We start from the raw sequence: 57671 nt of genomic DNA, 5'->3' as shown, positions 1-57671 counted from the left end.
CTTGTTGAACCCGTTCCTGGTTCAGGAGAGGGAGGCCATGGAGGAGGCAGGTTTTACCCGTGCGAATTCCACGGTCAGACTCGAGAACGTCGTACCGCAGGAAGTCGCCGATGGCACGGTGCGGGTGACGGCAACGGTTTTGCGTGACTGGGATGAGATCTCTCCTGATGCGCCTTCAGGTGCATTGGCAACCACGGCCTCGGGCACGGATGTTCCCGGCCAGGTGGAGCCGGACGAGTCAACGATTTCTATTTTCGTTTTCGATAGATGCGGGCAATTGAGCATCATCGACGTTCCTCTTCCTGCGGAGCAGGACTCCACCGATTCCTCGGACTCCTCTTCCTGTACTCAGGGCGGTGCCTCCCAAGGCTCGGCAAGGAATCAGGCCGTACAGTCATGTGCGGGAGGAGTTCCTGGCGCCACGAACGCTGAGTTCTGCAAGGCCTCACAGCTTCACCTTAAGTGCGGGGTCAAGGACTATCTCGGAAAAAAGGGATGGTACGTGCGCACGGTGATCGAATCCAACTGGCCTCGCAGCTCGAAGGAAGGGTCGGTGAACTGGAACCAGCGCTGGTTCGTCTCCAACTACTCCAACTACATGTACATGTGGCCTACCAACAAAAAATGGAGTTGGTCGACCGAGTTCGGTAAGAAGCTGGCCAAGGACGTGAAAATGAAGCTCGCCGGCAGCGCTTGCTTCGTGAATAAAAAGATGAAAAATACAGTCAACGTGGGCGTGAGCGTCAGCCCAGCACCTACCGGCCCTCCCTCCGGGAGCGGAAGCTTCGGATTGGGAGTCGCGAGTGAAGCCGGAGAGGTGTGCCCGTCATATAATGTCGGCGGGCCGGACAAGGAGGGTGATCCTACCACCATAAACGACAGGCACAGCCCGGTCGAGAGCGAGTGTCTCGCAGCATTCCTCGATAGTTGCGATATTTCTCGTTATAAGCACACGGTAATCAGCGAGTACTCGTTCAGTTTCACCGCGAAAGTCGGGGTGGACAAGAACAAGAAAGCGATCGAGCAGAAATTCACCACCACTCCAATCAGGCACACGATATGGTGCAAGGTGGAGCGTTCGGATGAAGGAAACGCATTCACGGATCCGATCTGGTACGGCCCTCTTCCCTGTGTCAACAGGTCTACTCTTGGTGGCGCAAAGCCTCTGAGCTGATACTGGGTGATTATCGATGGCGGAGCCAGGGGCGGCATGGCTCCGCCATCGATGTACCGTGAACTACCTGTACATAATTTTTCCCAAAGGGGCGGGCAGGTCGTCTGCTGCCGGTCGGCGCGGCAGTGACCGGCCCGCGAGGCGAGGGAAGGGAACGCCGTCTCCGGACGATCCCGCGTCGGCGGGGACGGGCTCAGGCCTCGCGAGGGACGAGCGACGAGAACGCGAAGAGATCCCTGTACCGCGGGAGGTCGTCGAAACTCCGTGAGTAGAGGCTGGTGTCCGAGGCGAGGTCGTCGTACAGGGTCTCACGGACGTCCGCGACGCCGATGAACGTCCAGGTCACGGTCTCACCGAATTCGTTCAGGTAGGAGACCTCCTCGTCCTTCCCCATGGCCTCGGCCCGCCGCTTCGCGTCCTCGATCGAGCGCTCATGGATGAGGACGGTGTCCTCGGTGTAACGAGCGGGTGCGTATCCGCCCTCCACGACCACCCTCTGGACGAGAAGCGCGATATAGGGCCGTCGATCCGCAGCGCCTTCCGGCTGTTTCTCCGGCATGCTCGAGTCTCCGTTCCGCTCCGGTCGGGCGTCGAGTGTCACATATCCCCTCCGCTTCTCTCTCGCCATTTATCGCCGAACGGCCTCTCCGTTCGTCCGGTGGGAGAACCCGTTTGCCGGGGGATCGGGGCCGTGGGCATCATCGAGCATGACGATCACATCGGAGCTGCTCGCCTACTACGGGCAGGACAGGGAAGACGACAGGCTCCGCGCGGGGCGTGGGCGGCTGGAGCTGTGGCGGACGCAGGACGTGCTGCGCGCGGCGCTGCCCGCGGCCCCGGCCAGGGTGCTGGACGTGGGCGGCGGCACCGGGGTGCACGCCGAGTGGCTGGCCGCCGACGGGTACGAGGTCGAGCTGCTCGACCCCGTACCGCTGCACGTGGAGCGGGCGGCGCGGCTGGCCGGGGTCACCGCGCGGCAGGGGGACGCCAGGCGGCTCCCGGTGCCCGACGGGAGCGTGGACGCGGTGCTGCTGCTGGGTCCGCTCTACCACCTCCCCGAGCGTGCCGACCGGGTTCGCGCGCTGGCCGAGGCGGCACGGGCGGTGCGGCCCGGCGGCCTGGTGGCCGCCGCGACCATCAACCGTTCCGCGGCCGTGCACGACATGATCTACCAGGGGCTGTACCTGCGGCCCGAGCTGCGGGAGGTGGCGCTCTCGGCCCTGGCGGGCGGGAACCTGGGCGCCGGGCCCGCCGGCTTCACCGCCTACCTGCACGAACCGGACGACGTCCCGGCCGAGTTCGCCGACGCGGGGCTTCCCGGCGCCACCCGCCACAACCTGGAGGGCGCCTTCTGGCTGTACGGCGACATCGACGACTGGCTCGACGACCCCGAGCGCCGCGCCCTGGTGCTCGACGCCCAGCGCCGCCTGGAGTCCGTCCCCTCCCTGCTGGGCGTCGGCGGCCATATGCTCACCCTCGCCCGTAAGGCATCCTGATCGGTGACGTCCGGACCGGGCCGCCGTCTCGAATCTTCTCGGGGAACGAGGGGCCCGGCAGCCGGGCGCCCGAGAAGACTCGAAGATGGAGAGAACGTGTCGATTCGGATCGTCCCGCTGGCCGACCCCCACCCGAGCGCGTCCAGCCGCCGCCTGGTGTGGCTGGCCGTCGACGGTGACGGGGTTCCCCTCGGGTCGGCGTTCCTGCGCCTGTTCGACACCGAGGGCCAGGACCACCTGGCCGAGCTGGAGCTGAGCGTGCATCCGGCGGAGCGGCGCAGGGGCGTCGGCTCCGAGCTGCTGGCGCGGGCGGTGGCGGGCGTCGTGGCGGAGGGGCGGCGCTGCGTGCTCGCCCAGGCCGGGGCCGGCACCCCGGGCGACCGCTTCCTGGCCGAGCGGGGGTTCAGGAGGGTGCTCACCCTGACGTACGCGCGCCTCGCGCTGGTCAACACCGTCGTGGACACCGCCGCGGGCACGGCCGCGGGCACGGCCGCCGACCGGCCGCCCGCCGGATACCGGCTGCTGTCCTGGGAGGGGACGGTGCCGGACGAGCTCGCCGGCACCTTCACCGCCTCCCGCCGGGCCATGGACGACATGCCGATGGACGACACCGACTACGGCGTCGTGGTCTGGGACGTCGAACGGGTCAGGGCGGCGGCCAGGGCCGTCGAGGACCGCGGCGAACGACTCCACACCGTCGCCGCCGTCGACGAGTCCGACGGCTCGATCGCCGGGTTCACCGAGCTGGTCGTCCCCGGCGACGGCAAGGGCGACGGCCAGCACTACGGCACCGGGGTCCTGCCGGAACACCGTGGACGTGGCCTGGCCCGGTGGATGAAGGCCGAGATGATCCGGCAGGTCCGCGAGCGTTACCCGGACCTGACCGGGCTGCTGGCGGACACGGCCGAGAGCAACACCCGCATGCGGGCCGTCAACGACGCGCTCGGCTACCGGCCCACCCACAGGACGTTCCAGTACCAGCTCGACCTCTGACCCCCTTCCCGGCGCCCGGGGCGACCGGGTTCCGAGGCGTTCCCCGGCGCGGCGGCAGCCCGGTCGGGCGTCTGCCGCCGTCACCGGGACGGCTCAGCCGGCGACGCGGAACCGGATGCTCGTCGCGTGCGGCGCCTCGGCCACGCCGATGCGCTCCAGCCTGACCCTGGTCCCGCCCGGGTGGTCGAACAACCGGACGCCGTCGCCCAGCATCACGGGCGCGACGAACACGAGGATCTCGTCGAGCACCCCCGCCGCCAGGCACTGCCGGGCGACGTCGGCGCCGAGGATGTTGACGTACTTCCCGCCCGCGGCGGCCTTGGCCGCGGCGACGCCGCCGTCCAGGTCGTCGACGAAGGTGATGCCCGGCACCGGCGTGTCCGGGATGTGGTGGGTGAGCACGAACTGCGGCCCGCTCCAGGCGCCGCCGAACGGCTTCTCCTCCTTGTCGGTGCCCCGGTGGGGGTCGTCGCCGCGGAAGGTGCGGTGGCCGACGAGAAGCGCGCCGATCTCGCCGGCGAGCGTGTCGGCGGTCGGGTCGGGGCCCAGGTAGTCGGTCAGCCAGGACATGTCGCCGCCCGCTCCGGTGATGAAGCCGTCCAGCGACATGGTGGCCGAATACAGCATCTTGCTCATGGTGCGTCTCCGTCAGGGTCGGTTGCCGTTACCCGTGTTGAGACGGTGGATCGCGCGAGAAGTCATCGACGCGTCGCCGGCGGCACCCCGGGAGGCACCCCGAGCAGCGTCGCGGGCACCTCGGGCGATGTGGTGTCCGGCGCCTTCGGCAGGGGCGAGGACGGTGATGAGGGCAGGACCGGCGGGGCCGGTGTCGCGGGCAGGGCGAACGCCGCGAACAGGCCGGGGTCGTGGAAGGCGACGATCTCGGCGATCCGGTCGCCCTCGATCCACAGCAGGGAGATCGCGAAGGGGGTGTGGGCGGGCTCGCCCGGGCGCCGGACGTAGGTCGCCACGGCCGGTTGCCGGTTGGCCCGGACGGGGATCATCCGGAACCGTCCCACGTGGTCGGGCGAGCCGGCGTCCCAGCTCGCCGCCAGCGACGCCACGACCGTGTCGCGCCCCCGGAACCACATGGGCCACGGCGGCATCTGCGTCCGTACGTCCTCGGCGAGCAGGTCGGCGACGGCGGCCGGGTCGGCGCGCTCCATCGCCTCCATGTAGCGCCGCAGCACCGCTCGCTCCCGCTCGGTCGGCTCCGCCGACGGCGCCCAGTCCAGGCGGCGTTCGGGCAGGTGGTCCCGCAGCGTCGCGCGGGCGCGCTGCAGCGCGCTGTTCACCGACGCGACGCTGCCCTCCAGCAGCGTCGCGGTCTGCTTGGCGGGCCAGCCGAGCACGTCGCGCAGGATCAGCACCGCCCGCTGCCGGGGCGGCAGGTGTTGGATCGCGGCCAGGAACGCCAGCTCGATCGTCTCCCGGGTGACGGCCACGGAGTCCGGCTCGGTCTCGCCGGGGGCGGCCGGCTCCAGCAGCCGGTCCGGGAACGGCTGCATCCAGGCGATGTCGGTGCGGGACACCGGCGCGGAGCTCGGGTCCGACGGTCCGGCCAGGTGGTGCGGGAGCACCCGGCGGGCCCGGCCGTCGAGGACGTCGAGGCAGGCGTTCGTGGCGATCCGGTACAGCCAGGCGCGGAACGTCGAGCGTCCCTCGAAAGCGCCGAGCTTCCTCCACGCGCGCAGGAACGTCTCCTGAACCAGGTCCTCGGCCTCGTCGAACGAGCCCAGCATCCGGTAGCAGTGCACCCGCAGCTCGCCCCGGTGACGCTCGACGAGCGCCGCGAACGCGGACTCGTCGCCCGCCCGCGCGGCGGCCACCGTCGCGTCGCCGCCCCCCTCGCCCGTCGAGCCCGTCGAGCCCATCGAGCCCGTCGAGCCCATCGAGTTCACCGAGCGCCCCCGTCGCGTCTCGTCCACCGGTCTGACCCTGGCGGGAACCCTACGGGCCGGGTACGACAGAACGGCGCCGGGCCGCGCCCCGGAGCCCCGGAGCCCTGAAAGTCCTCGCAGCCCTCGGAGCCCCCGGGAACGCGCGTACGGGTGTGCCCCGGAGAGCGGAGCACACCCGTACGGAAAGAAGGTTAGTACCAGCCGCGCTTCTGGGCCATGGCCTGGAGGGCGCCGCGCAGCGACTGCTCCACCTGGCCCGGGTGGTCCTCGTAGCGGACCGTGAAACGGCTGTAGGTGTCGTGGCTGGAGCCGAAGCTGCCGCGCTTGTCGGCCTCCAGGATGATGTCCATCGCCTGCGGGCCCGCGATGAAGGTGAGCTCCAGCTCGTTGAAGTGGCGGCGGTACTCGGGGCCGGCGTAGTACTCGATCTCCTGGAAGAACGGCATCCGCGAGCCCTGCAGCGTGCCGCGCTCCAGGTCGGCCTTCTTGAAGCCGAAGCCCAGGTTGCTCAGCGCGCCGAGCACGTGGTCCTGGGCGGGCAGCGGGTTGACGAACAGCGGGTCGAGGTCGCCCTTGTCGAGCGCGCCGGCCAGGGCGAGCTCGGTGGAGACGCCGAGCTGCATGCCGCGCAGCGGGTGGCCGGCGACGGCGCTGATCGGGGTCTCCCACGGCACCTGGATCTCGAAGGGCGCCGACTGCGGGGCGCCCGCGGCCAGCTGGAAGGAGCCGGTGATCTGCTGGCGCAGGAAGCTGTACGTCGACTTGTACTCGTTGTCGCCGCTCTCGACCTCGACGACGGCGGTGAAGTCGATGAAGATGCCCTCCACCTTGTAGTCGGAGCCGCCGCCGCGGAAGTTGACCTGCCCGCGCAGGACCTCGCCGGGCCGCACGTGCGAGTTCTGCAGGACCGTGTCGACCTCGACACCGGCCCCGAACGCGGCCATCAGCTTACGGAACACCATCTGGACTCCCAGGGGTCGGAGAATTGTTGTCAGGGGTTGTGGATCGAGGGACTGGCCTGGCCGTTGACGCCGCCCGCACCACCCGCGCCGTCGGCGCCGTCGTTCAGCCGGGGCAGCAGCTGGGCCAGCAGCAATGTGGACAACGCGGAGGTGTCGCCGGAGGTTCCTGAGGTTCGCACGACGACCGGCCGCGGGGCGCTCTCGGCGAGCTTGGCGCCCACGTCCAGGCGGCGGCGGGCCAGCTCGTACTGGAGCACGGCGCGGTTGTCGCGGTAGGAGTCGGCGAGCCTGCGCAGCCCCTTGGCCTCGTTCTCGGCCGAGGTGAGCTCGGCGCGGCCCTTGGCCTCGATCTCCCAGCGCACCCGCTGCGCCTCGGTCTCGTGCTCCTCCAGCATGCGGGCGACGTCCTTGCGCGCGGTGTTGGCGGCGGCCCGCACCTCGACGATCCGCGCGTCACGGGTCTTCTTGGAGCGTTCGATCTCCATCAGCAGGGTGTCGATCCGGCGCTTGCGGGTCAGCTCCCACTCGCGCTCGAACGCCGACAGCTCCTTGGCGACCTTCTCGCGGGTGGCCAGGTGCTGCTGGTACTGGTCGGGGAGCTGCACGTCGGGGATGTTGGCGCCGGTGATGCGCACCCCGTAGCGGCCGAGCTGGCGGGTGAGCAGCTCCTGCATGTCGCCGACGTCGGACCCGCGCAGGTCGTAGGCGCGCTCGGTGTGCACCTGGCGGCTGCGCTGGCGGATGGCGTCCTGTACGGCACTGCTGAGCACGAGGTCGAAGTTACCGGCCCCGATGGTACGGACGAAGGCGACCGGGTCGACGATGCGGAACTTCAGGAAGAACTCGATCGACTTGAGCGGGACGTTCTCGGCCGTCGGGCAGGCCGCGATCGGCGCGGAGTAGGGGATCTCGGTGGAGGTGTCGACCACCGCGTCCACCCGGTCCCAGGGCAGCCACAGGTAGTGCCGTCCCGGAGGGAGCGTGCCCACGATGGCGCCCCACCGGCTGCGCACGCCCGTGGTGCCCTCCTCGATCTCGATGATGGCGCGGCGCCACAGCCAGACGGCCGCCGCGAGCAGGGTGAACACCGCCGCGGCCGCCGCCAGCAGGGACAGGGCGCCCCCGGCGAACACCGCGGTGCCCGCCAGGTAGAGGGCCAGCAGGAGCAGGCCCACCCAGGCGAAGCCCCGGCGGTCCTTGGGGATCACCACCGGCACGAGCTGGCCCGACTCGCCGCCGCGCAGCAGCTGGCGGATCTCCGACCACGAGGCCAGCGATTCCTTGATCTTGGAGAACTCCCTGCCGCTCAACGGACCTCCTCCTGTACGGCGCTCGCCGCGTTCTCACCGGTGGTCACGGACTGGGGCACGGACTGGGGCACGGACGCGGCCGTGCCCGCCGCACCGGCCGGGGGCACGCCCGCGTCCGGGACGGGGACGACGGCGTCGGCCGGGGCGTGCAGCAGGGCGGCGATCTCCGCCCCGCGCTTCTCGACGCGCCCGCCGATCTCGCCCGTACGGGCCCTGATCGCGGCCATGTCCGCCTCGGAGAACAGCTGTGCCTCGTGCCCGCCGACGAGCTGCCCGGCCAGGGCGAGCAGGTCGACGTCGGCGGTCTCGCCGACCTGGACCAGGCGCGGCAGGTGCGGGGCGACGGACTCGAGCTTGTCGAGCAGGTCCTGCTGGAACCGGTAGCCGAGGATCTCCGGCGCCTGGGCGGCGCTCAGCGCCCGGATGTCCAGCGCCTGGGCCTCCAGCAGCGCGGCGTTGGCCTTGGCGGTGGACTCGGCCTCCACCAGCCGCTGGCCGCCGGCGGCCTTGGCCTGGTGGGAGGCGCGCTCCAGCGCGGTGTCGATGCGGGCCTGGTGCCCGGCGATCTCGGCGTGGATGGCCGAGAGCTGCTCCTGCAGCCCGGCGAGCTCCTTGATCAGGTCGCCCTCGTTCTGCTCCTTGCGGAGCTGGAGCTCGTACTCGTAGGTGTACGCCTCCTTGGCGACCCTGATCATCTCGGGGGCGGCCAGGTCCATCCGGTACTCCTGGCTGGTCGGCTCGGCGTGCGTGATGTTGACGTCGGTGAGCCGTACGGCGGGCAGGAACTGCTGGTTGAGGTTGTCCAGCATGCCCATGGTGCTCTCGCCGACCAGGTCGTAGATCTCCTCGGCGCGCTGGGCGTAGATCAGCGAGCGGGTGACCTCGCTGATGGCGTTCTGCAGCTTGGCCTGGAAACCGCCGACCGAGCCGAGCACGAAGATGAACTCGGCCGGGTCCTCGATGCGGAACTGCAGGAACAGGTCGACGCTGGCCTTGACGCCCTGCTGGGTGGGAGCCTCGCTGATGGGCGCGTTGAACGGGTACTCGCGGGTGGTGTTGACGATGTAGCTGACCCGCTTCCACGGGTTGAACAGCGTCACCCGCCCCGGCTCGGCGATCTGCACGAGCTTGCCGAACTTGGTGATCAGGGCCTTGCAGCCCTCGGGCACCATGACCACGCTGCGCCGCCACCACAGGAACGCCGCCGCCAGCACCAGCACGACCCAGTAGTGCGGGCCGAACAGCACCCGGGCGCCCTCGGGCAGCCCGGTGGCCACCAGGCCGACCACGCCGAGACCGGCCAGCACGACCAGCGGGACGATCACCCTGGCGGTGGTGCTCCTGGGGATGACCACCGGGGAGATGACGTGGACCGGCTCGCCGTCCGGGCCGTTGCCGCTGAAGCTGCGGTTGACGATCTCGCCGGCCTCGTTCAGCGGCGCGCTGCGGGCCTCGATGACCGTACCCACGGACGCGCCCTGGTCGCGGGCCGCGGTGAAGTCGGAGGGGGTGAGCGCGAAGCCCGCGACGGCCCCGGACCCGCCCTGCCTGCCGCCCTGGCCGGTGAACTGGCCCTGGACCTGGCCGGCGAACTGCTCGGCGGCCTGGCCGACCACCTGGCGCATGTCACCGCCCTGGCCTATCGTCTGGGCCGCGGCCCTGGCGTACTGCATGGCTTCCCTTGGCCGGGACATCACACCTCCGGATTATTCATAGCTCGAAGAGCCGATATATCACGCTTTGTGATCGTGCGCACTCGGGACAGTAAAGGGGATGCCGCTTGCGATCCGCTTGTCAAGCGGTTGACGTGGCCCCGCGCCGAGCGTACGGCGTCCCCGGGAGGCCGTCGCCGGAAGGGGGACGCCCGTCCCCGGGCGGGGGAGGGACGGCCTCCCGGACGCGAGGGACCGGCCCCGGGGGAGGGGGACGGGGCCGTCCGGGGGAGAACTGTCGGTCGCTCCGCCTACAGTGAGACAGGTGAGGCCGGTAACAGATTTGCAGCGCAAGGTGGCCCCCTTCGAGGTCGTCACCGACATGATCCCTTCGGGTGACCAGCCCACCGCGATCGCCGAGCTCGAACGGCGCGTCAAGGCCGGTGACCGGGACAACGTCCTGCTGGGAGCCACGGGCACGGGCAAGACCGCCACGGTCGCCTGGCTGATCGAGCGCGTCCAGAGGCCGACCCTGGTCATCCAGCCCAACAAGACGCTCGCCGCCCAGTTCGCCAACGAGCTGCGCGAGATGATGCCCAACAACGCCGTCGAGTACTTCGTCTCCTACTACGACTACTACCAGCCCGAGGCGTACGTCCCGCAGAGCGACACCTACATCGAGAAGGACTCCTCGATCAACGAGGAGGTCGAGCGGCTCCGTCACTCGGCGACCAACTCGCTGCTGACCCGCCGCGACACCATCGTGGTGGCCTCGGTGTCGTGCATCTACGGCCTGGGCACCCCCCAGGAGTACGTCGACCGCATGGTCAGGCTCAAGGTCGGCCAGGAGATCGAGCGAGACGTCCTGCTCCGCCGCCTCGTCGACATGCAGTACGTCCGCAACGACATGGCCTTCACCCGGGGCACCTTCCGGGTGCGCGGCGACACCATCGAGATCATCCCCAAGTACGAAGAGCTCGCCGTGCGGATCGAGATGTTCGGCGACGAGATCGAGAAGCTCTCGACCATGCACCCGCTGACCGGCGAGGTGATCACCGAGGACACCGAGCTCTACATCTTCCCGGCCTCGCACTACGTCGCGGGCACCGAGCGGATGGAGAACGCCGTCCGGGGCATCGAGGCCGAGCTGGCCGAGACCCTGGAGACCATGGAGCGCCAGGGCAAGCTCCTGGAGGCCCAGCGGCTGCGCATGCGCACCACCTACGACCTGGAGATGATGCGCCAGATCGGCAGCTGCTCCGGCATCGAGAACTACTCGCGCCACATGGACGGCCGCGCCCCGGGCAGCGCGCCCAACACCCTGCTCGACTACTTCCCCGAGGACTTCCTCCTCGTCCTGGACGAGTCCCACCAGACCGTCCCGCAGATCGGCGCCATGTACGAGGGCGACGCCTCCCGCAAGCGCACCCTGGTCGACCACGGCTTCCGCCTGCCGTCGGCCATGGACAACCGCCCGCTGAAGTGGGAGGAGTTCCTGGAGCGCATCGGCCAGACGATCTACCTGTCGGCCACCCCGGGCACCTACGAGCTGGGCCGCTCCAAGGGCGACGTGGTCGAGCAGGTCATCCGGCCGACCGGCCTGATCGACCCCGAGGTGATCGTCAAGCCGACCAAGTCGCAGATCGACGACCTGATCCACGAGATCCGCCTGCGCACCGAGAAGGACGAGCGGGTCCTGGTCACCACGCTGACCAAGAAGATGTCCGAGGACCTCACCGACTACCTGCTGGAGCTCGGCATCCGGGTCCGCTACCTGCACAGCGAGGTCGACACCCTGCGCCGCATCGAGCTCCTGCGCGAGCTGCGGATGGGCGAGTTCGACGTGCTGGTCGGCATCAACCTGCTCCGCGAGGGCCTGGACCTGCCCGAGGTGTCGCTGGTGGCCATCCTCGACGCCGACAAGGAGGGCTTCCTGCGCTCGGAGACCTCCCTGATCCAGACCATCGGCCGCGCGGCCCGCAACGTCTCCGGCCAGGTGCACATGTACGCCGACCGGGTCACCCCCTCGATGGAGCGGGCGATCGACGAGACCAACCGCCGCCGGGCCAAGCAGATCGCCTACAACGAGGCCAACGGCATCGACCCGCAGCCGCTCCGCAAGAAGATCGCCGACATCCTCGACTCGCTCAGCCGCGAGGACGCCGACACCGAGCAGCTCCTCGGCGGCAGCGGCCGTCAGCAGTCGCGCGGCAAGGCCCCGGTGCCCGGTTTCGCGCTCAAGCAGGCGGGCCAGCACGCCAAGGCGATCGCCGGGGAGATGCCCAGGGCCCAGCTGGAGGCGCTGATGGAGTCGCTCACCGCGCAGATGCACCAGGCCGCCGCCGACCTCCAGTTCGAGGTGGCCGCCAGGCTCCGCGACGAGATCAAGGAGCTCAAGCGAGAGGTCCGCGACATGCGCGAGGCCGGGGTCTCCTGACCGGCCGGACCCCCCGGCGTCCCGGGCGGTCCTCGGCCGGGCCGGCAGGAGGCCGGGGGAGGAGACCGGGCGGGCGGGAAACCGGGGGCAGCAAAACGGTTCGCCGGTCTCCGGCGAGTCCGGATACGGTCGGGGGATGCGACGGTGCGCCGGGTGCGGCTGCTGGGAGTACGGCGGGGCACCCGGCTGTGACCGGTGCGCGGCGCTGATCGACCGGATCGTCGAGGACGGCTGGCGGGAGTTCCTGCGGGAACGCTTCGGCCCGGACGGGCCGTCCGCCGAGGAGGAGCCGGTGATCGCCGAGATGATCGCGGACGAGCCCGACCGGCACGGCTGGCGGGTCGTCGACGCCGCTCTCGACCGGATCGGCTGCCCCGGGTGCGGGGGGCCGCTGGGCCGGGGGCCGCGAGGCTGCCCGCCGTGCGACCTCGCCGACGGCTTCCGCTACTCGGCCGTCGAGATCGACCGCCCCCACGTGCCGCCCGGTAACGAGCACGCGATCAGGGTCGGTGTCTCGGTGATCCGCGCCGGGCACCGGCAGTCGCCGAGGACCCTGCTCGGCTGGAGACTCGGCCTGCCCGCCCTGCTGGACGGTTTCCTGCCCACCACCTCCCAGGCCCAGGCACTGCGCGCCCGCATCAACGCCGGAGCCGGCTACGACGACCTCGCCGGCCTCTACGACGACCTCGCGATCACGGACCGATGAACCCGCTCAGGTCGAGGTCGATGTCGACCGGGAAGCCGATTCGGCGGTCCACCCGCCGGTCGGCCCCGGATAGAACCATTCGGGGAAAACGGCTGTCATGAGAGAACCTCCTTCGGCGACACCCCGGAACATTACCTGCAGGAGTCATGGCGACACCCTCCGTGTTCGGCGCGCAGGTCGTTCGGAGCCGCTGGGCCGCGAGGGAGGGTCAGGGGGAGTCGTCGTGGCGGGAGCGGTTGATCATCGTGCGGTTGTAGAGCTCGTCGATCTCGTCCAGCGGGTCGGGCGCGCGGCGGCGGGCCTCGATCTCCAGGTCGGTGCGCCCCTGGATCTGCTCGATGCTCCCGGCCGAGTGCTCCATCTGGTCGTTGCGCAGGTCGGCCCTGATCCGCGCGCAGGACGTGGTCAGCTTGGAGTGGTGCTCGCGCAGCCTGCTCAGGGCCGTGTGGTCGACGTAGGGCGACACCCGGCGTTCCCGGGCGTAGTGGGCGAGCTGGGTGTCCAGCTGCTCGGCGTGCACCGTGATCTCGGCCACCAGGTGGGGCAGGTCGCCCAGGCCCCAGCCGCCACGGAGCGCGTGCTCCACGGCCTGACGGGTCAGTGAGACCTCGCGCTTCAGGTCGAGCCGCATCCGCTCGGTCTCGGCGGCGTCACCGGTGCCCATGGCCGCCACCTGCGAGGCGACCCGGGTGCCGACCTTCCTGGCCTTCTTGGTGGCCTTCTTGCCGACCTTGACCAGCAGGTAGATCCCCACTCCTCCCAGGAGAAGGAAGAACAGCAGGATCACCAGCAGGACGATGAGGAAATCGCCGATCGGAGCCACCTCCCGGCAGGGGTTGGACGGGATGTCACGAGCATAGCCCGCACCGGCGCCCCCGCGGGGGCGCCGGATGCGGCCAGACCGGCCGGTGCCGGTCGGAGGGGACGGCCCGGGCGGCTCGTCGAAGGGCCCGGGCGGAGCGGCGTCATCGCGGGACCGGCTGGGCGGCGCGCCGCCGCCGTCGCAACCGCCGGGTCGCCAGCCAGGCCAGCACCCCGAGCACCGCCAGCACCACGACGACCAGCACCGGGAGGAAGATCGCGACCAGGCTGATGCCCAGCGATCCGGCGTCCTCGACCGTGCTGACCACGGGCGCGCCCACCCCGGCCGTGCCGGCGTTCACCACAGGCCTGGTGGCGGCCTTCATGGTGTGCACGGCCAGCGCGATCCCGATGCCCAGCAGCCAGCTCAGCCAGGGGTTGTGGCTCATCCAGGTCGAGCCGTCCAACCGGGTCGCGGCCTCGGTGGCGCTGAAGACCACGCCGCCGGAGGCCGGGCGGACGACGGTCTGGATCATGTCGTTGACGCTGTCGACCACCGGGACCTTGTCGAGCACGAACTCCGCCAGGAGCAGCACCGCGATGATCCCCAGCACCCAGCCGTTGGTGAGCCAGGCGAACTCCTGCGGCAGCCGGATCTGATCGGTGAAGTTGGCGAGCAGGCCGACCACCAGCAGCGGGATGTAGGCGTTGAGCCCGGCCGCGGTGGAGAGTCCGAGGCCTGTCAGTGCCGCGAGCATCGCACCTCCGTAGTGTTCTCTGCCGGGTTCAACGGCCACCGCCCGCCGAACGATCCCGATCCGGCCGCCCCGGCGGGTATCACTCCGGTATCGACGGGCGTGTCCGTACCGTCACCGGACCCCGTGCCGCGCCCCTCCCGCCCGTGTTGCCCGTGTTGCCCGTGCCGCCCGTGTTCCTCGCGCCGCCCGGATCTCCCGCGTCGTCCAGGCCCTCCGCGTCGTCCAGGCCCTCCAGGGCGGTCGCCGCGCTCACGATGTCCGTCCCGTCGGCCGCGTTCACGACGTCGGCGCCGGCCGGGTGGGGCGGCAGCCAGCCCCGGCCTGGCACGTAGTGGCGCACCACCCTGGCCGGGATGCCCGCGATCACGCTGTGGTCGGGGAACTCCCCGCGCACCACCGCCCCGCCCGCCACCACGCACTGCCTGCCGATCCTGGTTCCCGGCAGGATGATCGCACCGGTGCCCAGCCACGAGCCCGGCCCGATGGAGACCGGGGTGTTGCGCGGCCACTGCCGGCCGATCGGCGCCTCGGGGTCGTCGTAGACGTGGTTCTGGTCGGTGATGTAGACGTACGGGCCGGTGAAGACGTCGTCGCCGATGTCGATCGACTGGTGGCCCACGATGTGACTGCCCCGGCCGATGGAGCAGCTCCGGCCGATCCGCACGATCGAGTCCGGGCCCAGGTCCACGCCCGGCCCCATGCCCGCGGAGACGGAGACCCGCTCACCGATCAGGGTGTGCTCGCCGATCTCGATCCAGGCCTCACCGAAGATCGCCCCCACCGGGAACGACAGGCACGCGCCCTCGCCCAGGTGCCGGAACCGGTAACCGCCGGGGCTGGCCGGGGTGACGGTGCCGGCCTCGCGGACGGCGGCCCAGAGCCGGTGAACGAGGCTGCCCGCGGCACGCCGTACCACATCACGAAGTGACATGACGGACCAAGTTACCGCTCGGTCGGATCCGCCGGGTACGCGGGTCGGGGTCGTCCGGGCCGTCCGCCTGCGCCGTTTGTTATTCTGAGAGCCCGTGGACCTGTAGGCCATTCATAAGGGTGCGCCGACTGATCTGTAACGACCACGGGAGCCTTCTTGCGCAGCGCCGCACACACCAAACATCTGTTCGTCACCGGCGGCGTCGCCTCCAGCCTGGGAAAGGGACTGACGGCCTCCAGCCTCGGACGCCTTCTCAAGCTGCGCGGCCTGCGGGTCACCATGCAGAAGCTCGACCCCTACCTCAACGTCGACCCCGGCACCATGAACCCGTTCCAGCACGGTGAGGTGTTCGTCACCGACGACGGTGCCGAGACCGACCTGGACGTCGGCCACTACGAGCGGTTCCTCGACACCGAGCTGCACGGCTCGGCCAACGTGACCACCGGCCAGGTGTACTCCAACGTCATCGCCAAGGAGCGCCGCGGCGAGTATCTCGGCGACACCGTGCAGGTCATCCCGCACATCACCAACGAGATCAAGGACCGGATCCGGTCCATGGCCGGGCCCGAGGTGGACGTGGTGATCACCGAGGTCGGCGGCACCGTGGGCGACATCGAGTCGCTGCCCTTCCTCGAGGCCGTCCGCCAGGTCCGCCACGAGGTCGGCCGCGACAACGTGTTCTTCCTGCACGTCTCGCTGCTGCCCTACATCGGGCCGAGCGGGGAGCTGAAGACCAAGCCGACCCAGCACTCGGTGGCCGCGCTGCGCAGCATCGGCATCCAGCCCGACGCGATCGTCTGCCGGTCGGACCGGCCGATCACCAACTCGCTCAAGCGCAAGATCAGCCTGATGTGCGACGTCGACGAGGACGCGGTCGTCTCCGCGATCGACGCCGCCAGCATCTACGACATCCCCAAGGTGCTGCACTCCGAAGGGCTGGACGCCTACGTGGTGCGCCGCCTGGGCCTGCCCTTCAGGGACGTCGACTGGAAGGAGTGGGAGCAGCTCCTGCGCCGGGTGCACCGCCCGGCCAACGAGGTCACGATCGCGCTCGTCGGCAAGTACATCGACCTGCCCGACGCCTACCTGTCGGTCACCGAGGCGCTGCGCGCGGGCGGCTTCGCCAACGACGCCCGCGTCAACATCCGCTGGGTCAAGAGCGACGACTGCGAGACCCCCGAGGGCGCCGCCCGCGAGCTCGACGGCGTCGACGGCGTGCTGGTCCCCGGCGGCTTCGGCGTGCGCGGCATCGAGGGCAAGGTCGGCGCGATCCGGCACGCCAGGGAGAACAAGGTCCCGCTGCTCGGCATCTGCCTGGGCATGCAGTGCATGGTCATCGACGCCGCCCGGCACCTGGCCGGCATCGAGGACGCCGGCAGCACCGAGTTCGACGCCGAGACCACCCACCCGGTCATCTCCACCATGGCCGACCAGGAGGACGTCGTCTCCGGCGAACGCGACATGGGCGGCACCATGCGGCTGGGCCTCTACCCGGCCAGGCTCGCCGAGGACTCGCTGGCCCGGCGGCTGTACGGCATGGCCAAGGTCGACGAGCGCCACCGCCACCGCTACGAGGTCAACAACTCCTACCGCGATCAGCTGGAGAAGGTCGGCATGGTCTTCTCCGGGCTCTCGCCCGACGGACGCCTGGTGGAGTACGCCGAGCTGCCCGCCGACGCCCACCCCTTCTTCATCGGCACCCAGGCGCACCCGGAGTTCCGCTCCCGGCCGACCCGGGCGCACCCCCTGTTCAAGGGCCTGATCGCCGCCGCGCTGACGTACGCCGACGTCCGCGGCACCGCCGCCAAGGCCGGGCGGGGCAAGTGAGCGGCCCCGGAGAGGGCACCGAGCCCGCCGCGCCCGCCGCGCCCGCCGGAGGCACCGCGCCCGCCGCGCCCGCCGGGGAGGCCGGCACCGCCGAGGTCGTCGGGGGTCCCGCGGACCTGGAGGTCCGGGACGTGCCCGAGGAGTGGAAGGTCGACTCCCGCACCGAGCGCTTCCGCGCCCGGGTGATCACCGGCGTCACCGAGGCGGTGGTGATGCCGGACGGCGAGGTCGTCAACCGCGACTACGTCGTCCACCCCGGCTCGGTGGCGGTCGTCGCCCTCGACGAGGCGGGCCGGATCCTGCTGCTGCGCCAGTACCGCCACCCCGTGCGGCGGCTGCTGTGGGAGCTGCCCGCCGGGCTGCGCGACGTGGACGGGGAGCCCCTGTACGTCGGGGCCGCCCGCGAGCTCGCCGAGGAGACCGGCTACCGGGCCCGGACCTGGAACGTCCTCGTCGACGCCTTCACCTCGCCGGGCATGGCGGACGAGCGCACCCGGATCTTCCTGGCCAGGGACGTCTCGCCGCTGCCCGAGGGGGAGCTGGACTTCGTCCGCCGGCACGAGGAGGCCGACATGCCGCTGGTCTGGATCCCCCTGTCCGAAGCGGTTCGGCGTGCCATGGCGGGAATGATCCACAATTCCCAAGCCGTGGCCGGTATTCTCGCCGCATACGCCGCTTCGGCGGATGGATTCGCCTCTCTGCGGCCCGCCGACGCACCGGAGGCATGACAGGAGGACACCCTGAGCGAGACGGAGGCCGTCCTCTCCAGCTACCTCGACCACCTGGCGGTGGAGCGGGGCCTGGCCGCCAACACCCTGGCCTCCTACCGCCGTGACCTCCTGCGCTACCTCGAACACCTGAGGAACCTCGGGCGCGTCACCCTCGGCGAGGTCGCCGAGGGTGACGTCACCGCCTTCGTGGCGGCCCTCAGGGAGGGGGACGAGGAACACCGGGCCCTCGTCGCCGCCTCGGCGGCACGGGCCGTCTCCGCCGTGCGGGGCCTGCACCGCTTCGCGCTGACCCAGGGCGTCTGCCGCCACGACCCCGCCCGCCAGGTACGCCCGCCCCGCCAACTGCGGCGACTGCCCAGGGCGATCAGCGTCCGCGACGTGGAGCGGCTGATCGCCGCCTGCGGTCCCGACGGCGCCCCCCTGACCTTGCGCAACCGGGCCCTGCTGGAGCTGCTGTACGGCACCGGCGCGCGCATCTCCGAGGCCGTGGGGCTCACCGTGGACGACGTCGACCTGGGCGCCGGCGCCCAGCGGGTGCGGCTGCGCGGCAAGGGCGGCCGCGCCCGCCTGGTGCCGCTGGGAGGCTTCGCCGGGGAGGCCCTTCGCGCCTACCTCGCCCGCGCCCGCCCCCGCATCGCCGCCCGGGGGCGCGGTGGCCCGGGGCTGTTCCTCAACGCCCGCGGCGGCCGGCTGACCCGCCAGGGCGCCTGGGAGGTCCTGCAGGGCGCGGCCGAACGGGGCGGGCTCGACGGCGTGTCACCACATATGTTGCGACATTCGTTCGCAACGCACCTCCTCGACGGGGGCGCGGACGTTAGGGTGGTTCAGGAACTACTCGGCCACGCCTCGGTGACCACCACCCAGGTGTACACCCAGGTAACGGTCGACGAACTCCGAGAGGTCTGTGCCGCTGCTCATCCGCGCACGCGGGATTGACCTTGCTTATGTCCGGGCGTGCCGCCTTGCCGCATACGTGTTGACGCCATAGTGTCCGTCCGGACGGTTCCGGTTAGAGGCCGTCAGGGAGGTTCGACTGGTGACTGTGACCACCGACGGTTCTATCCGGGGTGCTACTTCGGCAAACCCCGAGAATCCCTGGGGCGACACCAAGACCGCCGGGACCCCTCGCAGCGGGGGAGTCCTCGGCCCGACCGGGCGCCCCCGGCCGGTCTTTCCCGACCCGCCCCCGCGCACGGTGCACGGGCCGGCGCGGGTCGTCGCCATGGTCAACCAGAAGGGCGGGGTCGGCAAGACGACCACCACCATCAACCTGGGAGCCGCGCTGGCGGAGGCCGGGCTGAAGGTGCTGCTCGTCGACTTCGACCCGCAGGGCGCCCTGTCGGTCGGCCTGGGCATCAACCCCCTCCAGCTCGACCTGACGGTCTACAACCTCCTGATGGAGCGGCAGATCACCGCCAGGGACGTGCTGCTGGAGACCGGCGTCGAGCGCATGGACCTGCTGCCCAGCAACATCGACCTGTCGGCCGCCGAGGTCCAGCTCGTCACCGAGGTCGCCCGCGAGCAGGTGCTCGGCCGGGTCATCAAACCCCTGCTGCCCGAGTACGACGTCTGCCTGATCGACTGCCAGCCGTCCCTGGGCCTGCTCACGATCAACGCGCTGGCCTGCGCGCACGGCGTCATGGTGCCGCTGGAGTGCGAGTTCTTCGCGCTGCGCGGCGTCGCGCTGCTGATGGACACGATCATCAAGGTCCAGGAGCGCATCAACGACGAGCTGGTCATCGAGGGCCTGCTCGCCACCATGTACGACGCGCGCACCCTGCACGGCCGCGAGGTGCTGGCCCGGGTCGTGGAGGCGTTCGACGACAAGGTCTACCACACGGTGATCAACCGGACCGTCCGCTTCCCGGACGCGACCGTGGCCGGTGAGCCCATCACCAGCTTCGACTCCTCCTCGCTCGGCGCCAGCGCCTACCGCGAGCTCGCCAGGGAGGTCCTCGCCAGGTGGGCCGCGATGGAGCAGTGATCGTCCCGCCCACGGGCACGGGACGATCATCGGGTACGGGACACTGGGGGGATGACCGAGCAGCCGCGAGCCGAGGATGACACCTTCAAGGTGCATCTGGAGGTCTTCGAGGGCCCGTTCGACCTCCTGCTCGGCCTGATCTCCAAGCACAAGCTGGACATCACCGAGGTCTCGCTCAGCCAGGTCACCGACGAGTTCATCTCCTACATCCGCGCCAGGGGCCCGGAGTGGGACCTGGACCAGACGAGCCACTTCCTGCTCGTCGCGGCCACCCTGCTCGACCTCAAGGCCGCCCGGCTGCTGCCGGCCGGGGAGGTCGACGACGAGGAGGACCTGGCCCTGCTGGAGGCCCGGGACCTGCTCTTCGCCCGCCTGCTGCAGTACCGGGCGTACAAGGAGGTCGTGAAGGTCTTCTCCGCCCGGATGGCCGAGGAGGCGCTGCGCTTTCCCCGGACGGTGCCGATGGAGGCGCGGTTCGCGAGCCTGCTGCCCGCGCTGGTGCTGGGCATCGGCCCCGACCGGCTCGCGGAGATCGCCCGGCGGGCCTTCGCCCCCAAGGTCCCGCCGTCGGTCTCGGTGGCCCACATCTACCAACCGCTCGCCAACGTCCGCGAGCAGGCGGCTATCCTGGTCGAGCGGCTGCGGCGGGTGCGGCGGGCGACCTTCCGGGCCCTCACCTCCGACTGCACCGGCACTTTCGAGGTCGTGGCGCGTTTCCTGGCCGTCCTGGAGCTCTACCGGGAGTCGGCCGTCTCCTTCGAGCAGGTGGAGCCTCTCGGGGATCTGCACGTGACCTGGACCGGCAGCGACGACGGAGACGTCGCCGTGGCCGACGACTACGACGAGACCACCGCGAAGAGAGAGCCAGCCGATGAGTGACGTGGCGCCCGGGCCGGGCCCCACCCCGGACACGGGCCCTGCTCCGGACACCGACCCTGCCACGGGTACGGCCCCGGACACGGGCTCCGAGCCGGGCCTGCGCGCGGGGCTGGAGGCGATCCTGCTGGTGGTGGACGAGCCCGTCGCCGAGATCACCCTGGCCCAGGTGCTGGACCGGCCCGTCGCGGAGGTCTCCCAGGTGATCCGGGAGCTCTCGGCGGAATACACCGGGGCCGGACGGGGTTTCGACCTCAGAGAGGTCGCGGGCGGCTGGCGGTTCTACACGCGGGCCGAGTGCGCGCCTCTCGTCGAGCGGTTCGTCCGCGACGGCCAGCAGACGCGCCTGACCCAGGCCGCGCTGGAGACCCTGGCCGTGGTCGCCTACCGGCAGCCGGTGAGCCGGGCACGGGTGGCGGCCATCCGCGGTGTCAACAGCGACGGCGTCATGCGCACGCTGGTGACCAGGGGGCTGGTCGAGGAGGCCGGCACCGAACCGGAGAGCCAAGCCGTGCTCTACCGGACGAGTTCGTATTTTCTCGAGCGGATGGGCCTGCGGGAGCTCGACGAGCTTCCCGAACTGGCGCCCTTCCTGCCCGACGACATGGAATCCCTAGAGGAGCAGAAGCAGTGAACAACAGGCGCAGTACCCCGTCCGGTGATGGACGCGGTCAAGGCCGTGGCGGAGCCCCGCGCGGCGGAGGTTCCCGTGGAGGGTCGCAGTCCGGTGGATTCCGGGGCGGATCATCCCGGGGTGGATCGTCCTCGGGCGGTTCCCGCGGGGGGTCGTCGGGCGGTTTCCGTCCGGACGCTCCGCGCAGGGACGACCGGGGCGGTTTCCGCGCGGAGCGCGACGGCTCGCGGAGCCGGTTCGGCGGCCCCTCCGGCGACCGGCAGGGCGGCGGCCACCGTTCCGACGGCCCGCGCCGCGACGACCGCGGTGACTTCCGTTCCGACGGCCCGCGCGGGGACGACCGGGGCGGCTTCCGTTCCGACGCTCCGCGCAGGGACGACCGGGGCGGTTTCCGCGCGGAGCGCGACGGCTCGCGGAGCCGGTTCGGCGGCCCCTCCGGCGACCGGCAGGGCGGCGGCCACCGCTCCGACGGCCCGCGCCGCGACGACCGGGGAGGCTCCTCCTTCGGCGGATCGCGTGACGGCGACGCGCGTAGCCGGTTCGGGGGTTCTTCCGGCGACCGGCAGGGCGGCTTCCGTTCCGACGGCCCGCGCAGGGAAGACCGGGGCGGCTTCCGCTCCGACGGCCCGGGCCGCGACGACCGGGGCGGTTACCGCTCCGACGGCCCGCGCAGGGAAGACCGGGGCGGTTACCGCTCCGACGGCCCGGGCCGTGACGACCGGGGTGACCGGGGCGGTTCCTCCTTCGGCGGGTCCCGCGACGGTTCGCGGGGCGGTTTCCGTTCCGACGGCCCGAGCCGTGACGACCGGAGCGGTTTCCGCGCCGACCGGGACGGCTCCCGGGGAAGGCCCGGCTCCGACCGCCGGGGCGGCGCGCCGGCCGGTGGCTCCCGTGGTCGTTTCGGCAGGAACGACCGCCGCGACGGCGTCCAGACCATCGGCGGTGGCCGGGCCGAGGCGTACGGCGAGCGCCGCCCCTCCGACCGGAACCCGGCCGACCGGAACCCGGCGGGCCGGTCCTCCACCGGCCGCGCCTCCACCGGGCGGGCTTCCGGGGGCAAGGCCCCGCTCCGGCCCGGCACGATCGCGAACGACCGGTTCAAGACCGCTCGCCAGCCCAGGCGTGACTCCGACTTCTACGACCGCGACTACGTCGACGAGCGCGACACCACCGAGGTCCCGGACGGCGTCCGGCTGCAGAAGGTCCTCGCCCAGGCGGGCGTGGCCAGCCGCCGGGCCTGCGAGGACATGATCGGCGAGGGGCGGGTGACGGTCGACGGCCAGGTGGTGCGCCGCTTCGGCGCCCGCGTCGACCCGGCCAAGCAGGTCATCCACGTCGACGGCAAGCGCCTGCCGACCATGCCCGACCTGGTCTATCTCGCGATCAACAAGCCGATCGGCGTGGTCAGCACCATGTCCGACCCGGACGGGCGGCCCTCGCTGGCCGACTTCGTGGCCGACCGCACCGAGCGCCTGTTCCACGTGGGCCGACTCGACACCGAGACCGAGGGACTGATCCTGCTCACCAACGACGGTGAGCTGGCCAACCGCCTGACCCACCCGAGCTACGGCGTGCAGAAGAAGTACTGGGCGAAGGTGCCGGGCCGGATCGAGCGCGACCTCGGCCGCCGCCTGAAGAAGGGCGTCGAGCTGGAGGACGGCCTGGCCAAGGCCGACTCCTTCAGCCTGGTCCAGGAGCACGGCCAGCAGGCCCTGGTCGAGATCGTCCTGCACGAGGGCCGCAAGCACATCGTCCGCCGGATGCTGGAGGAGGTCGGCCACCCGGTCATCGACCTGGCCAGGATCGAGTTCGGCCCGGTCAAGCTGGGCCGGCTCAAGCCGGGCACAGTCCGCGCGCTGACCCTCACCGAGGTCGGGGAACTCTACGCGGCGGTCGGGCTGTAACCTGCCTGATACGCGAGTCAGGACACGCCGGACCACCCCTCGGGGTGGTCCGGCGTGGGTCGATACGGAGGAACGGCGATGGTGCGGGCGATCCGCGGTGCGATCCAGGTCGAGGCCAACGACCGGGACGAGATCCTGTCCGGGGTCACCGAGCTGGTCAGCGAGGTGATGGGCCGGAACAGGCTCACCACCGACGACGTGATCAGCGTCATCTTCACGGCCACGACCGATCTCACCGCCGAGTTCCCCGCCCTCGCGGCCCGGAAGCTCGGTTTCCACGACGTCCCGCTGATCTGCGCCTCCGAGATCGACGTCCCGGGCGCGCTGCCCCGCGTTGTACGGCTGATGGCCCACGTCGACGTCGACCGGCCCCGCCACGAGATCCAGCACGTCTACCTGCGCGGCGCCGTCGCCCTGCGCGTGGACATCGCCCAGTGACCCCCTCGTGCGTCACCACCCCCGAGGAGCGCGCGTGAGCGGTCTCGAGAGCGTCCTGGTCGTCGGCACCGGGCTGATCGGCACCTCGATCGCCCTGGCCCTGCGCGACCAGGGCGTCACCGTCCACCTGGCCGACCGCGACGCCGCGTCCCTGCGGCTGGCGCGGGAGCTGGGCGCGGGCGTGGAGTGGGCCGAGGGGACGCGGGCGGACGTCGCGGTCATCGCGGTTCCGCCGCACGCGGTCGCGGAGCGGCTCGCCGCCCTCCAGAAGGCCGGCGCGGCCCGGTTCTACACCGACGTGGCCAGCGTCAAGGTGCTCCCGCTGGCCCAGGCCGCCGATCTCGGCTGCGACCTGACGACCTACGTGGCCGGGCACCCGCTCGCCGGCCGCGAGCGCTCCGGGCCCGCCGCGGCGCGGGCCGACCTGTTCCTCGGACGCCCGTGGGCGCTCTGCCCGGCCGAGGAGACCTCGCCCGACGCGCTGGAGATCATGTACGGGCTGGTCAAGCTCTGCGGCGGCGAGGCCGTCAGGATCGGCGCCGAGGAGCACGACCGGGCCGTCGCGGTCGTCTCGCACGCCCCGCACGTGACCGCCGCCGCGGTGGCCGCCCGTCTCGCGGGCGCCCCGGCCGCCGCGCTCGGCCTGGCCGGGCCGGGGGTACGGGACGTCACCCGCATCGCCGCGAGCGACCCGGCGCTGTGGACCGGCATCCTGTCGGGCAACGCGCTGCCGGTGGCCGAGGTGCTTGAGGCGGTGGCGGCCGACCTGGCCGCCGCGGCGGCCTCGCTGCGGGCGGCCGCCGACCCCGCCGCCATGGCGGCCGTCACCGAGCTGCTGCACCGCGGCGTCGCGGGCACCGGCCGGATCCCCGGCAAGCACGGCGGGCCCCAGCGGCCCTACTCCACCGTCCAGGTGATCATCGGAGACCGTCCCGGCGAGCTGGCCAGGCTCTTCAAGGTGGCCGAGGCGGTGGGCGTCAACATCGAGGACGTGCGCCTGGAGCACGCCCCGGGCCTGCCCCTGGGCGCCGCGGAGCTCTGGGTGCGGCCCGAGGCGGTGCCCGCGCTGAGCGAGGCCCTGCGCGCCCACGGCTGGCACCTTCCCTGAGGGAGCCCTCCCCGGGGACGTGATCGGCGTCGTCCCCGGCCGGCCCCGGCCGCTCGATGCGTGCTTCCTTCCCGGCTCCCGGTAGCCTCGTACGGACAACTGAAGCGGGCTGCAAGGGAGAGGCGTCGTGACCGGACTGGTCGTCGCCATGGACGGTCCTTCGGGATCGGGCAAGTCGAGCGCGTCACGAGGGGTGGCGCGGGCCCTTGGGCTGCGCTACCTCGATACCGGCGCGATGTACCGGGCGATCACCTGGTGGATGCTCCAGCGGGGTGTCGACCTCGCCGACCCGGGTGCGATCGCCTCCCTGGCGCTCGACCCGGTGCTCACGCTGGGCACCGACCCGGACGCCCCGGCGGTGGCGGTCGACGGCGTCGACGCCGCCGCGCCGATCCGTACCGCGGAGGTCACCGCGGCCGTCTCGGCGGTCAGCGCGGTGCCCGAGGTGCGGCGCCGCCTGGTGGCCGAGCAGCGTGAGATCATCGGTTCGGGCGGCATCGTCGTCGAGGGCCGTGACATCGGCACGGTCGTGGCGCCCGACGCCGCGGTCAAGATCTACCTGACCGCGAGCGCGGACGCCAGGGCGCTGCGCCGTACGGCGGAGCTGGCCGGCACCACGGTGGAGGCGCAGCGGGCCGCGATGGCCCGCCGCGACACCCTCGACTCGACCCGCGCGACGGACCCGCTGGCCAAGGCGGCCGACGCCGTCGAACTCGACACCACGGCGCTGAACCTCGAAGAGGTCGTCGCCGAAATACTGCGTGTGATTAAGGAAAAGGCGTGACCGGGGAATACGACGACGACAACGGCTGGATCGACGCGGAGCTCGCCGATTCAGGTACCGACGACAGCTCCAGGGGCCAGGGGCACGACGGGGACGAGGCGTACGACAACGCCCCGCAGCCGGTCGTGGCCGTGGTGGGCCGCCCCAACGTGGGCAAGTCCACCCTGGTCAACCGGATCATCGGCCGCCGCGAGGCGGTCGTGGAGGACGTGCCCGGGGTGACCCGCGACCGCGTCACCTACGACGCCACCTGGCGGGGGCGCCGCTTCACGGTGGTCGACACCGGAGGCTGGGACCCGGACGCGACCGGCATGGCACTGAAGATCGCCGAGCAGGCGCAGGTGGCCGCCGAGCTGGCCGACGTGATCCTGTTCGTGGTGGACGCCGTCGTGGGCGTGACCGACGCGGACGAGATCGTCGGCCACGTGCTGCGCGGGTCCGGCAAGCCGGTCATCCTCGCCGCCAACAAGGTCGACAACCAGCAGATGGAGCTGGAGGCCGCCGGCCTCTGGTCGCTGGGCCTGGGGGAGCCGCAGCCGGTCTCGGCGCTGCACGGCCGCTCCAGCGGCGACCTGCTGGACGTGATCCTGGAGAAGCTGCCCGAGACGCCGGAGCAGCGCTTCGGCGCCGAACGGGGCCCGCGCAGGGTCGCCCTGGTCGGCAAGCCCAACGTGGGCAAGTCCTCGCTGCTGAACAAGCTGGCCGGCTCCGAGCGCGTGCTGGTCGACCCGATGGCGGGTACCACCCGCGACCCGGTGGACGAGCTGGTCGAGCTCGGCGGCAAGACCTGGAGGTTCGTCGACACCGCCGGCATCCGGCGGCGCGACCGCGAGCTCAAGGGCGCCGACTTCTACGCGAGCATGCGTACCCGGGGGGCCCTGGAGCGCTCGGAGATCGCGGTGGTGCTCATCGACGCCAGCGAGGTGCTGACCGAGCAGGACCTGCGGATCATCTCGCTGGTGATCGAGTCCGGCCGGTGCATGGTCGTGGCGTTCAACAAGTGGGACCTGCTGGACGAGGACCGCCGCTACTACCTGGAGAAGGAGATCGACCGCCAGCTCGTCCGCGTGCCGTGGGCGCTGCGGGTCAACATCTCCGCCAAGAACGGCTGGCACGTCGACCGGCTCGTCCCGGCGATCGAGAAGGCGCTCGACTCCTGGTCGACCCGGGTGCCCACGGCCCGCCTGAACGCCTTCCTGACCGACCTGGTCGCGGCCACCCCGCCGCCGGTCCGCAGCGGCAAGCAGCCCAAGATCCTCTTCGCCACCCAGGCGTCGACGGAGCCGCCGAAGTTCGTGCTGTTCACCTCGGGCTTCCTGGAGGAGACCTACCGCCGCTTCATCGAGCGCCGGATCCGCGAGGAGTTCGGCTTCGCCGGCTCGCCCATCGAGGTCACCATGAAGATCCGGGAGAAGCGCCAGGGGCAGAAGAAGAAGTAGACGCCCCGTTCGCGGACGACCCGGCCCCGTGCCGGGGCGTCCGTCCTTTCGTCCCGGGCCCCGGGTCCCCGGCCGTCGCTGCCCGCCCCGGGGCCGTCAGGGTTCGATCAGGCCCGCCCGGATGGCGTACCGGGTGAGGTCGAGCCGGTCGCGCATGCCGAGCTTCTGCAGGATGTTGGCGCGGTGCCGGTCGACGGTCTTCACGCTGATGAACAGGATCTCGGCGATCCGCTTGGCCGGGTTGCCCTCGGCGATCAGCTTGACGATCTCCTCCTCGCGCGGGGTCAGGATGCTCTCCGGGATGCCCTGCCCCAGCCTGTCGCGCTGGAGGTAGTGCCGGATCAGGGCCGTCACGGCCCCCGGGTACAGGAACGGCTCGCCGCGCATGGCCGCCCTGCACGCCTCCAGCAGGTCGCGGTCGGCCACCGACTTCAGCACGTAGCCCGACGCCCCGGCCTTGAGCGCCTCGAAGAAGTACTGCTCGTTGTCGTACATCGACAGGATCAGCAGCCGGATCCCCGGCGCCCGCCGTGAGATCTCCCGGGCCGCCTGCAGGCCGGTCATGCGGGGCATCGCGATGTCGAGGATCGCCAGGTCGACCTCTCCGGGCACGGCCGCCTCCACCGCCTCGGCGCCGTTGGAGGCCTCGGCCACCACGGTCAGGTCCGGTTCGGCGTCCAGGATCAGCCGCACCCCGCGGCGGACCAGCGCGTGGTCGTCGGCCAGCAGGATCCTGGTGGGGGACGCCGCGTCCGCGGGGCCCGAGGGGCTCGCTGGGCTCACGGGGTTCACGGGGCCTTCCCGGTGCCGGTCGGTACGGTGAGGCGGACGTCGGTGCCGCCGCCCGGCGGTGAGACCACGCTCAGGCGGGCGCCGATGAGCAGGGCGCGCTCCCGCATCCCGCGCATCCCCGCCCCCTCGTCGATCGCACCGCCCCGTCCGTCGTCGCTGATGCGCAGTTCCAGGCCGCCGGGCCGGGCGGTCAGCGACAGCTCGACGCGGGAGGCCCGGGCGTGCCTGGCCGCGTTGGTCAGGCCCTCCTGGGCGATGCGGTAGAGGACCAGTTCGACGTCCTCGCTCAACGACGGCAGATCGGTGTCGATCCTGCGCGTCACGGGAACCCCGCTGCCCTGGGAGAAGTCGGCGCTCAGCGCGTTGAGGGCGCTGTGCAGGCCGAGATCCTCCAGGACGCCCGGGCGCAGGCGGCGAGCGACCTGCCCCACCTCGTCCAGGCTCGCGCGGACGCTCTCCTGCACCCCGTGAAGCTCCTCGCGCAGGTCTTCGGGGGCGCGGTCGGCGACGTGCTTGAGGTTGAGCAGGACCACGGTGAGGCTCTGGCCGATCTCGTCGTGGAGCTCGCGGGCGATGCGGCGCCGCTCCCCCTCCTGGGCGGCCAGGGCGTGGGCGGCGCTGGCGCTGCGTTCGGCCTCCAGGCGGTCCAGCATCGCGTTGAAGGTGTCGATCAGGTGGTCCAGGTCGCGGTTGCCGCCGCTGGGCAGCCGGTCCAGGGGGTGCATCAGGTCGACCCGCTGCATCAGCGTCGTGAGCGCGTCGAGCGGGGCCAGGCCGGTGCGCAGGAGCACGGCGTTGGCCGTCAGCATCAGCGCCAGGCCGATCGTGAGCACCGGGATCTCGGTCAGGAGCAGCGGTGAGGACACGGTGGCGGGGGAGAGGGCGAGCACCAGGGTGCCGACCGTGAAGACCAGCCCGTTGATCGCGAACAACCGCCTGAACAGGACCCGCCCCGGACTGCGCGCTCCTGCCCCCCGGTGGGTGCGCTCTGTCATCCCACCATCCTCTCGTCGATGCCGCCGGTCCGTCCATGCGGGGTGCCACCCATCTTCGCCTGTCCGTTCCTGCACCTTCCGCCCCCGCACAGATGGGTGCTGGACCCGATGGTCGCCGGGGGGCGGGGGCGATGTAATGGGAGGACCCCGAGCACCGGAAGGCGGAGAGGGCGATGGGTACGAGCGATGTCGGCGTTCTGTGGCTGGACGCCGTCACCCGTGACGGCGTCACGATCACTGTGAACGCGGCGGCCCGGACCGCCGTCGTCGACCCCGAGGCGCACGCCTCCTACCCGGGCGCGCCGGGGGCCGCGGTCCTGGCCGCCGTCGAGGCGGAGATCCGCGCCTACGTGGGAAGACACGACCTGTCCCGGCTGTCCGGCCGGGGCGACCTCCTGCGAGGCCCCGGCGACGGGACCCTCCGCTGGGGAGTGGAGGTGACGCTCGTGGCACTCACCCTCGTCAAGGCGCGGCGCCGGAAGGACCTGATCCGATGGGCGGAACGGCTCGCGTCATGACGTAGGCCTCGAGTGGAAGGAAGTGATCATCGATATGGACGTCACACGCACGACCGTGCCCGGCACGGGGACCCTGGTCCACCTCGCCACCCGGGAAGGCCAGAGCCTGGCCGTCCTGGTGGAGCGCGAGGGCGTCAGGCGGCTCCTGGTGTACGGCCAGGGTGACGAGCCGTCGCAGACCGTCACCCTGCAGCCGGACGAGGCCGACCAGCTCGCTCAGGTCCTGCACACCCGGTCGGTGGACGACAGGCTCGCCACCCTCGAACGGCGGATGGCCGTCATCACGAGGACCGCGCAGGCGGCGCATGCCAGGCGGGCGGTGCGGACCGCGGGAGTCGCGCGGGGGGTGCCGTGAGCACACCGTCCGCGGTACGCCACCTCACCCGGTGGCACCCGGTGGCACCCGGTGGGAAGGTGCCGCGCGAGCGCGGGGCTTCGCGGTCGGCCTCCCGGCGGTCGCCGTGCGTGACCCCGTCGCGAAGGCCGTACGGGTGACGGTGATCAGCCGCCTGCCCGGGGACGGTCCGTGGCCGCCGTGACGGAGGCGCGCCGGGCGCGCGGCAGCAGCAGCGCGACCAGCGCGCCCACCCCGCACAGCACGGCGGTGATGAGGAAGATCTCGCTGTACTCGGTGTGCAGCGCCGCCTTGATCGCCCTTTGGTACTCGGCCAGCCGGGTGGCGTAGACGGCCGGGTCCACCCCGAACGGCAGGGGCGTGTCGAGGTCGGCGGTGAGGAACTGGAAGCGGTGGAAACCCCACGCCGACAGGGCCGCGACGCCGAGCAGCATGCCCATCATCCTGGCCACGACCACCGCCGCCGACGCCACCCCGTGCTGGGCGGCGGGGACGGCGCGCAGCACCGCCGAGGAGATCGGCGCGATCACCACGCCGAGCCCCAGACCGGCCAGGACGAGGTCGGCGTCCATCCGGTACCCGGCCGACGCCAGGTCCAGCGGCCACTGGCCGATCCGCACGTACGCGACGGTGGCCACCACCAGCCCGGCCACGCACACCGCGCGCTCGCCGTAGCGGCGGGACGCGAACCCGCCGGCCACGGCGGCGACGGAGAGCGCGATCAGGAAGCGCGAGAGCACCAGGGCGCCGTCGAGGGCGGGCAGGTTCAGCAGCGTCTGCGCCGACAGCTGCACGTCGACCAGGGTGACCAGCAGCGCCGCGCCGGTCACGAAGGCGACCCCGAGCGTGGCGAAGAACGGGCCGCGCAACGCCCCGGTCAGGTCGATCAGCCGGGTCCGGGCGCGCGTCTCCCAGACGGCGAACGCGACGCCGGCCACCACCCCGGCCACGACGCAGGGCAGGCCCCAGGGGGGAAGGACCGCCCCGCCCGGATCGGGGTTGTACAGGCCGACCACCAGCAGGCCCAGCGCGAGCGCGAGCAGCAGGCCGCCGACGACGTCGACGCGCGCACCCCGATCACCCCGATCACCCCGGGCACCCCGGGCGCCCCCGCCGTGGTCCTCGCGGGCACCTCGGCCACCGCGGCCACCGTGGCTGTCGGGGTCGCCGGCGTCACCGGGGCCGCCGGGCCCTTCACGGCCCTCACGGGCCCGGTCCCGGTCCCGGTCGGGCGGCGGCACCGAACGCTGTACGGCGATCGCGGCCAGGGCCACCAGCGGCAGGTTCAGCCAGAAGATCGACCGCCAGCCGCCGAACTGCACGCCGCCGAACCGGAGGGTGGCCGGGACCAGTGCGGCCAGCGCGGCCCCGTACAGCGGGCCCAGCACGCTGCCGAGCTCCTGGGCCGATCCCACCACGCCGAGCGCCACCGGGCGCTCGTCCTCGTCCCACAGGTCCCCGACCAGCGCCATGGTGATCGGCAGCAGCGCGCCGCCCGCGACGCCCTGCAGGGCGCGCCCGGCGACCAGCCAGGGCACGCTCTCACCCAGCGCGGTGACGACCGAGCCCGCGGCGAAGCCCGCCAGGCAGAGCTGGATGAGGGGACGCCTGCCGTACCGGTCGGAGAGCCGGCCGAGCAGGGGCATGGCCGCGATGTACCCGAGCAGGAAGCCGGTGACGATGGGGGTGGCCCGCTCCAGGTGGTTGAGCGGGACGTCGACGTCCCTGGCGATGTCGACGAGGACGGTGACCACGACGTACGCGTCCAGGGCGGCCAGCAGCACGGCGGTGCCGCCGACGCCGAGGGCGACCCGCCGCCTGCCTGCGGAGCGGTCCCCGGGACCGGGGCGCGACACGGTCACTCCGCCGGGGCGGTGATCTGGACCGGTACGTCGTAGTCGCCGAAGGTCACGATCACCTTGCCCCCGGTCAGCGGCAGGTCCGCCTTGAGCAGGCGGCCGGTGGCCTTGTCGATCCAGAGCGTGGCGTCGACGTTCTGCGCGATCCCGGGCACCATCGTGGCGAGGACCTGCTGGGAGAGGGTGGCGGTGACGCGGTAGGTCACGGCGCCGTCCAGGGTCTCCGCCGCCTGGGTCTTCGGGTTCACCGCGGTGGTCAGCAGCCGCACGACGCCCCGTTCCGGGTCGAGGATGGCGGACGGGTCGTAGATCGACGCGAGCTGGCTCCGCGACATCTTCTGGAAGCCGCCGGTCACGCCCTTGAAGTGGACGGTCTCCCCGATCAGCACGAAGGTGATCTCCTGCAGGCTGCCCAGCACGTCGACCTGGATGGTGCCGTCGGCGTCACCGGCCCCGGTGAGACGGCCGGAGGCCTTCTTGACCTGCACCGGAGGCGTGCCCTCGGTGTCCATCGCGAAGGCGAGGGATTTGGCGGCACGCGCCGTCTCCGCGGATTTCCCGACCAGTTCGGGGCCGCTGGGAAGGGGCGCCGCCGTACCGGTGGGGGCGCCTCCTCCGCTGCACGCGGCGACCAGGAGGAGGGCGGCGATCACCGCGGCGATGAGGATCCGGCGAGCAGGCATGGCCGGATCGTAGCCACCTCCCGGTCTACCGGCGGAGAACGGGGGGTATCGGTTTCGCGTCAGCGAATGTCCTTGAGGTGCCTGACCACCGGCGCGTACGCCCTCTCCAGCTCCACGAGCTGGTCGTCGGTGAGCAGGTCGATGAAGTGCCGGCGCACGCTGCCCACGTGGTGCGGCGCGACCTTGCGGATGGTGGCCCAGCCGTGCTCGGTGAGGACGGCGAAGGTGCCGCGCCGGTCGTCGGTGCACGTCTCCCTGGCGACCAGGCCGGCGCTCTCCATCCGGGAGATCTGGTGGGACAGGCGGCTGCGGGACTGGATCGTGGCCTCGGCCAGATCGCTCATCCGCATCCGACGATCGGTGATCTCCGACAGGTTCACCAGGATCTCGTAGTCGTTCAACGAGAGGCCGAAGGGCTGGAGCTCCCGGTCGAGGCGGTGTTCGAGGAGTTTGTGTGCGGCCAGGTGGGCGCGCCAGGCTCGTTGCTCGATCGGGGAAAGCCAGTGGACCTCCTCGTCGTCCACGGGTCGCTCACCCCTCTCGCTCACCGCGCCCGAGGCTCCGGTGGTCTCGGTGCCCCCGGTGGTGCCGTCCCCCGACCGACCACTCCGCTCGCCGGACGAGGCTTGCTTCACGGTCATAGATCAGAATCTACCTCACAGGACGCCGGTCTTTCGTGGTGGCGGACATGGTGTTCCGGCCGCCCGTCGGGCAGGGACGGGGCTGGGCTCCGTACCTGCCCGGTGCCGCCGCCGGGCAGGTCACCGGGCGCACGTAGTGTGACCGCATGGAGGAGCAGGCGGCGACGGGGACGGGCACCGGCGGAACGGGCGCCGGTGCGAAGACGGAGGCCGACGGGATGGGCGCGGGTGGGACGGGCGCCGGTGCGGGGACGGGCGGCGGTGCGGCGTCGGAGAGCCTGACCACGGTGATCGTGGCGGGCCTGGCCAACCTGGCGATCGCCGTCGCCAAGCTGGTCGCCGGTCTGGTCGGCGGCTCCTCGGCGATGCTGTCCGAGGCGGCGCACTCCGCCGCCGACACCGTCACCGAGGCGCTGCTGTACGTCGCGGTGCGCAGGGGCGGGCAGCCCGCCGACGTACGGCACCCGTTCGGGCACGGCAGGGCGGGATTCTTCTGGGGACTGATGGCGGCCTTCGCCACGCTCGTCGGCGGGGCCGGGTTCTCCATCACCCACGGCGTTCACGAGATCGCCGCGGGCGAGAGGCTCACCGATCTGACGCTCTCGTACGCGGTCCTCGCGGTCTCGTTCGCGGTCGAGGGGGTCTCCTTCCTCAGGGCCCTGTCGCAGGTGCGCGCGGAGGCGCGCCGGTACGCGGTGAGTCCCCGGCGCTACGTCACCAAGACCTCCGACACCGCGCTGAAGGCCGTGCTCTTCGAGGACGCCGCGGCCCTGGCCGGGCTGCTGATCGCCGGAGCGGGCCTGCTGGCCGCCGAGCTGACCGGCTCGTCCGTCTGGGACGGGGCCGCCTCCGTGGTGATCGGCCTGCTGCTCCTGTGGGTCGCGGTCAACCTCATCCGGACCAACGTCTCGCTGTTGATCGGCCAGGCCGCGCCCGCGTCGATCGCCGAGCGGATCGGCCAGGAGATCCAGGCCATGCCCGAGGTCGAGAACGTGGCGGAGCTGCTGACCATGATGATGGGCCCCGGCGAGATCCTGGTCGCGGCCCGGATCGACTTCGTGGACGAGACCACCGGGGCGAGCCTGGAGCTGGCCGCCGACCGGGTGGAGGGCACGCTCAAGGAACGGTTCCCGCAGATCGTGCAGGTGTTCCTGGACCCCACCCCCGGCCTGGGCACCCGGGGCGGGGGAGCGCGGGACCCGGGAGATCGCGACCGGGGATGACGGGCCGGGAGCGGCGACGGCCCGGCGTCAACCGCTCTTCCTCCCGTTCGGGGACGGGGAGGGGGACGGCTCCACGGGATCGCCGTCCGGATCGGTGATCAGCTCCTCGGCCGCGCCCATCACCGTCGCCGCGTTCACCTTCCACAGGCCCTCCGTCTTGATCAGGGCGAGCTCCATGTACGTGCCGAGCATGCGCCGGGTTCCCGCGGTACTCGTGACCTGGGAGTCGACGACCGTCACCGCCTTCGCCCTGCCCTCGGCCACGTCGGAGACGTAGACGCCGCGGATCGAGGCGGACGAGCTGGCCCGCATCGAGGTGATCACACCCTCCAGGGGACTGAAGGCCTCCTCGTAGGTCCTCTCGAAGTCCTCACCGGAGATGGCGAAGACCCGGTCGCGGTAGGTCTGGAGGTCGCCGTGGTCGTAGGTCTGCAGCGCCACGGCGAACTCGCCCGCCCGCGCCGACACCGCCGCGCGCTCGGCCTTCTCCTCGGCGAGCCGGTCGGCGGCCTGCCACTGCAGGACCGCGACGGTCGCGGTCGCCGCGAACATCATGGCCGCCAGGGCTCCGGCCACCCTGCCGCGCCACGTCCCGCCCCCCCTCCGGGGACGGTCCACCGCGTCGTCCGCGTCGTCCGCGTCGTCTGTGGCCTTCGTGGCCTTCGTGGCCTTCGCGAGGGTGTCGCCGGGTGTATCGGTGGCCGTCCCATCTGTCCCATCCGCCTCTCCGTCTCCCTTTCCCTCTCCCTCTTCGTCTTCATCCCGGTCTCGGTCTCCGGCTCCGGCCCGCCCCGCCTGCTCGCCGGAAGCGGCATCGGGCCGTGGGAGGGAAGCCGCGCCGCGTTCGGGAACCGGGGGGACGCCGGCCGCCGGGTCCGGGGGGGACGGTGGCGGGACGTCCTCCGCGGTGTCGCGCTGGAGCCGTTCCGGCGGGTGGGGGCTGGGACTCACGGGATCACTCCTGTCCGCGGCGGCGGGAGGCACGGTCGACGGCGATCCAGCCGAGCACGCCGCCGGAGAGGACGACGGCGACGAAGATCGCGACGATGAAGGGGGTCATGTCCTGCGTGGAGGCCGGTGCCCCGCCGGTCTCCCCGGCCGTCCCGGTCTCCCCGTCGCCGCCCGCCTCGCCGTCCCGGTCCTCCCCGGGTCCCGGCGTCGCATCGTCCGGACCAGGCGTCTCGTCGGCGTCGGCGTCGGCGTCCGAGCCCGGGTCGGCATCGGTACCGGCCTCGTCGGCGGGCGCCCTCCCGTCCTCACCGGCCGGCACCCGGTTCCCCGGCTCCTTCGGACAGGCGCGGAGCGCGGGGACCGCCGGGGGAGCCAGCGGGCCGCGGTACTCCTGCGGGACCCTGGGACCTCCCGGGACGCTGAAGACGAACGTGGCCTTGCCGTACACGCCGTCGGCCCGCCGGTCGGTCACGTCGGCGAGCAGGGCCTGGGCGGTGGGCACGTTGCGCAGCAGACGGCCGACGTTGTCGCGGGTACGGGCGGTGAACAGCGTGCCGGGCCTGGTGCCCACGGCGGTAAGCGCGCACGACAGGCCGGGGCGGGCGGTGGTGAGCAGGTGGTCGACCTGCCGGAAGAACCCCGGCCCGTGGTCGAGGAAGGCGTTCAGCCGCGCGCGTGACTCGCGGACCGCCCGGGTGACGTCCGCCAGGTCGTCCACCCCCGCGGCCAGCTTCTCGCGCCTGCCCGCCAGGGTGCCGGTGAGCCGGGTGAGCTCCACCGACAGCTCGTCGAGCAGGTCGGCGTTGTCGGCGAGGGTCCCGGTGAGATCGTGCGCGTTGTCGACGATCTCCCGGATCGAACCGGTCCGCCCGTCCAGGCCGGTCGCCAGTTCGTGCACGATGGTCCGGGCGTCCTGGGGCGGCACCGCGTTGAGCAGCCTGCCGACGCCGTCGAAGAGCCTGCGGTAGTCGAGCGGCACCGAGGTGCTGGCCAGCGGGACGGTGGCCCCCGCGGCGAGGGTGGCACCCCCGGACCCTCCCCGGGGCGGGGAGAGCTCCACGTACGGCTCGCCGATGGCGGACTTGCGGCGGACCTCGGCGGTGAGGCCGCGCGGCAGCGACACGCCCCGGTCGATGTCGAGCGCGACCACGATCTTGCCCGGCGCCAGCCGGACCCCGTCGATCCGGCCCACCCGCACGCCGAGGTAGGCCACGTCGAACCCCTCCACCAGGCCGGGGGAGGAGAGGAACTCGGCGTTGATCCGGTACGGCCGCTCGATGACGTCCAGCTTGATGATGGTGGTGAACGCCCACACGGTCATCACGACGCCGAGCAGCGCGAAGAAGCCGAGGTTGATCCAGATGCGGCGCTTCATCGCGGCGGCTCCAGCAGCAGGCGGAAGTCGTCCACGGAGTTGGGCAGGCGCGCCCGCTCGCTCTTCCTCGGTTTGGGCAGCAGCAGCCCCTTGAGCCACACGAAGATCAGTAACTGGCCGTTCACCACGATCGGCGGCAGGTCCATGAACCTCTGCACCCGGCCCACCAGTGTCTTCAGGTCCTCCCCGCCGCGGACCATCGAGGCGGAGACCGCGTCGAGCTCGCGCAGCAGGGTGCGGAGCCGTGCCCCGTGCCGGGGGTAGAGCGTGTCGTTGACCTCGCGGGCCAGCGCGGTGAGCTCCCGGAGGGTCTTCTTCACGTGTCCGCGGCCGTGGTTCAGCCGGGCGGTGGCGTCGGCGAGCGTGCCGGGCAGCCGGTCCAGCTCGGCGGTGCCCCTGGCCAGATCGTCGCCGAGCTCGGCCAGGCCGTCGATGGTGCGGGCCAGGTCCCGGCGTGACCGCGCGTAGGCGGCGGTGACGTCGCTCGTCTGCCGCAGCAGCCGGTTGAGGTCCTCGCCCTTGCCGCCGACGCCCGTCGCCAGCGCGTCCAGGAGGGCGTTCACGTCCTGGGCGCCCAGCGCGTCGATGAGCGGCCCGGCCCGCGCGGTGACCTGCTCGATGTCGGGCCTCACCGACGTCACGGCGATCGCCGCGCCGTCGCCGAGGAACGGCCCGGTGGTCATGTCCCTGCCCTCGGGCAGGTCCAGCTCGACGTAGTTCTCGCCGAGGATCGAGGTCTTGGCGATGACGGCGGCGGTGCCCTCGGGCACCCGGTTGCCGTCCTCGACGGACATGGTGACCCGGGCGCGGTACCCGTCCAGCCGGATGTCGGTGACGCTGCCCACCCGCACGTCGGCCACCTGCACGCTGTGCCCGGCCACCAGGCTCTGCACGTCGTCGAAGGTCGCGGTCAGGGTGAGCTCGCCGGTCGGCGCCCCCATCGTCTGCAGGCTGCACGCCGCCGTCAGGCAGAGCGCGGTCAGGGCGGCCACCCCGCGCGCCCACGTCCCGCCCCGGCGCCGGGTTCCCCGCCGCCCCCGGATCTCCGGCTCCCCGGCTCCCCGCTCCCCGGCTCCCCGGCTCCCGTCCCGCCGTACCCGGCCCTCCGCGCCCATCAGCGGCCCCTCCCGGCGCGCTGCCACGGGCAGTCGCTCAGCTCTCCCGGCAGGCACGGCACCCTGCCCAGGCCGAGCGAGTCGAACAGCGGGGTCAGCCAGGCCCGGGTCATGGCGTTGAGCACCAGGCGGATCTTCAGCAGGTGGTGCTCCCGGTCCCACGACATGATCAGGTTGTCGGTGAACCTCCGGGCGCCCGTGATGGCGTCGGCCGCCGACCGGCTGTTGACCTTGAGGGTCAGCACCAGCTCGGCGAGGTCGGCCACCCCCCGGGGCAGCCGCTCCTGGTAGGCCTCGATCAGCACGTCACCGCGCTGGACGAGGTCCGCGAGGCCGGTGATGAAGCTCTTCATCCGCCGCCGTTCCTCGGCCAGGGCCGCGCTCGCCTCGGCGAAGGCGTCGATCGTGGTCTTCACCTGGGCCTCGCGGCGGTTGAGGCCGGAGGCGATCCGGTTCAGGCCCTCGGCCAGCTCGACGAGCTGCTCGTCCTGCCCGGCGAGGGTACGGGTCAGGGAGGCGGCGTCGCCGAGCGCGCGGTTGATCTGCTCGCCGCGCCCCCTGACCGTGTCGGCGAGGTTCCCGGCCACGTCGCCCATCCGGTCGGTGTCGAGGGCGTCGGTGAGCGTGGTGAACGCCTCCAGGGCGTCGTCGATCTCCACCGGCAGGTCGGTCCGCTCCAGCGGGATCACCGCACCGGGGGCGATCCTGGGCTTTCCGGGCGTCCAGGGCGGGTGGAGCACCACGTTCCGCTCGCCCAGCGTGTTCTGGGCGGCCACCACCGCGTTGACCCCGGCGGGCAGCGGCACCCGACCGTCGATCAGCAGGTCGGCCCGGACCCTGTCCCCCTCGGCGCCTCTTTCGACGGTGAGCCTCTCCACCGTCCCGGCGTCCAGGCCCAGGACCTTGACCTTGGCCTGCTCGTACAGCGAGGGCGCCGCCGCGAAGTAGACGGTCAGCCGGTAGGAGGGCATCCTGCCCGGCAGCGGTGGGCAGCCCCCGAGGGCGAAGGGCAGGAGGCCCGCGAGCAGCACGGCGACGACCCGGGCGCGCGTCCCGCGGAGCGGCGAACGGTGAGGCGGGCCCTCCGCGCCCCGCCGTGCCCCCGACCACGACCCCTGCCCCGCGCCCCGCCGGGATTTCCGCCGCGACCCGTCCGATGGTCCGTCCGATGGTCCGTCCGGTGCTCCGTCCGGTGTTCCGGGCGGTGTTCCGGGCGGGGACCCGCGCCGCGTCCCGTGTGGTGTCATCGCTTCTTCCTGTCCTTGCGGATGGCGCCGAGCACCTCGGGGTTGATCGGCCCCAGCCCGGTGGCGATGGCCTCCACCCACGGCCCCTGGCCGCCCGCCCTGGCCAGTCCCGAGAAGGTGGGGCCGACCCAGGCGAGGACCGAGTTGAGGTTCCGGCCGCTGGTGGAGCCGAGGCGTCCGGCCACGGCCGTCACGTCGTCGACCACCCTGATCAGGTCCCGCTCGTGCCGGGTGACCAGGGTGGTGATGCCGTCGACCAGGTCGCTGCCGTCGCCCAGCAGGACCCTCAGCTCGTCGCGGCGCGAGCGCAGCTCGTCCAGCAGGATCTCGATGGAGTCGATCAGGCGGCCGACCTGCGCGTCCTTCTTCTCCAGCACGTCCATGACCTTGTTGCCGTTCTCCAGCAGCCGCCGCAGCTCCGGCTCGCTCTCGCTGATGATCTCCGACAGCTCGCCGATGTCGTCCAGGAGCCTGGCGACCCGGCCCTCCCGGGCGGGCTTGAGCTCCGCCAGCTCGCGCAGCAGCCTGTCGACCGCCTCGGTGTCGAGGCGCTGCGCCAGCCGGGTGGCGTCCTTGAGCGCGTCGGTGATCAGCACCGGGGTGCTCGTCCGCGCCATCGGGATCACCCGCCGCTCCTCGGGCAGCTCGTCCATGTACGGGCGGACGACCGGCCCGGTGAGCCTGACGTAGCGCCCGCCCAGCAGGTTGGACAGGGTGATCTCGGCCCTGGTCTGCGGGCCGAGCCTGATCCCGTCGTCGACCTTCCAGGTCACCACGACCTGCCCGCGCGCGTAGTCGGCGCGCACGTCGGTGACCTTGCCGACCGCCACCCCCGCCACCCGGACGTCGTTGCCGGACCGCAGCCCGGCCGAGTCGGCCAGCACCGCCGACATCGTGTAGCCGCCCTCGAACACCCCCAGGTTGCCGACCAGGAAGGTGGCGACGAGCACGGCGGCCAGGACGGTCATCGAGACCAGGCCGACGGCGGTCCGGTTCCGGTCGCGGAACGACTTGAGCGCCATCACGACCCCATCACGACCCCACCAGGACCCGGCGCAGGTCACCGGTGTCGGTGAGCCGCAGGCCGCCGCGCAACGGCGGCGGGGCGTTCATCGGGTAGGGGCACGGCAGCGGCCCCAGTGCCAGGCAGGGCACCGCCGTGGTGACGAAGTGCCCCCGGCCGGTCACCTGGAACGAGCGCCGCAGCGGCGGGGTGAGCGTGCCCAGCAGCCTCTCGACGGCGGCGACGTTGCGCCGGACGCCGCCGGTGAGCCCGGCCAGGCGCTCCACCACGCGGCCCAGTTCCCGGGCGTTCGCGCCGAGCACCCGGTCACCGGTCCGCACGCTCGCCGAGAGCTCCACCAGCGCGTCGTCGACCAGTTCGCGGTTGCGGGCGAACGCGCCGGTCAGCGCGACGAGGTTGTCGACCAGGCGGGCGATCTGCCGGTCCCTGCGGGCCACGACGCCGGTCACGGTGGCGTAGTCCTCCAGCAGCCCCTGGATGATCCTCCTGCGCTCGGCGATCGTGCCGGTCAGCCGGCCCAGGTCGTCGACCAGCCGGGGGATGTTCTCCTGGTTGCCGTCCAGCGCCTCCCCGGCCGCGGTCAGCAGCCGGTTGATCTGCTCGGGGTCGAGGCTGCGGGTGAGCGGGCCGAGGTCGCCGACGAGCTCGCCGATGTCCACGACCGAGGTCGTCCGCGCCACGCGGGCGCCGTCGGCGAGCATGTCCCCGGCGGTGCCCGGCTCCAGGTAGACGACCCGCTGCCCGACCGTGTCGCGCCAGCGGATCGAGGCGGCGCTGTCGGAGGGCACCCGCACGTCGGTCCGCACGCCGAGCGTGACCCGGGCCCGGCCGTCGACCACCTCGATCGACTCGACCTGCCCGACGGGCGCGCCCGCGATCTTCACCTGGTCCCCGGCACGCAGACCGGAGACGTCGTCGAAGACCGCCGCGAGGCGGTAGGTCTCACCCACGCTCACCCGGGCGATCTGGGCGCCGATGAGCACGATCAGCGTTCCCGTCACCAGCAGGAACACGGCGAACTTGGCCAGCGTCCAGCGGCGCCGCGTCCTGTCCGCCGACCCGGCCACGCCCCTCACCGGCCGTTCGAGGGGCCGCAGGCGCCGACGATGAGCTCGCACACGTCGGTCGCGATGAACGCCTCCATCTTGATCTGGTTCGCGCCGTCCGGGCCGCGGCCGGAGACCAGGTCGTTGACGTCCGTGAAGATGTGGTTCAGCCTCCGTACGCCGTCGCCGGCGACGCCGAGCTGGGCGTACAGCAGGGAGGCGACGCGCTCACCGGAGGTGCCCGCCGCCTTCAGGTCGCGGCGGTGCCCGCGCAGCCCGTGCGCGGTCAGGCGGGAGACGTCGTCGAGCTCCCCGAGCAGGGCGCGCGCCCGGCCGGCCCGCTTCAGCAGGCCGGGGGTGATCGCGTTCGCGTCGGCGGCGACCGCCACCAGCTCGTCGCCCTTGTCCGACAGCGCGTCGGCGAGGTCCCCGGCGTCGGCGACGAAGCGCCGGAACTCGTCCCGCCGCCGGTGCGCCACCTCGACGATCCTCCCGGTGTCGTCGAGGATCTCCCGCAGTCGCGGGCCCTTGCCGTCCAGCCCCCTGCCCAGGGTGTGCACGACGACGGTGACGTCCCGCGGGTCGACCGCGCCGAGCCCCTCGTGGGCGTCGGCCAGGATGTCCGACAGGTCCGACGGGGCCTCGGTCCTGGTGATGACCGCGCCGTCGGCCAGGTAGGGCCCGGCCGCCTCGCCCGGACCGGGGATCAGGTTGACGTACTTGGGGCCGAAGACCGAGCTCGGCTCGATCGTGGCGGTGACGCCGAGCGGCACCCCGAACCCGGGGTCGACGTGGATCGCGACCACGGCCCGGCCCCGCCGGTCCAGGGTGACGGAGCCGACCCCGCCCACCGTGACACCACGGATCTTGACGGGGGAGCTGGTGTCCAGGCCCTGGCCGGCCCGGGGGAACACCGCGCTCAGCCGGGTGCCGCTCACCTGCGTCGCGCCGCGCACCACCAGGGCGGCGAGCAGCCCCAGGACCAGCAGCACGGCGATCGAGACCGCCAGCCGGATCGGCAGCGGCAACTCGCCCCGGGTGGCCGTCGGGCTCATCCCGTCAGCCTCAGGCTGCCGCCGCCACCCCAGAACAGGTACGACAGCAGCAGGTTGAGCAGGACGACCGTGACGATCGACTGCCGGATCGCCCGCCCGGCCGCGACGCCCACGCCCACCGGGCCGCCGGTGGCGTTGAACCCGTGGTAGCAGTGGATGCTGACCACGGCGAAGGCGAAGACGACCACCTTGACCACGCTGTAGAAGATGTCGATCACCGGCAGGCCGAGGTAGAAGTAGTAGTCGTAGACCCCCGGGGACATGCCGAACAGGACCGTGCACATCAGCCGGGTGGCGAAGAAGCTCGCGAACAGCGCGATCAGGTAGACCGGGATCAGCGCGATCAGCGCGGCCACCACGCGGGTGCAGATCAGGTACGTGAACGCGTTGATGGCCATCACCTCCAGCGCGTCGATCTCCTCGGAGATGCGCATCGCGCCGAGCTCGGCGGTGAAGGCCGAGCCGACCTGGGCGGCGAGCGCGACCGCCGCGATGATCGGGGTGATCTCCCGTACGTTGGCGAAGCTGCCCACCAGCCCGATGAACGACTCGGCCCCGATCGCCTGGAGGCCCTGGTAGCCCTGCAGGCCCACGGTGGCGCCGACCGCGAAGGCCATGGTGAACACGACGAAGACCATGCCGCCGCCGATGACGGTCGCGCCGACGCCCACCACCACGTCGCTGACCTGGCGCAGCACCACCCGGGTGAACCTCAGCCGCAGGACGATGTCCCTGACCGAGTAGAAGACGACCTTCCACAGGAACACCGGCCAGTCCGACAGCGAGGCCAGCCGGTCCACCCCGTCGCGCATCACCCCGTACGCGCGGACCCCGGCGGTGCGCGCCCCCGGGAGGGCCGCCGTCACAGGGCCCTCGGCGGGTAGGCCAGGAAGTAGATCATGGTGATGACGTAGTTGACCGCGAACACCAGCAGGAACGTGACGACCGTCGACCTGTTCACGGCGCGTCCCACGCCGACGGGGCTGGTCTGGCAGGTCATGCCGAAGTAGCACGACATGATCGCCGCGATGAACCCGAAGATCCACGCCTTGAAGAGCGTGACCAGCAGGTCGCTGGTGACCAGCAGGGAGACCGCGCCGTCGAAGTAGGCGCCCGGGGTGACGCCCTGGACGACGACGTTGAAGAAGTAACCGCCGCCGGCCCCGGCCACGATGACCAGCGGGACCAGCAGCACCGCGACCGTGCTCGCCGCCCACAGGCGGGGGGTGACCAGGCGGTGGATCGGGTTGACCGCCATCACCTCCATGGCGGCCAGCTCGTCGCGGATGTTGCGGGCGCCGATGTCGGAGGTCATGGCCGAGCCTCCCGCCCCGGCGATGAGCAGGGCCGAGGCCATCGGGGCGACCTCGCGGACCAGGCCGACGATCACGGCGCCGCCGGTGGCCGAGGAGGCGCCGAGCTGCCAGGCGAGCTGCCCGACCTGCAGGGCGACGGTCGCGCCCAGCGGGAGCGAGACGAGCAGCACCGGCAGGCTGGTCACGCGGGCGAGGAACCAGCACTGCTGGACGAACTCCCAGAACCACGCCCTGACGTCCCAGGTGCGGCGGAATCCCTCCAGGGCGATCACCGACATGTCGCCGACCCGGTCGAGCACCCCGGTGGTCCCGCGGACCAGGTGACCGGTGACCCTCGCCCGCCCGCCGACCGCCATCAAACCGCCGTCCGTTGCGCCATGACCACCTCGGACCTCGCGACTCCGACCATGGACCAGCAACGCTACTGACGGGTATTCCAGTAAGTCGATCCTTTCACCGTAATTTGAGGAAAAGGGATGATCCCCGCCCCCCGACTTGTCAGCCCCTCACACTTTCCGTGAGATCACGCTCCCCACCGACATGCCGATAGGGACTCCCCGTGAGGCCGCGCCGGCGACTGGACCGAGGAGCGCCGTGAGGCCGCGCCGGCGACTGGACCGAGGAGCGAAGGAGCGGAGCGGATGAGTGACGAGGGAAGGAGCCGGATCAGAGCGGCCGAACCGGCGACGCGCAGCGTCGCAGGTAAGCAGGAGCGGAGCGGATGAGTGACGAGGGAAGGAGCCGGATCAGAGCGGACTCACCGCGACGCGTCAGCGTCGCCATGACACAGCCACCGCTCTATTTCGTCGGGGTGGCGCGGGAGGCCCGAGGAGAGCAGGTGGGCGCCGTCGGCGGTGATGACGAGGTCGTCCTCGATGCGCACCCCGATGCCGCGCAGCTCCGGCGGGAGCGTCAGGTCGTCGGGCTGGAGGTAGAGGCCGGGCTCGACGGTCAGCACCTGTCCCTCCTCCAGCACGCCGTCCAGGTAGACCTCGGAGCGGGCCCTGGCGCAGTCGTGCACGTCCAGGCCGAGCATGTGGCCGCTGCTGCACAGCGTGTAGCGCCGGTACAGGCCGCTGCCGGGCTCCATGGCCTCGTCCGCGGTGATCTTCAGCACCCCCCAGTCGTGCAGCCCCTCGGCGATGACCCGCATGGCCGCGCGGTGGAAGTCGCGGAAGCTCGCGCCGGGCCGCAGGGTGGCGATCGCCGCCTCCTGGGCCTCGTACACCAGCTCGTAGACCTGGCGCTGGACCGGGTCGAAGCGGCCCGACAGCGGCAGGGTCCTGGTGATGTCGGCGGTGTAGAGGTGGTCGGTCTCCACCCCCGCGTCCAGGAGCAGCAGCTCGTTCCCGTTCAGCCGCCCGTCGTTGCGGATCCAGTGCAGCACGCACGCGTTGGCGCCGGAGGCCACGATGCTCTCGTAGCCGACCGCGTTGCCCTCCAGGCGGGCGCGCAGCCCGAAGATCCCCTCCAGGTAGCGCTCGCCGCGCCGGTGCTCCAGGGCGGCGGGCAGCGCGCGCGCCACGTCCTCGAACCCCCGGACGGTCGCCTCCACCGCGAACCGGAGCTCGGCGACCTCCCAGTCGTCCTTGACCAGCCGCATCTCGGACAGGAACGTCTCCAGCTCCTCGTCCCCGTCCCCCTCGGCGGGGGCGACGCGGCGGTCGACCGAGGCGTCCACCCCGCGCAGCACCCGCGCGGGCCCGCCGAGCACGTCGTCGAGCCGCTCGATCGGCGCGCAGGTGATCTGCAGCAGCGCCTCGGCCTCCGCCAGGTCGGGACGCCGGCCCACCCAGAACTCGCCGTGGCGGCGGTCGCGGTAGAACTCCTGCCCGGCCTCGCCCGGTGCCGACCGCGGTGAGCGGGGGCGCAGGAACAGCACGGCCTCCCCGGAGGGCTCGACGACCAGCACGTCGTCGGGCTCCTGGCCGCCGGTGAGGTAGGCGAACGCGCTGTGCGCCCGGAACCGGTGGTCGGAGTCGTTGCTGCGCGTCGTGAGCGTGCCCGAGGGGACGACGAGCCGCTCGCCGGGGAAGCGGGCGGCGAGCGCGGCACGGCGCTTGGCCGTGTAGGCGACCTGCGGCAGCGGGGCCAGATCGTCGCGGTGGGTGTCGGCCCAGCCGGTGGTCATGAACGCGGCGAGGGCGTCGGAGACCGGCAGGTCGTGGCTGCCGGTGTTGAGCTTTTGGGTCATTTTGTCCCCAGGAGCGAAGGTCGGCGTGTGCCGTCCACGCTAGCCCGGAGCGCCGCGGCCCCGCATCCCCGGTAGACGCGGAGCCGCGACGCGGCCCGTTCCCCGATTCCCGCCGGACCCGTGCCCGGCAGGGCCCGGATCCGGCGGGTGGTCCGCCGGTCAGCCGACCGGGACCTGGTACTCCTTGGCCAGGTCGGAGGTGGCGGCCTCCTTGAAGACCTTCGCGCCGCCCAGCGCCTCCTTGTCCGGCTTGACGACGTAGGACAGCAGCGAGGCGGGCTTGTCGAACGAGGTGAAGTCCATCACGGTGCCGAACTCCTCACCCCAGGCCGACTGGCTGCGGTGCGCGGCCACCACGCCGGCCCGGCTCAGGTCCTTGTTCTCGCAGGCCTTCCTCAGCGCGTCGACCACGATCGCGGCCGACGAGTACCCGGCGGCGACGCCGCTGTCGATCGCGGTGTCGGGGTACTTCGCGGCGTAGTCGGCGGCCAGCTTCTTCATGGCGGCGTTGTCGGCGCTGATCGGCGTGCCGGCCGTCATGAAGTAGAAGTCCTTCAGCAGTGCGGGCCCGGCCGGGGTGGGCAGGAGCTGCGGGGAGTAGGCCGAGTTGCTGCCGACGAACGGCACGTCCATGCCCTTGGCCAGCGAGACGCCCACCAGCGAGGCGGTCTGCCGGGGGCCGACCGAGACCAGGATGGCCTTGACGCCCTCGGCCTTGAACGCGGCGACCTGGGCGCTCATGTCCTGGTCGGTGGCCTTGATCTTCTGCTCCACCAGGGTGAGCCCGAGCTTGCCGGCGGCGAACTTGGACCCGTTCAGCGCGCTCTCGCCGTAGTCTCCCTCGAAGTACAGGTGACCGATCTTGTCCCCGGACTTGACGCCCTTCTCCTTGGTCAGGAAGTCGACCGCGTTGATCATGTCGATGTCGTACGTGGTCCCGGTGACCTGGATGGGCTTGCTGCCCAGCAGGGCGGTCGCCCAGGCCTGCGGGAGGGTGAGCATCTCGTCGGCCTCGAGACGCTGCTTGATGGCGTTGACCATCGGCGACCCGACGACGTGGGCCAGCGCCACCGTCCTGGGGGCGATCTCGGTGTAGGTCGCGACCGCCTTCTGCGCGTCGTAGCCGTGGTCGCGCACCAGGGCCTCGAGCTGCCGCCCGCACACGCCCCCGGCCGCGTTCGCCTGCTCGAAGTAGAGCTGCTGCGCCTGGGTCAGGCTCTTGCCGAAGGAGGCGTACGGGCCGGTGAGGTCGGTCATCAGACCGAGGGTGATCTTGTCCGCGGTGACGCCGGGGCCGGTCTTCACCCCGTCCCCCCCGACGGCGGAGGGGGCGGCGCCCCCACTGCCCCCGGTGGCCTTCTCGCTGGCGCACGCGGTGACGGCCAGGGCCAGGACGGCGAGCGCCGCCATGCTCCGGACCGGGGTTCTCGAGATTCCCATGTGATCAGTTCCTTGGGTCGGGGGACGGAGCGGGAGAGGGGGACAGCGGGGTCTGCCTCGGGGAGGCGGCGGGGGTGGCCCGCCGCCCCAGGGCGAGGCCGGCCCGCCTGGCGAGGCCGAGCAGCCCGCCGGGCAGGAAGAGCACGATGACGACGACGGCGGCGCCGTACAGGATGCGGGCCGCCTCGGCGGGGGAGACCCCGCCGGAGCCGGGCTCGGCCACCAGCGGCAGGGCGTCGCTGTAGCGGCTGAGCAACTGCGGGAGCATGGAGATGAAGAACGCGCCGATGACCGCGCCCGCGACGGAGCCGAGCCCGCCGATGATGATCATCGCGAGGTAGTCGAGCGAGAGCAGCAGGCCGAAGTAGTCCGGCACGGTCCGCTGGAAGACCAGGGCGATCAGCACCCCGGCCAGCCCGGCGTACATCGACGAGAGCACGAACACCCCGGCGCGGTAGCGGGCCACCGGCACGCCCATCACCCCGGCGGCGATCTCGTGGTCGCGGATGGTGTTCATGGCCCGCCCCGGCCGGCCGCGCAGCACGCCGCGGGCGAACAGCGCCGCGCCGGTCAGCAGGACCAGCCCCAGGAACCACAGCCGCTCCAGCGCCCCGAACGGCACCTGGGCGACCACCAGCTCGGGGGTGTCGGCGAAGACGAGCCCGAACAGCTCCATCGGCGGCACCGCGCGCCCGTTGTAGCCGCCCGTCACGGGTTCGGCGTTGAACAGCACGTGCTGCCCGACGAAGATCAGCGCGAGGGTGGCGATGCCCAGGTAGGCGCCCTTCAGGCGGCCGGCGATCGGGCTGAACACCCCGCCGGCCACGCCCGCGGTGACCACCGCGAGCAGCGCCGCCAGCGGCGTGGGCAGGGCCAGCCCGCCGAGGGCGTGCGCGCCGCCCTCGGGCTCGGAGGAGAAGTAGACGTAGGCGTACGCGCCGACCGCGAGGAAGAACGCGTGCCCCATGGAGAGCTGGCCGGTGGCGCCGGTCAGCAGGTTGATGCCGATCGCGCCGATCGCCGCCGACATCGCGAAGAGCCCGGCCTGCAGCCAGAAGCCCTCCAGGTAGAACGGCACGGCGATCGCCGCCGCGGCCAGCACCAGGCAGGAGAGGACGACCTTCTTAGACACGCGCCAGCTCCCTCGTCCCGAACAGCCCCGCGGGGCGGATGAGCAGGACCACGATCATCACGAGGAACGGGGCGACGTCGCCGATGCCCCGTCCCAGGAAGGCCAGGTCGTTCTGGTAGCCGCTCATCATGGCCTCGGTGACGCCGATGATGAGCCCGCCGGCCAGCGCCCCGGTGGTGGAGTCGAGGCCGCCGAGGATCGCCGCGGGGAACGCCTTCATCGCCGCGAACGTGGTGCTGCGGTCCAGCCCGGGGGTGGGGAAGACGCACAGGAAGAGCGCGGCGACGGCGGCCAGCGCCCCGGCCACGGCCCAGGCCCCCATCGAGACCCGCCCGCGCCGCACGCCCATCAGCGCGGCCGTCTCGGAGTCCTCGGCGGTGGCCCGCATGGCGATGCCCCAGTTGGTGTACTTGAAGGCCAGCAGGAACGCGGTGATCAGGGCGGCGGCCACGCCCAGGGCGACCACCCGGGTCTGCGCGACGCTGACCTCGCCCAGGTGCAGCACCCGGTCGCGCCACGGGTCGCCCAGGGCGAGCACGTCGGTGCCGATCCGCCGGGTCAGCTCGGTGACGAGCACGATGTCGACGCCGATCGTCACGATCGCCAGGACGCTGTGCGAGGTGACGTTCGCCCGGCGGATGATGAGGAACTCGATCAGCGCGCCCACCGCGGCGGCCACGGCGACGCCCAGGGCCAGGGCCGCCCAGAAGCCGATCGACGGGTGCAGCCTGGCGACCACGAAACCGCCGACCAGCAGCAGCGAGGCGTGCGCGAAGTTCACCACCTCGGTCGCCTTGAAGATGATGACGAAGCCCAGGGCGATCAGCGCGTAGACGGCTCCGACGGAGATCCCGTTCACCAGGAGCTCAAGAAAAGTGATCATGAAGTGACCTCCCCGGTCCCGCCCGCCGTGCCGCCCGCGCGGTTCTCGCCCGTGACGCTCTGAACCGTGACGCCCTCGGCCGCGGTGGTCTCGGCCGCGGCGCCCAGGTAGGCGCGGACGACCTCGGGGTCGTTCTGCACCTGGGCCGGCGTCCCGTCGGCGATGCGCCTGCCGAAGTCCAGGACCGTCACGGCGTCGGCGAGCCGCATCACCATCCCCATGTCGTGCTCGACCAGCAGGATCGAGATGCCGAGGCTCTCGCGTACCGCCATGATCAGCTCGGCCATGTCGCGGCGCTCGCCGCCGTTCATCCCGGCCACCGGCTCGTCCAGCAGCAGCAGCCGCGGCTCCATGCACAGGGCCCGGGCCAGCTCCACGCGTTTCTGCACGCCGTACGGCAGGAGCCCGACCGGGGTGGCGAGCCGTTCGGCGAGCCCGACGAAGGTCGCGATCTCGGTCACCCGCTCGCCGTGCAGGGCGGCCTCGCGCCGGGCCGACGGCAGCCGCAGCCCGGCCGAGACGAACCCGGCGCGGGTCAGCCGGTGACGGCCGAGCATCAGGTTGTCGCGTACCGACAGGTGCGCCGAGAGCGCGATGTTCTGGAACGTGCGCGCAACGCCCAGGGCGGCGATGCGGTGCGGGGCCAGCGTGGTCAGCTCCGCGTCGCCGAACCGCACGCTGCCCGAGGTGGCGCGGTAGACGCCCGAGAGCACGTTGAAGCAGGTGGACTTGCCCGCCCCGTTGGGCCCGATCACCGCGTGCACGCTGCCCGGCTCGACGGTGAAGCTCACCGCGTCCAGCGCGGTGAGCCCGGCGAACCGCACGGTCACCTCGCGGACGTCGAGCCGGGGGATGGAGATGTCCGTGTCCATACCGCCTGGTTGGTATGTCCCGCTCATGCCGCTGCTGCCGGCCGTGCCGGCCGTGCCGGTCGCGCCGCTCGTGCCGGTCGCGCCGCCCGCCCCGCTCGTGCCGCTCGTGTCGCTCGTGCCGGTGGTGCCGCTCGTCCCGCTCACGCCGACCACCTCGCCAGGGCCGGGCGGGCGGCCGCGGCGGCCCGCCCGGTCCCGGGCAGGTTCTCGGGGGCGTCCTCGATGCCCAGATAGCGGCGGCGGACCTCGTCGGTCGCGGCCAGCTCGGCGGCCGGTCCGGAGAGCGCCACCTCGCCCACCTCCAGCACGTAGGCGTGCGAGGCGAGCGCCAGGGCCGTCGCGGCGTTCTGCTCGACCAGCAGGACCGTGGTGCCCCGGGCGTTGATCTCACGGATGGTGTCGGCGATCCGGGCGGCCATCATCGGCGCGAGGCCGAGGGTGGGCTCGTCCAGCAGGAGCATCCTGGGGGCGGCCATCAGCGCCCGGCCGATGGCCAGCATCTGCTGCTCGCCGCCGGAGAGCAGTCCGGCGCGCTGCCCGGCCCGTTCGGCCAGGACCGGGAAGAGCGCGAGCACCTCCCGCCTGGCCTCGGCCGCCGTCCGCCGGTCGGGCGCGCCGAGCGCGCCGGCCCGCAGGTTCTCCTCCACGGTCATCCGGGCGAACACCCGCCGCCCCTCGGGGACCTGGACGACGCCGCCGGCCACCACCGCCGAGGTGGCGGTCCCGGACAGGCGCGTCCCGCCGAAGGCGATCTCGCCGGAGGTGATCCCGCCCCGGTGGAACCTCAGGGTGCCCGACACGGCGCGCAGCAGGGTGGACTTCCCCGCACCGTTGCCGCCGAGCACCGCGACGACCGAACCGCGCGGGACGTCCAGCGAGACACCCCGCAGGGCAAGGACCGGGCCGTAACTCACCGCCAGATCCCTGACGACCAGCCCGGAGTCCCCGGGCGGGCGAGGGGCGTGCACGTCCATGTTCTGCCTCCTGACAGCCGATGAACGCACCCAACCCAGGTGGTTCACCGGCGTCCAGAGGTGGAGGTGAAGTCGGGGCGGGAGCCCAGGTGGGACGGGTGCCGGTTGTGCGCGGGCACAACCCCTCATCACGAAACAGAACAGAACCTTGTTCCGTAAGGTGTTCTGCTGACACCATCACCGGATGGGGACCCGGCCCGTAACGGACGAAGAGGTACGCAGGATCATGCGGCTGGCCGCTCGCCGGCTGCTGCTGAGACTTCCCGAGCTGACCGACGAACTCGTCGCCAAGATCCGCGACACCGACGAGGCCTACCGCCGGATGGTACCGACCGACGACCACTGGCAGAGCGTGTACGAGGCGATGCGCGAGGGCATCGGGGCCATTCTGCTCCCCAGACCGGAGCGGCGCGACCTTCCGCAGGCGGAGAAGACCGCCCGCCGCCGGGCCGAGCAGGGCCTGCCGATGGACTCCCTGCTGCGCAGCTACCGCCTCTCGGCGCAGGTGATGTGGGACGGGCTGACCGACGTCGTCGCCGAGGAGGACTCCGACAGCCTGCCCGTCCTGATCCGCAGCGCCACCAAGGTCTGGCACGCCATCGACCGGCAGGCCATCGCCGCCGCCGAGGCCTATCGAAGACGGGAGGCCGAGATGTTCGGCCGCACAGCCGAAAGGGTCCAGTCCCTGCTGGACGCGCTCCTGGAGGACCGGGCCGACGCCGCCCTGGTCCGCAGCGCCGCCGCCGCGCTCGACCTGCCGGAGCTGGGCCGGTACGCCGTCGTCATCACCCGGCTGCCGGGCAGGCCCGACCACGGCGACGACGACCCGAGACCCACCTCGCTGGGCGTGATGCGGCTGCTGTGGCGGATGCGCCCCGACTACGAGGTCTCGGTGGTGCTGCTGCACGACGCCGACATGGACGACCTGGCCGGGGAGCTGCGCCCGCTCGTCACCGGATGCGCTGGGATCAGCCCGGTGGTCGAGGGGCTCGCCGAGCTGGGCCGCGCCCGCCGCCTCGCCGAGCTGGCCCTGCGGACCTGCGTGGGCGACGGCCCGGAGATCGCCCGGCTGGAGGACAGGCTCCCCGCCGCCCTGGTGGTCAGCCAGCCCGAGCTCGCCGGTCACCTCAGCGGAGCTGTGCTGCGGCCCATCCTCGCCCTGGACCAGGCCGACCGCGAGGTCCTGCTCGGCACCCTGGAGGCGTGGCTGCGCTGCGAGGGCTCGGCCATGCGCGCGGCCGGGCAGCTCTACTGCCACCGCAACACCGTCTTCAACCGCATCCGCCGCATCGAGCAGCTCACCGGCCGTTCCCTGGCGCGCCCGCTGGACATCGTCGAGCTCACCCTGGCCCTCGACGCGGTGCGACTGCTCCCCGTGACGTGACAATCACGCTTTTTACCGCCTCCGGGGCTTAGCCGGAGGATCGATTGGGCAAGGGAGAGGGATACCCGCGCCAGGCTGAACCGAGGTGGTGTCGATGCTGATCGGTACGATTCTGCAAGGCAAGGGAACAGAGGTGGCGACCGTGCGCCCGGACGCGACGGTCACCGAGCTCCTGGGAGTCCTCGCCGGGAACAACATCGGCGCCGTGGTGGTGTCCGAGGACGGCTCGTCGATCGCGGGCATCGTCTCCGAGCGCGACGTGGTGCGGCGGCTGCACGACCGCGGCGCCAGCGTGCTGGAGGAGGCGGTGTCGTCCATCATGACGACCGAGGTCCGCACCTGCCCCCCGGACGCCGACGTGGACGACCTGCGCCAGACCATGACCACCCACCGCATCCGGCACGTGCCGGTCGTCGACTCCGGCCGCCTGGCCGGGATCGTGAGCATCGGTGACGTGGTCAAGAGCTCGATCGAGGCCCTGGAGACCGAGAAGGCCCACCTGGTCGACTATCTCCAGCGCTGAACCTCGCGGGCCGGCCGTGCCCGCCCCGACGACGACGGGCCCGGCGCCTTCGCGCCGGGCCCGTCGCACGTACCGCTACCGCGCTACTGCACGGTGATCTTGTCGACCTCGATGGTCAGGCCCTTGACCTGCGGTGTCGACGTGCCCGTCGTCACCGACCCGACCCCGGGGCTGACGCCCTTGATCTTCATCGAGTAGCTCAGGGTGCCGCCCGGGGCGCCGGGCGTGCTGGTCACCCGGAGGTCCTGGGTCGGCGGGCCGCTGATCTGCTCGCCGGCCGTGCCCTCGGCGTTCTCGGCGCCCACGGTCAGGCCGTAACCCGCCGGCGGGTCACCGGGCAGGTTGTCCGGGTCGTAGGTGTAGGTGATGTCCTCGGTGCCGTTCAGCCCGATCCACTGCTGGAACACCTTGGTGTCGGTGGTGCCGTACGGGTTGACCCGCCACTCGACGACGAGCCAGTCGCTCACGCCGTCGGTGAGGGTCCCGACGAAGACGCCCGGCGTGCCGGTGCCGTCCAGGTCGGTCCAGTACGGGGCCAGCACGTTGTTCGGGGTCGCCGGATCGGGGAGGGTCTGCGGCTGGAACGAGATGTCGGTCGACCCCGCGCTGCCTCCGGCGATCGTGTAGCCGTTGGAGACGACGCCGATCCTGGTGTAGGTCCGGCCCGCGTACTGGAAGGCGGGAACGGTGAAGTTGAGCGCCTGCTCGTCACCGATCGGCGTCGGGGCGATGCCGAAGGAGTCGAGAGGCAGGTACGGGGCGGGACCGGTGCCCGGGGCGATGCCCGGCCTGTCCGGCTGCCTGGCCGCCAGCGTCGTCTTGGTCGTCGCGATCTGGGTGCCGACCTTGGTGGCGCCGGTCACCGAGTTCAGCCGCAGCTTGGCGTCCAGCGTGCTGACCGCCGTGACCTCGGCGTTCTCGAGGGTGTCGTTCTGCACGGTGACCGTGCAGGTGGACTCGCCGGTGTTGCGCGCGATGGTGGCCGGGACGCAGTTCTGCTCCACCGGGATCGCGCCCTCCTTGCGGAAGAACGCGACCGGCAGGTGCAGCTTGCGCGACCCGCCGACCTGCTTGAGGTCGACCTGGCCGAAGTACTGGCCCTCGGGCAGGTCGGGAGCGGTGATGACCACCTTGAACGTGGCGGTCTTGCCCGCCTTGACGCTCAGCAGCGGCGGCAGCACCGTGATGTTCGCGCCGCTGACGGTCTTGCCCGTGGCGGTGAAGATGAGCGTCTTGTCCGTGACGTTGGTGACCTTCCGCTCGGCGGTGATGAGACCCGGCATGATCGGGGCGTTCACCGACGGCAGGTTCAGGTCGATGCGGTTCAGCGGGTCTGCGGCCGAGGCGGCGAAGTTCGCGCCCGTCTCGTCCAGGGTGAGCCCGGGGTCGCCGGCCTTGGTCAGGTCGATGCGGCCGCCGCCGGTGTCGAACGGGTCGGCCGGGGTGACGCGGTCCTGCTTGGTGACCGAGGTCTTGGCCGTCGTCTCCAGCGCGGACTTCACCTGGCCCGGCGTCCAGTTCGGGTGCAGCGCGAACACCAGGGCCGCCGCGCCCGCGACGTGCGGCGACGACATCGAGGTCCCGGAGATGGCCTGGTACAGGTTGCCCTGCGGCCCACCGGCCGGGTCCTCCAGCGTCGGCGTCTGACCGGCCAGGATGTGCAGGCCGGGAGCGGTGACGTCCGGCTTGAGGAAGTCGCCGCCGGGACCGCGCGAGGAGAACGTGGTGATCGCGTCGCCCTGCCAGGTGGTCTTGACGCCCTGGGTGAACGAGGCCGTCGCGCCGGGGTTGGCCGTCAGGAACGCCAGCAGCGCGTCGCCCTCGGGCTTGTCGACGTGCACGGCCGGGAGCCAGTGGTTGTCGGTCATCACGTCGAGCGGGGTGGAGTTGTACAGGATCATCCCTGCCGCGCCGCCCTGCTTGACGTTGTAGCCCTTGAGGACGCGGCCGGGGCCGCGCTCACAGACGACGATCTTCCCGGTGAACAGCCCGGCGGGCGCCGGGGCCTCACACAGCGGGTCGGAGTACGGCGGCGCCGAGGCGAGCACCAGCGGCAGCGCCGTGGGCAGGCCGGGCGTGATCGAGGCGCCCTTGAGCGTCGCCGTGGCGCCGCCCGTACCGGACAGCGTGATCGTCGACTGGAACGTCCGGGTCTGGGTGGAGGCGGCCACCGTGGTCACCCACGGGGAGACGTGGTTGACCGTCGCCGCGCCCGGCCCGGCGTTGCCCGCCGAGGCCGAGACGAGCACGCCCGCCGCGTACGCGTCCAGGAAGGCCAGCTCCACCGGGTCGCTGTAGGGGGAGGTGCCGCCGGAGATCGAGAAGTTGATGACGCGGACGCCGTCCAGGATGGCCCGGCCGACCGCCTGGGCGGAGTCGGAGGGGAAGCAGCCCTCGACGCCGCAGACCTTGTAGACCGACACGTGCGCCGCCGGGGCGATGCCGTGGATCGGTCCGCGGCTGATGCCCAGCGGGTTGGCGTCGGCCACCGGGCCGCCCGCCGAGGTGGTCGCGGTGTGGGTGCCGTGGCCGTTGGAGTCGCGGGCGCTGTCGGGGTAGACCTCGCCGGGGTAGATCGCGTTGTAGGTCTCCAGGAACGGCGCGCCGCCGATGACCTTCCGGTTGCAGGCGAACGGGTCGGCCGCCGGGGTCAGCGGGTTGTCGCCGAAGTCGCAGACGCGCGGGGTGCCGTCCTTGGTCGGCGGCACGGCGGGAAGCGTGCCCGGGTCGGCGAACTGGGGGTGCTCCGGCCAGGCGCCGGAGTCCAGGATGCCGACGACCACGCCCTTGCCGGAGGAGGAACTGCCGCCCAGCTTGTTGTAGATCGTGGGAGCGCCGATGAACTCCGGGCTGGAGTCGGTCAGCAACTGCTCGGGCTTGTCCTCCTGGACGGCGGCCACGCCGGGGAGCTTGAGCAGCGCCGCGGCCTTGTTGGCCGGCAGGCGCAGCGCGATGCCGCCGTAGACGGTCCGCAGCTTCTGACCCGCCTTGGCCGTGGGAACGTTCCTGGCGAGTTCGGCCAGGAACGTGTTCTCCACGTCCTCGATGTGCTTCTGGTATTTCTGAGCGTCGCCGCTCTTGACGTCGAGCGCCCTCCCGGTCTTGGCCGGGCTCGTCGCCGGAAGCCCCTTCAGGCCACCCTGGTAGGCGGCGAAGGAGTCGTAGTCGAGCTTCACCATCACGTTGACCGTGGCGCCCGAGGTGGACTTCAGCAGCCCCTCGTCACTCCGGGCGAGCTTGCCGGTCGGGGACTTCGCGCCCTGGACCGGCTCACCCCCGGTCAGGGGGGTCGCCGTCCACTTGGTGGACGACGTGGGGGTGGGGGTGGGATCGGCGTTCGCCGGCGGCGCCATCGCCGCGACGAGCCCGACGCCGGCGGCGAGCACCGCCACGCGCCTGATCCTCGGTAAGTGGGGCTTCCTGGTCAACGGACCTCCCTGTTGGAACGTGAACAGCTCACGCGGCAGGGAGGGGGAGGTCACCCGCGTGCCCGGGGCAGGGCATGCCTGATAAGGCCTCGACCCTCCCCGTCGGGTGACGCGCGACCGGCCGCCCACAGGGGGCGGCCGATCATCAGAGGGAGCCTAACCAGAGACCATTTATTTGCCTAGATCGTGAAATTGACACAATCAACGAATTAATTGGTCAGGTTTCATTGCAGACTCGCCGGGCTTTCCGGGAGAACGTGGTCGGTCCCGACGGCTGGCTGCCCGTGCCCGTCCCACGCGGGCCACGGAGATCCGGAACGCGGGCGGCCTGTCCGTGCCGCCCTCGCAGGCCGTAGCCTGGAGGGCGCCGGCTCTCACCGGCGGCACTGCGTCCGGCCACCCGGGCCTGACGGTGAAGGGGACGGTGTGAAGCTCAAGCTGGATCTGCACCCCATCTACAACCGGGGCGGGGAGATCGACAAGGCGTTGCGGGGCGTCATCGACGAGGCCATCAGGAAGAAGGCCACCGAGGTCGAGATCATCCCCGGCAAGGGCTCGGGCCAGCTCAAGAAGAAGGTCCTGCGCTTCCTGGAGCAGAAGGAGATCAAGGCCCTCTACCACCGCATCGACAAGGACGCCAAGAACCACGGCCGGCTCTTCGTCTACTTCCGCTACAAGTAGGCCGGTGAGCGCGACGACGGGCGCCGTCAGACCACCGAGTACGGGCTGAATCGCTGCCGTCAAGCACTTAAGGCCAGGTCAACGCGGATATTTCAACCCTAGGAGCGCAAGGGGCGGCGGCGATGAACCGTTGGCCCCGAGAGGCCCCTACCCGCTCTGGGCCGTCTGTGGGCCGTCAGGCCGAGGCGCAGCGTCCTCGTAGACCTTGTCCACGGCCCTTCGGGTCCGCCCCTCGCTGCTCGGCATCAAGTGCGTATAGACCCGCAAGGTGAACCTGGATCGCTGTGGCCAAGGTACTGGCTGAGAGCCTTGATGTTCTCTCCGGCGTCCAGCAAGACCGAGGCGTAGAAGTGCCGCAACGCATGCATGCCGTGCTCGCGAGCGGCTTCGTACCGCTGGCCGCGCTCTGGTTCCGGGATGACGCCGGCGTGCATCAGAGCGGGCTTCCAGGCGTAGGTGTTGAAGTCGTTCCGTCTGACCGCGCCGCCGTTCTCCCGGGAGAAGAACAGCGTCTTCGTGACGGCCGGGCCGTCGGGAGTACGCCAGGGCAGCGTGACCGCGACGGGCGAGAATCGGCCCATATGGGCTTTGAGCGCGTCAGCTACACGCTCGGAGAGAGGTACGTCGCGCTCCTTCCCCCGTTTGGGCGGAGCGAAGACCAGACGGCCGTTGATGAATTTCACCTGGCAGGTCACACGTAACCAGCCCGTGTCGAAGTCCACCGCGTCGAGCGGCAGGCCAAAGATCTCCCCTTGCCTGAGACCACAACCGCTACCGAGGTCTGCCATAGCCCGGTAACGCTCAGGCAGTCCTGCTCGAACGGCAAAGACGCGCTCCGTCGTCCACGGCTGGACACGCCCCTCGGCGGGGGCAGGTGCTCGCACCGATTGTGCCCTACAGGGATTTCTGGACAGTAGGCCGTCGTCCACAGCCGCGGTGAAGACAGCGGACACGCTTGCGAAGATGAGGCGGCGGTAGGACGACGCAGGAAGAGCGCTCTCCAGTTCGCTCAACCATGCGCGAATATGACCAGGCTGGAACGAAGCGAGGGGACGTAGACCTAGTACTACAACAGCACTTTGTTGTTGAGTGGATGTCGTCGCTGGTAGTGGCTGGTGC

The 57671-nt window shown here is 71.8% G+C and carries 53 protein-coding genes (1 of these 53 running past the window's edge); 22 read left to right on the top strand and 31 right to left on the bottom strand.

Going from position 1 to position 57671, the window contains the following annotated elements; all coding sequences use genetic code 11:
• On the top strand, positions 1-1174 hold the final stretch of the coding sequence (locus tag AB0G16_RS15515; protein ID WP_362804716.1) for a LamG-like jellyroll fold domain-containing protein. Its footprint begins 3758 nt before the window's first position; the window shows 1174 of its 4932 coding nt (coding positions 3759-4932); its start codon lies beyond the left edge, outside the window; it ends in the stop codon at positions 1172-1174.
• Between the two features lie 193 nt (positions 1175-1367).
• On the opposite strand, the gene AB0G16_RS15510 is transcribed toward AB0G16_RS15515, so the two are convergent.
• Positions 1368-1775 carry a DUF4288 domain-containing protein gene (locus AB0G16_RS15510; RefSeq protein WP_362804713.1) on the bottom strand — a complete coding sequence of 136 codons (408 nt, stop codon included), beginning with the start codon at positions 1773-1775 and terminating at the stop codon, positions 1368-1370.
• Positions 1776-1881: 106 nt separating this feature from the next.
• Here AB0G16_RS15510 and AB0G16_RS15505 point away from each other — a divergent pair, with 106 nt between their 5' ends.
• Together AB0G16_RS15505 and AB0G16_RS15500 are read left to right on the top strand one after the other, a co-directional pair.
• Entirely contained in the window at positions 1882-2670 is a 789-nt protein-coding gene (locus tag AB0G16_RS15505; RefSeq protein WP_362804710.1) for a methyltransferase domain-containing protein, read from the top strand.
• A 96-nt stretch (positions 2671-2766) separates the two neighbouring features.
• Positions 2767-3663 carry a GNAT family N-acetyltransferase gene (locus AB0G16_RS15500; RefSeq protein ID WP_362804707.1) on the top strand — a complete coding sequence of 299 codons (897 nt, stop codon included), beginning with the start codon at positions 2767-2769 and terminating at the stop codon, positions 3661-3663.
• 93 nt (positions 3664-3756) lie between these two features.
• On the opposite strand, the gene AB0G16_RS15495 is transcribed toward AB0G16_RS15500, so the two are convergent.
• From AB0G16_RS15495 to AB0G16_RS15475, 5 genes are all read right to left on the bottom strand, one after another.
• Positions 3757-4299: a dihydrofolate reductase family protein gene (locus AB0G16_RS15495; protein WP_362804704.1), complete on the bottom strand. Its 543-nt coding sequence runs from the start codon at positions 4297-4299 to the stop codon at positions 3757-3759.
• 62 nt (positions 4300-4361) lie between these two features.
• On the bottom strand, positions 4362-5591 hold the full coding sequence (locus tag AB0G16_RS15490) for a sigma-70 family RNA polymerase sigma factor (protein ID WP_362804701.1): 1230 nt from the start codon (positions 5589-5591) through the stop codon (positions 4362-4364).
• A gap of 164 nt (positions 5592-5755) precedes the next feature.
• Complete coding sequence (locus tag AB0G16_RS15485; RefSeq protein WP_362804698.1) at positions 5756-6526, bottom strand: sporulation protein; 771 nt, start codon at positions 6524-6526, stop codon at positions 5756-5758.
• Between the two features lie 29 nt (positions 6527-6555).
• Positions 6556-7836, bottom strand: a complete 1281-nt coding sequence (locus AB0G16_RS15480; protein ID WP_362804695.1) for an SPFH domain-containing protein — start codon at positions 7834-7836, stop codon at positions 6556-6558.
• A complete protein-coding gene (locus AB0G16_RS15475) occupies positions 7833-9509 on the bottom strand; it encodes an SPFH domain-containing protein (RefSeq protein WP_362804692.1) in 1677 nt (558 codons plus the stop codon). The genes AB0G16_RS15480 and AB0G16_RS15475 overlap by 4 nt, the downstream gene beginning before the upstream one ends.
• Before the next feature lie 304 nt (positions 9510-9813).
• On the opposite strand from AB0G16_RS15475, the gene uvrB reads away from it, so the two are divergent.
• Together uvrB and AB0G16_RS15465 are read left to right on the top strand one after the other, a co-directional pair.
• The gene (uvrB, locus tag AB0G16_RS15470) at positions 9814-11925 is read left to right on the top strand and encodes an excinuclease ABC subunit UvrB (protein ID WP_362804689.1); all 2112 of its coding nucleotides are present in this window, start codon (positions 9814-9816) and stop codon (positions 11923-11925) included.
• A gap of 136 nt (positions 11926-12061) precedes the next feature.
• Positions 12062-12631, top strand: coding sequence for a hypothetical protein (locus AB0G16_RS15465; protein WP_362804686.1), 570 nt, complete (start codon positions 12062-12064; stop codon positions 12629-12631).
• A gap of 208 nt (positions 12632-12839) precedes the next feature.
• Here the strand turns inward: AB0G16_RS15465 and AB0G16_RS15460 are convergent, their stop codons facing one another.
• The 3 genes from AB0G16_RS15460 to AB0G16_RS15450 all read right to left on the bottom strand — a co-directional run bounded on the left by AB0G16_RS15460 (position 12840) and on the right by AB0G16_RS15450 (position 15121).
• Positions 12840-13454 (bottom strand): hypothetical protein, encoded by a 615-nt coding sequence (locus AB0G16_RS15460; protein WP_362804683.1) that lies wholly within the window; start codon positions 13452-13454, stop codon positions 12840-12842.
• Positions 13455-13596: 142 nt separating this feature from the next.
• Positions 13597-14190, bottom strand: coding sequence for a DUF4126 domain-containing protein (locus tag AB0G16_RS15455; protein WP_362804680.1), 594 nt, complete (start codon positions 14188-14190; stop codon positions 13597-13599).
• Positions 14191-14269: 79 nt separating this feature from the next.
• Entirely contained in the window at positions 14270-15121 is an 852-nt protein-coding gene (locus tag AB0G16_RS15450) for an acyltransferase (protein ID WP_362804677.1), read from the bottom strand.
• Between the two features lie 156 nt (positions 15122-15277).
• On the opposite strand from AB0G16_RS15450, the gene AB0G16_RS15445 reads away from it, so the two are divergent.
• From AB0G16_RS15445 to der, 11 genes are all read left to right on the top strand, one after another.
• Positions 15278-16948: a CTP synthase gene (locus AB0G16_RS15445; protein ID WP_362804674.1), complete on the top strand. Its 1671-nt coding sequence runs from the start codon at positions 15278-15280 to the stop codon at positions 16946-16948.
• Positions 16949-17064: 116 nt separating this feature from the next.
• Positions 17065-17676 (top strand): NUDIX hydrolase, encoded by a 612-nt coding sequence (locus tag AB0G16_RS15440; RefSeq protein WP_362804810.1) that lies wholly within the window; start codon positions 17065-17067, stop codon positions 17674-17676.
• A gap of 12 nt (positions 17677-17688) precedes the next feature.
• Entirely contained in the window at positions 17689-18615 is a 927-nt protein-coding gene (locus AB0G16_RS15435; protein ID WP_362804807.1) for a tyrosine recombinase, read from the top strand.
• A 100-nt stretch (positions 18616-18715) separates the two neighbouring features.
• Positions 18716-19663, top strand: coding sequence for a ParA family protein (locus tag AB0G16_RS15430; RefSeq protein ID WP_362804671.1), 948 nt, complete (start codon positions 18716-18718; stop codon positions 19661-19663).
• 51 nt (positions 19664-19714) lie between these two features.
• Entirely contained in the window at positions 19715-20542 is an 828-nt protein-coding gene (locus AB0G16_RS15425) for a segregation/condensation protein A (RefSeq protein ID WP_362804668.1), read from the top strand.
• Positions 20535-21173: an SMC-Scp complex subunit ScpB gene (scpB, locus tag AB0G16_RS15420; RefSeq protein WP_362804666.1), complete on the top strand. Its 639-nt coding sequence runs from the start codon at positions 20535-20537 to the stop codon at positions 21171-21173. The genes AB0G16_RS15425 and scpB overlap by 8 nt, the downstream gene beginning before the upstream one ends.
• Complete coding sequence (locus AB0G16_RS15415) at positions 21170-23077, top strand: pseudouridine synthase (protein ID WP_362804662.1); 1908 nt, start codon at positions 21170-21172, stop codon at positions 23075-23077. The genes scpB and AB0G16_RS15415 overlap by 4 nt, the downstream gene beginning before the upstream one ends.
• Positions 23078-23155: 78 nt before the next feature.
• Entirely contained in the window at positions 23156-23515 is a 360-nt protein-coding gene (gene aroH, locus AB0G16_RS15410) for a chorismate mutase (protein ID WP_362804659.1), read from the top strand.
• Between the two features lie 34 nt (positions 23516-23549).
• Entirely contained in the window at positions 23550-24623 is a 1074-nt protein-coding gene (locus AB0G16_RS15405; protein WP_362804656.1) for a prephenate dehydrogenase, read from the top strand.
• 127 nt (positions 24624-24750) lie between these two features.
• The gene (cmk, locus tag AB0G16_RS15400; RefSeq protein WP_362804653.1) at positions 24751-25407 is read left to right on the top strand and encodes a (d)CMP kinase; all 657 of its coding nucleotides are present in this window, start codon (positions 24751-24753) and stop codon (positions 25405-25407) included.
• Positions 25404-26846, top strand: a complete 1443-nt coding sequence (der, locus tag AB0G16_RS15395; protein ID WP_362804650.1) for a ribosome biogenesis GTPase Der — start codon at positions 25404-25406, stop codon at positions 26844-26846. Before cmk ends, der begins: the two co-directional genes overlap by 4 nt.
• A 96-nt stretch (positions 26847-26942) precedes the next feature.
• On the opposite strand, the gene AB0G16_RS15390 is transcribed toward der, so the two are convergent.
• Positions 26943-27629: a response regulator transcription factor gene (locus AB0G16_RS15390; protein WP_362804647.1), complete on the bottom strand. Its 687-nt coding sequence runs from the start codon at positions 27627-27629 to the stop codon at positions 26943-26945.
• A gap of 5 nt (positions 27630-27634) precedes the next feature.
• Positions 27635-28633, bottom strand: a complete 999-nt coding sequence (locus AB0G16_RS15385; RefSeq protein ID WP_362804645.1) for a histidine kinase — start codon at positions 28631-28633, stop codon at positions 27635-27637.
• Between the two features lie 173 nt (positions 28634-28806).
• Between AB0G16_RS15385 and AB0G16_RS15380 the strand changes: the two genes are divergently transcribed.
• Both AB0G16_RS15380 and AB0G16_RS15375 read left to right on the top strand, forming a co-directional pair.
• Positions 28807-29151 carry a hypothetical protein gene (locus AB0G16_RS15380; protein ID WP_362804642.1) on the top strand — a complete coding sequence of 115 codons (345 nt, stop codon included), beginning with the start codon at positions 28807-28809 and terminating at the stop codon, positions 29149-29151.
• Between the two features lie 34 nt (positions 29152-29185).
• Positions 29186-29506 (top strand): hypothetical protein, encoded by a 321-nt coding sequence (locus AB0G16_RS15375; protein ID WP_362804639.1) that lies wholly within the window; start codon positions 29186-29188, stop codon positions 29504-29506.
• A 146-nt stretch (positions 29507-29652) separates the two neighbouring features.
• On the opposite strand, the gene AB0G16_RS15370 is transcribed toward AB0G16_RS15375, so the two are convergent.
• From AB0G16_RS15370 to AB0G16_RS15360, 3 genes are read right to left on the bottom strand one after another with little or no spacing between them, the layout of a single operon-like run.
• Positions 29653-31362 (bottom strand): MFS transporter, encoded by a 1710-nt coding sequence (locus tag AB0G16_RS15370; RefSeq protein WP_362804636.1) that lies wholly within the window; start codon positions 31360-31362, stop codon positions 29653-29655.
• Between the two features lie 2 nt (positions 31363-31364).
• Positions 31365-32048 (bottom strand): LppX_LprAFG lipoprotein, encoded by a 684-nt coding sequence (locus tag AB0G16_RS15365; protein ID WP_362804632.1) that lies wholly within the window; start codon positions 32046-32048, stop codon positions 31365-31367.
• A 59-nt stretch (positions 32049-32107) separates the two neighbouring features.
• Entirely contained in the window at positions 32108-32689 is a 582-nt protein-coding gene (locus tag AB0G16_RS15360; protein WP_362804629.1) for a MarR family transcriptional regulator, read from the bottom strand.
• A gap of 146 nt (positions 32690-32835) precedes the next feature.
• On the opposite strand from AB0G16_RS15360, the gene AB0G16_RS15355 reads away from it, so the two are divergent.
• A complete protein-coding gene (locus tag AB0G16_RS15355; protein ID WP_362804626.1) occupies positions 32836-33912 on the top strand; it encodes a cation diffusion facilitator family transporter in 1077 nt (358 codons plus the stop codon).
• Positions 33913-33939: 27 nt separating this feature from the next.
• Here the strand turns inward: AB0G16_RS15355 and AB0G16_RS15350 are convergent, their stop codons facing one another.
• The 15 genes from AB0G16_RS15350 to AB0G16_RS15280 all read right to left on the bottom strand — a co-directional run bounded on the left by AB0G16_RS15350 (position 33940) and on the right by AB0G16_RS15280 (position 50536).
• Positions 33940-34530, bottom strand: a complete 591-nt coding sequence (locus tag AB0G16_RS15350; RefSeq protein ID WP_362804623.1) for a hypothetical protein — start codon at positions 34528-34530, stop codon at positions 33940-33942.
• Between the two features lie 337 nt (positions 34531-34867).
• Positions 34868-36238, bottom strand: coding sequence for an MCE family protein (locus AB0G16_RS15345; protein WP_362804620.1), 1371 nt, complete (start codon positions 36236-36238; stop codon positions 34868-34870).
• On the bottom strand, positions 36235-37380 hold the full coding sequence (locus tag AB0G16_RS15340) for an MCE family protein (protein WP_362804617.1): 1146 nt from the start codon (positions 37378-37380) through the stop codon (positions 36235-36237). Before AB0G16_RS15340 ends, AB0G16_RS15345 begins: the two co-directional genes overlap by 4 nt.
• Entirely contained in the window at positions 37353-38384 is a 1032-nt protein-coding gene (locus AB0G16_RS15335) for an MCE family protein (protein WP_362804614.1), read from the bottom strand. Before AB0G16_RS15335 ends, AB0G16_RS15340 begins: the two co-directional genes overlap by 28 nt.
• 212 nt (positions 38385-38596) lie before the next feature.
• Complete coding sequence (locus AB0G16_RS15330) at positions 38597-39622, bottom strand: MlaD family protein (RefSeq protein WP_362804612.1); 1026 nt, start codon at positions 39620-39622, stop codon at positions 38597-38599.
• 10 nt (positions 39623-39632) lie between these two features.
• Complete coding sequence (locus AB0G16_RS15325) at positions 39633-40691, bottom strand: MCE family protein (RefSeq protein ID WP_362804609.1); 1059 nt, start codon at positions 40689-40691, stop codon at positions 39633-39635.
• Positions 40692-40696: 5 nt separating this feature from the next.
• Positions 40697-41725 carry an MCE family protein gene (locus AB0G16_RS15320; protein ID WP_362804606.1) on the bottom strand — a complete coding sequence of 343 codons (1029 nt, stop codon included), beginning with the start codon at positions 41723-41725 and terminating at the stop codon, positions 40697-40699.
• The gene (locus AB0G16_RS15315; RefSeq protein ID WP_362804603.1) at positions 41722-42591 is read right to left on the bottom strand and encodes an ABC transporter permease; all 870 of its coding nucleotides are present in this window, start codon (positions 42589-42591) and stop codon (positions 41722-41724) included. The genes AB0G16_RS15320 and AB0G16_RS15315 overlap by 4 nt, the downstream gene beginning before the upstream one ends.
• Complete coding sequence (locus AB0G16_RS15310) at positions 42588-43397, bottom strand: ABC transporter permease (RefSeq protein WP_362804601.1); 810 nt, start codon at positions 43395-43397, stop codon at positions 42588-42590. Before AB0G16_RS15310 ends, AB0G16_RS15315 begins: the two co-directional genes overlap by 4 nt.
• 401 nt (positions 43398-43798) lie before the next feature.
• Positions 43799-45235, bottom strand: coding sequence for an aminopeptidase P family protein (locus AB0G16_RS15305; protein ID WP_362804598.1), 1437 nt, complete (start codon positions 45233-45235; stop codon positions 43799-43801).
• A 159-nt stretch (positions 45236-45394) separates the two neighbouring features.
• Complete coding sequence (locus AB0G16_RS15300; RefSeq protein ID WP_362804595.1) at positions 45395-46675, bottom strand: ABC transporter substrate-binding protein; 1281 nt, start codon at positions 46673-46675, stop codon at positions 45395-45397.
• 4 nt (positions 46676-46679) lie between these two features.
• Positions 46680-47807 carry a branched-chain amino acid ABC transporter permease gene (locus tag AB0G16_RS15295; RefSeq protein ID WP_362804592.1) on the bottom strand — a complete coding sequence of 376 codons (1128 nt, stop codon included), beginning with the start codon at positions 47805-47807 and terminating at the stop codon, positions 46680-46682.
• Positions 47800-48690, bottom strand: coding sequence for a branched-chain amino acid ABC transporter permease (locus AB0G16_RS15290; protein ID WP_362804589.1), 891 nt, complete (start codon positions 48688-48690; stop codon positions 47800-47802). Before AB0G16_RS15290 ends, AB0G16_RS15295 begins: the two co-directional genes overlap by 8 nt.
• Positions 48687-49589: an ABC transporter ATP-binding protein gene (locus AB0G16_RS15285; protein WP_362804804.1), complete on the bottom strand. Its 903-nt coding sequence runs from the start codon at positions 49587-49589 to the stop codon at positions 48687-48689. The genes AB0G16_RS15290 and AB0G16_RS15285 overlap by 4 nt, the downstream gene beginning before the upstream one ends.
• Positions 49590-49702: 113 nt before the next feature.
• A complete protein-coding gene (locus tag AB0G16_RS15280) occupies positions 49703-50536 on the bottom strand; it encodes an ABC transporter ATP-binding protein (RefSeq protein WP_362804586.1) in 834 nt (277 codons plus the stop codon).
• A gap of 184 nt (positions 50537-50720) precedes the next feature.
• Between AB0G16_RS15280 and AB0G16_RS15275 the strand changes: the two genes are divergently transcribed.
• On the top strand, positions 50721-51920 hold the full coding sequence (locus AB0G16_RS15275; RefSeq protein WP_362804583.1) for a helix-turn-helix domain-containing protein: 1200 nt from the start codon (positions 50721-50723) through the stop codon (positions 51918-51920).
• A 94-nt stretch (positions 51921-52014) separates the two neighbouring features.
• Complete coding sequence (locus AB0G16_RS15270; RefSeq protein ID WP_362804580.1) at positions 52015-52443, top strand: CBS domain-containing protein; 429 nt, start codon at positions 52015-52017, stop codon at positions 52441-52443.
• An 83-nt stretch (positions 52444-52526) separates the two neighbouring features.
• On the opposite strand, the gene AB0G16_RS15265 is transcribed toward AB0G16_RS15270, so the two are convergent.
• On the bottom strand, positions 52527-55835 hold the full coding sequence (locus tag AB0G16_RS15265; protein ID WP_362804577.1) for a S8 family serine peptidase: 3309 nt from the start codon (positions 55833-55835) through the stop codon (positions 52527-52529).
• Between the two features lie 462 nt (positions 55836-56297).
• Here AB0G16_RS15265 and AB0G16_RS15260 point away from each other — a divergent pair, with 462 nt between their 5' ends.
• Positions 56298-56552, top strand: a complete 255-nt coding sequence (locus AB0G16_RS15260; RefSeq protein WP_326638573.1) for a Smr/MutS family protein — start codon at positions 56298-56300, stop codon at positions 56550-56552.
• Positions 56553-56797: 245 nt separating this feature from the next.
• Here the strand turns inward: AB0G16_RS15260 and AB0G16_RS15255 are convergent, their stop codons facing one another.
• Positions 56798-57565, bottom strand: coding sequence for a site-specific integrase (locus AB0G16_RS15255; RefSeq protein WP_362804573.1), 768 nt, complete (start codon positions 57563-57565; stop codon positions 56798-56800).
• Between the last annotated feature and the right edge of the window lie 106 nt (positions 57566-57671).

It is taken from the genome of Streptosporangium sp. NPDC023615, assembly GCF_040640155.1.
Taxonomy (GTDB): Bacteria; Actinomycetota; Actinomycetes; order Streptosporangiales; family Streptosporangiaceae; genus Streptosporangium.
The sequence above is the reverse complement of the archived record's forward strand: the minus strand, read 5'-3'. Positions and strand labels throughout refer to the sequence as shown.

Excerpts from the sequence above, each read along its gene's own strand:
- AB0G16_RS15505 (WP_362804710.1), top strand. The coding sequence starts at position 1,882 with ATGACGATCACATCGGAGCTGCTCGCCTACTACGGGCAGGACAGGGAA.
- AB0G16_RS15495 (WP_362804704.1), bottom strand. The coding sequence starts at position 4,299 with ATGAGCAAGATGCTGTATTCGGCCACCATGTCGCTGGACGGCTTCATC.
- AB0G16_RS15485 (WP_362804698.1), bottom strand. The coding sequence starts at position 6,526 with ATGGTGTTCCGTAAGCTGATGGCCGCGTTCGGGGCCGGTGTCGAGGTC.
- AB0G16_RS15475 (WP_362804692.1), bottom strand. The coding sequence starts at position 9,509 with ATGCAGTACGCCAGGGCCGCGGCCCAGACGATAGGCCAGGGCGGTGAC.
- AB0G16_RS15465 (WP_362804686.1), top strand. The coding sequence starts at position 12,062 with ATGCGACGGTGCGCCGGGTGCGGCTGCTGGGAGTACGGCGGGGCACCC.
- AB0G16_RS15455 (WP_362804680.1), bottom strand. The coding sequence starts at position 14,190 with ATGCTCGCGGCACTGACAGGCCTCGGACTCTCCACCGCGGCCGGGCTC.
- AB0G16_RS15450 (WP_362804677.1), bottom strand. The coding sequence starts at position 15,121 with ATGTCACTTCGTGATGTGGTACGGCGTGCCGCGGGCAGCCTCGTTCAC.
- AB0G16_RS15425 (WP_362804668.1), top strand. The coding sequence starts at position 19,715 with ATGACCGAGCAGCCGCGAGCCGAGGATGACACCTTCAAGGTGCATCTG.
- scpB (WP_362804666.1), top strand. The coding sequence starts at position 20,535 with ATGAGTGACGTGGCGCCCGGGCCGGGCCCCACCCCGGACACGGGCCCT.
- aroH (WP_362804659.1), top strand. The coding sequence starts at position 23,156 with ATGGTGCGGGCGATCCGCGGTGCGATCCAGGTCGAGGCCAACGACCGG.
- AB0G16_RS15385 (WP_362804645.1), bottom strand. The coding sequence starts at position 28,633 with ATGACAGAGCGCACCCACCGGGGGGCAGGAGCGCGCAGTCCGGGGCGG.
- AB0G16_RS15380 (WP_362804642.1), top strand. The coding sequence starts at position 28,807 with ATGGGTACGAGCGATGTCGGCGTTCTGTGGCTGGACGCCGTCACCCGT.
- AB0G16_RS15375 (WP_362804639.1), top strand. The coding sequence starts at position 29,186 with ATGGACGTCACACGCACGACCGTGCCCGGCACGGGGACCCTGGTCCAC.
- AB0G16_RS15365 (WP_362804632.1), bottom strand. The coding sequence starts at position 32,048 with ATGCCTGCTCGCCGGATCCTCATCGCCGCGGTGATCGCCGCCCTCCTC.
- AB0G16_RS15360 (WP_362804629.1), bottom strand. The coding sequence starts at position 32,689 with ATGACCGTGAAGCAAGCCTCGTCCGGCGAGCGGAGTGGTCGGTCGGGG.
- AB0G16_RS15355 (WP_362804626.1), top strand. The coding sequence starts at position 32,836 with ATGGAGGAGCAGGCGGCGACGGGGACGGGCACCGGCGGAACGGGCGCC.
- AB0G16_RS15345 (WP_362804620.1), bottom strand. The coding sequence starts at position 36,238 with ATGAAGCGCCGCATCTGGATCAACCTCGGCTTCTTCGCGCTGCTCGGC.
- AB0G16_RS15330 (WP_362804612.1), bottom strand. The coding sequence starts at position 39,622 with ATGGCGCTCAAGTCGTTCCGCGACCGGAACCGGACCGCCGTCGGCCTG.
- AB0G16_RS15320 (WP_362804606.1), bottom strand. The coding sequence starts at position 41,725 with ATGAGCCCGACGGCCACCCGGGGCGAGTTGCCGCTGCCGATCCGGCTG.
- AB0G16_RS15310 (WP_362804601.1), bottom strand. The coding sequence starts at position 43,397 with ATGGCGGTCGGCGGGCGGGCGAGGGTCACCGGTCACCTGGTCCGCGGG.
- AB0G16_RS15305 (WP_362804598.1), bottom strand. The coding sequence starts at position 45,235 with ATGACCCAAAAGCTCAACACCGGCAGCCACGACCTGCCGGTCTCCGAC.
- AB0G16_RS15300 (WP_362804595.1), bottom strand. The coding sequence starts at position 46,675 with ATGGGAATCTCGAGAACCCCGGTCCGGAGCATGGCGGCGCTCGCCGTC.
- AB0G16_RS15290 (WP_362804589.1), bottom strand. The coding sequence starts at position 48,690 with ATGATCACTTTTCTTGAGCTCCTGGTGAACGGGATCTCCGTCGGAGCC.
- AB0G16_RS15285 (WP_362804804.1), bottom strand. The coding sequence starts at position 49,589 with ATGAGCGGGACATACCAACCAGGCGGTATGGACACGGACATCTCCATC.
- AB0G16_RS15280 (WP_362804586.1), bottom strand. The coding sequence starts at position 50,536 with ATGGACGTGCACGCCCCTCGCCCGCCCGGGGACTCCGGGCTGGTCGTC.
- AB0G16_RS15275 (WP_362804583.1), top strand. The coding sequence starts at position 50,721 with ATGGGGACCCGGCCCGTAACGGACGAAGAGGTACGCAGGATCATGCGG.
- AB0G16_RS15270 (WP_362804580.1), top strand. The coding sequence starts at position 52,015 with ATGCTGATCGGTACGATTCTGCAAGGCAAGGGAACAGAGGTGGCGACC.